This window comes from Arsukibacterium perlucidum DSM 18276 (genome assembly GCF_000382165.1).
GTDB classification, from domain to species: domain Bacteria; phylum Pseudomonadota; class Gammaproteobacteria; order Enterobacterales; family Alteromonadaceae; genus Alishewanella; species Alishewanella perlucidum.
Genome location: NZ_KB907728.1, coordinates 1 through 54016, shown reverse-complemented (window position 1 = coordinate 54016; position 54016 = coordinate 1). Strand labels below are relative to the sequence as shown.

The 54016-nt window shown below is 49.5% G+C and carries 43 protein-coding genes and 1 pseudogene; 14 read left to right on the top strand and 30 right to left on the bottom strand.

Translation table 11 applies throughout. The features are described 5' to 3' along the window. Positions 1-8: 8 nt before the first annotated feature. The 3 genes from H141_RS0116440 to H141_RS0116425 all read right to left on the bottom strand — a co-directional run bounded on the left by H141_RS0116440 (position 9) and on the right by H141_RS0116425 (position 2322). Positions 9-1186 (bottom strand): IS3 family transposase gene (locus H141_RS0116440; RefSeq protein ID WP_157610843.1). Its coding sequence is split into 2 segments (ribosomal slippage): positions 9-919 and positions 919-1186, totalling 1179 coding nucleotides; the frame shifts between segments, so codons are not numbered across the junction. 43 nt (positions 1187-1229) lie between these two features. Beyond that, the gene (locus H141_RS0116430; protein WP_019677381.1) at positions 1230-1436 is read right to left on the bottom strand and encodes a YfbU family protein; all 207 of its coding nucleotides are present in this window, start codon (positions 1434-1436) and stop codon (positions 1230-1232) included. Between the two features lie 25 nt (positions 1437-1461). Further along, entirely contained in the window at positions 1462-2322 is an 861-nt protein-coding gene (locus H141_RS0116425) for an HNH endonuclease (protein ID WP_019677380.1), read from the bottom strand. A gap of 381 nt (positions 2323-2703) precedes the next feature. On the opposite strand from H141_RS0116425, the gene H141_RS0116415 reads away from it, so the two are divergent. Further along, the gene (locus H141_RS0116415; protein WP_026349514.1) at positions 2704-4146 is read left to right on the top strand and encodes an IS1182 family transposase; all 1443 of its coding nucleotides are present in this window, start codon (positions 2704-2706) and stop codon (positions 4144-4146) included. A gap of 200 nt (positions 4147-4346) precedes the next feature. Here H141_RS0116415 and H141_RS0116410 read toward each other — a convergent pair whose 3' ends face one another. The 11 genes from H141_RS0116410 to H141_RS0116360 all read right to left on the bottom strand — a co-directional run bounded on the left by H141_RS0116410 (position 4347) and on the right by H141_RS0116360 (position 14915). Further along, the gene (locus H141_RS0116410; protein ID WP_019677377.1) at positions 4347-4802 is read right to left on the bottom strand and encodes a hypothetical protein; all 456 of its coding nucleotides are present in this window, start codon (positions 4800-4802) and stop codon (positions 4347-4349) included. A gap of 214 nt (positions 4803-5016) precedes the next feature. After that, complete coding sequence (locus tag H141_RS0116405) at positions 5017-5319, bottom strand: YciI-like protein (protein ID WP_019677376.1); 303 nt, start codon at positions 5317-5319, stop codon at positions 5017-5019. Between the two features lie 2 nt (positions 5320-5321). After that, on the bottom strand, positions 5322-5765 hold the full coding sequence (locus H141_RS0116400; RefSeq protein WP_019677375.1) for a nuclear transport factor 2 family protein: 444 nt from the start codon (positions 5763-5765) through the stop codon (positions 5322-5324). 158 nt (positions 5766-5923) lie between these two features. Next, on the bottom strand, positions 5924-6433 hold the full coding sequence (locus H141_RS22035; protein WP_019677374.1) for a prepilin-type N-terminal cleavage/methylation domain-containing protein: 510 nt from the start codon (positions 6431-6433) through the stop codon (positions 5924-5926). Positions 6434-6597: 164 nt separating this feature from the next. Then, positions 6598-7356, bottom strand: coding sequence for an SDR family oxidoreductase (locus H141_RS0116390; protein WP_019677373.1), 759 nt, complete (start codon positions 7354-7356; stop codon positions 6598-6600). A 260-nt stretch (positions 7357-7616) separates the two neighbouring features. Beyond that, positions 7617-8513: a 3-hydroxyisobutyrate dehydrogenase gene (mmsB, locus tag H141_RS0116385; RefSeq protein ID WP_420834577.1), complete on the bottom strand. Its 897-nt coding sequence runs from the start codon at positions 8511-8513 to the stop codon at positions 7617-7619. Positions 8514-8536: 23 nt separating this feature from the next. Next, a complete protein-coding gene (locus H141_RS0116380; RefSeq protein WP_240473138.1) occupies positions 8537-9673 on the bottom strand; it encodes an enoyl-CoA hydratase/isomerase family protein in 1137 nt (378 codons plus the stop codon). Positions 9674-9678: 5 nt separating this feature from the next. Then, positions 9679-10452 carry an enoyl-CoA hydratase gene (locus tag H141_RS0116375; protein ID WP_019677370.1) on the bottom strand — a complete coding sequence of 258 codons (774 nt, stop codon included), beginning with the start codon at positions 10450-10452 and terminating at the stop codon, positions 9679-9681. A gap of 180 nt (positions 10453-10632) precedes the next feature. Then, complete coding sequence (locus tag H141_RS0116370; RefSeq protein ID WP_019677369.1) at positions 10633-11790, bottom strand: acyl-CoA dehydrogenase family protein; 1158 nt, start codon at positions 11788-11790, stop codon at positions 10633-10635. A gap of 176 nt (positions 11791-11966) precedes the next feature. Beyond that, positions 11967-13463 (bottom strand): CoA-acylating methylmalonate-semialdehyde dehydrogenase, encoded by a 1497-nt coding sequence (locus H141_RS0116365; protein ID WP_019677368.1) that lies wholly within the window; start codon positions 13461-13463, stop codon positions 11967-11969. A 246-nt stretch (positions 13464-13709) separates the two neighbouring features. Then, positions 13710-14915 (bottom strand): thiolase family protein, encoded by a 1206-nt coding sequence (locus H141_RS0116360; protein ID WP_019677367.1) that lies wholly within the window; start codon positions 14913-14915, stop codon positions 13710-13712. A gap of 277 nt (positions 14916-15192) precedes the next feature. Between H141_RS0116360 and H141_RS0116350 the strand changes: the two genes are divergently transcribed. The 9 genes from H141_RS0116350 to H141_RS0116310 all read left to right on the top strand — a co-directional run bounded on the left by H141_RS0116350 (position 15193) and on the right by H141_RS0116310 (position 25882). Then, positions 15193-15597 carry a MerR family transcriptional regulator gene (locus H141_RS0116350; RefSeq protein WP_019677365.1) on the top strand — a complete coding sequence of 135 codons (405 nt, stop codon included), beginning with the start codon at positions 15193-15195 and terminating at the stop codon, positions 15595-15597. A 34-nt stretch (positions 15598-15631) separates the two neighbouring features. Then, entirely contained in the window at positions 15632-16801 is a 1170-nt protein-coding gene (locus tag H141_RS0116345; protein WP_019677364.1) for an isovaleryl-CoA dehydrogenase, read from the top strand. 1 nt (position 16802) lies between these two features. Further along, positions 16803-18410 (top strand): carboxyl transferase domain-containing protein, encoded by a 1608-nt coding sequence (locus H141_RS0116340; RefSeq protein ID WP_019677363.1) that lies wholly within the window; start codon positions 16803-16805, stop codon positions 18408-18410. A 350-nt stretch (positions 18411-18760) separates the two neighbouring features. Then, positions 18761-19585: an enoyl-CoA hydratase/isomerase family protein gene (locus H141_RS0116335; protein WP_019677362.1), complete on the top strand. Its 825-nt coding sequence runs from the start codon at positions 18761-18763 to the stop codon at positions 19583-19585. Between the two features lie 2 nt (positions 19586-19587). After that, positions 19588-21573: an acetyl/propionyl/methylcrotonyl-CoA carboxylase subunit alpha gene (locus H141_RS0116330; protein ID WP_019677361.1), complete on the top strand. Its 1986-nt coding sequence runs from the start codon at positions 19588-19590 to the stop codon at positions 21571-21573. Next, positions 21570-22487 carry a hydroxymethylglutaryl-CoA lyase gene (locus H141_RS0116325; protein ID WP_019677360.1) on the top strand — a complete coding sequence of 306 codons (918 nt, stop codon included), beginning with the start codon at positions 21570-21572 and terminating at the stop codon, positions 22485-22487. The genes H141_RS0116330 and H141_RS0116325 overlap by 4 nt, the downstream gene beginning before the upstream one ends. 308 nt (positions 22488-22795) lie before the next feature. Continuing rightward, the gene (locus H141_RS0116320; protein ID WP_019677359.1) at positions 22796-23497 is read left to right on the top strand and encodes a CoA transferase subunit A; all 702 of its coding nucleotides are present in this window, start codon (positions 22796-22798) and stop codon (positions 23495-23497) included. Between the two features lie 10 nt (positions 23498-23507). Continuing rightward, on the top strand, positions 23508-24167 hold the full coding sequence (locus tag H141_RS0116315) for a CoA transferase subunit B (protein ID WP_019677358.1): 660 nt from the start codon (positions 23508-23510) through the stop codon (positions 24165-24167). A 209-nt stretch (positions 24168-24376) separates the two neighbouring features. Further along, positions 24377-25882: a leucyl aminopeptidase gene (locus H141_RS0116310; RefSeq protein ID WP_019677357.1), complete on the top strand. Its 1506-nt coding sequence runs from the start codon at positions 24377-24379 to the stop codon at positions 25880-25882. An 81-nt stretch (positions 25883-25963) separates the two neighbouring features. On the opposite strand, the gene H141_RS0116305 is transcribed toward H141_RS0116310, so the two are convergent. Next, a complete protein-coding gene (locus H141_RS0116305) occupies positions 25964-26845 on the bottom strand; it encodes an NAD(P)-dependent oxidoreductase (protein ID WP_019677356.1) in 882 nt (293 codons plus the stop codon). 134 nt (positions 26846-26979) lie between these two features. Between H141_RS0116305 and H141_RS0116300 the strand changes: the two genes are divergently transcribed. Both H141_RS0116300 and H141_RS0116295 read left to right on the top strand, forming a co-directional pair. Then, positions 26980-27459: a glutathione peroxidase gene (locus tag H141_RS0116300; protein ID WP_019677355.1), complete on the top strand. Its 480-nt coding sequence runs from the start codon at positions 26980-26982 to the stop codon at positions 27457-27459. A gap of 85 nt (positions 27460-27544) precedes the next feature. Next, positions 27545-28525, top strand: coding sequence for a 2-hydroxyacid dehydrogenase (locus H141_RS0116295; RefSeq protein ID WP_019677354.1), 981 nt, complete (start codon positions 27545-27547; stop codon positions 28523-28525). A 24-nt stretch (positions 28526-28549) separates the two neighbouring features. Here the strand turns inward: H141_RS0116295 and H141_RS0116290 are convergent, their stop codons facing one another. The 15 genes from H141_RS0116290 to H141_RS0116220 form a co-directional block, all read right to left on the bottom strand. Beyond that, a complete protein-coding gene (locus H141_RS0116290) occupies positions 28550-28942 on the bottom strand; it encodes a DUF2750 domain-containing protein (protein ID WP_019677353.1) in 393 nt (130 codons plus the stop codon). Between the two features lie 72 nt (positions 28943-29014). Further along, positions 29015-29443, bottom strand: a complete 429-nt coding sequence (locus H141_RS0116285) for a YqaA family protein (protein WP_019677352.1) — start codon at positions 29441-29443, stop codon at positions 29015-29017. A gap of 100 nt (positions 29444-29543) precedes the next feature. Then, on the bottom strand, positions 29544-32654 hold the full coding sequence (locus H141_RS0116280) for an error-prone DNA polymerase (protein WP_019677351.1): 3111 nt from the start codon (positions 32652-32654) through the stop codon (positions 29544-29546). 19 nt (positions 32655-32673) lie between these two features. After that, positions 32674-34092 carry a Y-family DNA polymerase gene (locus H141_RS0116275; RefSeq protein ID WP_019677350.1) on the bottom strand — a complete coding sequence of 473 codons (1419 nt, stop codon included), beginning with the start codon at positions 34090-34092 and terminating at the stop codon, positions 32674-32676. Position 34093: 1 nt separating this feature from the next. Next, positions 34094-34807, bottom strand: a complete 714-nt coding sequence (gene imuA, locus H141_RS0116270) for a translesion DNA synthesis-associated protein ImuA (protein WP_019677349.1) — start codon at positions 34805-34807, stop codon at positions 34094-34096. Between the two features lie 67 nt (positions 34808-34874). Beyond that, the gene (gene rlmC, locus H141_RS0116265; RefSeq protein ID WP_019677348.1) at positions 34875-36017 is read right to left on the bottom strand and encodes a 23S rRNA (uracil(747)-C(5))-methyltransferase RlmC; all 1143 of its coding nucleotides are present in this window, start codon (positions 36015-36017) and stop codon (positions 34875-34877) included. Between the two features lie 78 nt (positions 36018-36095). Continuing rightward, entirely contained in the window at positions 36096-36353 is a 258-nt protein-coding gene (locus H141_RS21800; protein WP_019677347.1) for a hypothetical protein, read from the bottom strand. A 92-nt stretch (positions 36354-36445) separates the two neighbouring features. Beyond that, positions 36446-38881, bottom strand: coding sequence for a penicillin-binding protein 1C (pbpC, locus tag H141_RS0116255; protein ID WP_019677346.1), 2436 nt, complete (start codon positions 38879-38881; stop codon positions 36446-36448). 12 nt (positions 38882-38893) lie between these two features. Continuing rightward, positions 38894-44785: an alpha-2-macroglobulin gene (locus H141_RS0116250; RefSeq protein WP_019677345.1), complete on the bottom strand. Its 5892-nt coding sequence runs from the start codon at positions 44783-44785 to the stop codon at positions 38894-38896. Between the two features lie 230 nt (positions 44786-45015). Next, entirely contained in the window at positions 45016-46473 is a 1458-nt protein-coding gene (locus H141_RS0116245; RefSeq protein WP_019677344.1) for a M16 family metallopeptidase, read from the bottom strand. Further along, a complete protein-coding gene (locus H141_RS0116240) occupies positions 46470-47837 on the bottom strand; it encodes a M16 family metallopeptidase (RefSeq protein WP_019677343.1) in 1368 nt (455 codons plus the stop codon). Before H141_RS0116240 ends, H141_RS0116245 begins: the two co-directional genes overlap by 4 nt. Before the next feature lie 180 nt (positions 47838-48017). Continuing rightward, positions 48018-50243 carry a YgiQ family radical SAM protein gene (locus H141_RS0116235; protein WP_051090419.1) on the bottom strand — a complete coding sequence of 742 codons (2226 nt, stop codon included), beginning with the start codon at positions 50241-50243 and terminating at the stop codon, positions 48018-48020. Between the two features lie 215 nt (positions 50244-50458). After that, complete coding sequence (locus tag H141_RS21515) at positions 50459-50623, bottom strand: hypothetical protein (RefSeq protein ID WP_019677341.1); 165 nt, start codon at positions 50621-50623, stop codon at positions 50459-50461. A 94-nt stretch (positions 50624-50717) separates the two neighbouring features. Continuing rightward, a complete protein-coding gene (locus tag H141_RS0116225) occupies positions 50718-51269 on the bottom strand; it encodes an N-acetylmuramoyl-L-alanine amidase (protein ID WP_033425606.1) in 552 nt (183 codons plus the stop codon). Between the two features lie 160 nt (positions 51270-51429). After that, positions 51430-53112: a hypothetical protein gene (locus tag H141_RS0116220; RefSeq protein ID WP_019677339.1), complete on the bottom strand. Its 1683-nt coding sequence runs from the start codon at positions 53110-53112 to the stop codon at positions 51430-51432. 217 nt (positions 53113-53329) lie between these two features. Between H141_RS0116220 and H141_RS21510 the strand changes: the two genes are divergently transcribed. Further along, complete coding sequence (locus H141_RS21510) at positions 53330-53473, top strand: hypothetical protein (protein ID WP_019677338.1); 144 nt, start codon at positions 53330-53332, stop codon at positions 53471-53473. Positions 53474-53865: 392 nt separating this feature from the next. Next, positions 53866-54016, top strand: a pseudogene (locus H141_RS0116210) (IS4 family transposase); the annotation flags it as partial.

Below are 54016 nucleotides of genomic sequence, written 5' to 3'. Positions count from 1 at the left end.
TGTAGTGGTCAAGTAAAATTGGCCACGGTTTTATAGTAAAGCCAGTATCTTTTCTCTGACTCATTTGGTGTTAAACCGCCGTTATACTGATGCGGCCTCAGTTGGCTGTAATAGCCAGTGATATAGCTCACCACAGACGCGGTTGCCTCAATTAGCGAGCCATAACCTGTTACCGGTACCCATTCCGTTTTAAGGCTCCGGAAGAAGCGTTCCATCGGGCTATTGTCCCAACAGTTACCACGCCGACTCATACTTTGTTTAATTTGAAATCGCCACAGCAACTGTCTGTATTTCCGGCTTGTGTAATGACTGCCCTGATCACTATGGAACATGACATCCTTAGGTTTGCCTCGTACCTCCCAGGCCATACTAAGGGCTTTGCCGGTCAGTTCACTGTCGGGTGAGTATGACATCGCCCAGCCAATCGGTTTACGCGCAAATAAATCAATCACAACAGCCAGATAGGCCCATCGGTTACCACTCCAGATATACGTTACATCGCCACACCAAACCTGATTTGGTGCAGTAACAGCGAATTGCCGCGCCAGATGATTTGGGATGTCCACATGCTCTTTTACGGCCTTTTTATAAGCATGACTTGGCAGTTGGCAGCTGACTAAATCCAGCTGCTGCATCAGCTTTCCAGCACGATAACGTGATAGCTTAACGCCTTGAGCCGTTGCCATATCAGCAAGGCTGCGAGCGCCTGCTGAACTGTTACTGGCGTTAAACAGCTCGCGTACTTTGCTTTGTTCAATCACGCGCTGTGGATTAATCTGGCCACGACGCGACGACCACGCTTTATAACTGCTGCGATGAACGTTAAAGACCTCACAGAGTAAGGTCACGGCATAGCTCCGCTTGAGGCTCTCGATTATCGAGAAGTGTTCAGCGAGTCCGACATCAAGAGAGCGGTAGCCTTTTTTAAGATTTCTTTCTCCAGCTCTATCCGTTTGATTTTCTTCTCTAACTCACGGATTTTAATCTGGTCTGGCGTCATCGGTGAGGCTTTAGGGCTGTTACCTGCGCGCTCATCCCGTAACTGTCGCACCCATTTATCCATGGTCGATTTACCGACATTCATTACATCGGCTGCCTTGGAAACGGTATAACCCTGGTCAACTACTAACTGGGCCGCTTCAAGACGAAATTCAGCGCTAAAAGTAGGTCTGGTTTTCTTATTCATAGTGTCACCTAATCATCTATGAGGTGTATGATAACACCTCTAATCAGGTGGCCAAATTTAGTGTGCCACTACACTTGCATTCCTCTTCGGAGAGACCATCACTGATATTCTCGGTCAGCCAAGAGTAGTGAAGCTCATACCCGTTTTCGAGTGCCTTTCTATTCTTTGCGTAATAATCTGCTTCTTCAGGATAAAGCTTCTCCAGAATAAGAAGTTGATTGATTAACTCGTATCGCTTCAATTTATCCATGAAATATCCTTGATATTGTAACGTCTCAATCAGCCGACGCGTTATTGGTCGGCTGTATTGACTTGTTCAGCTTTTCCACTCGCTCAGCTAGCTCTTTTCGGAATTGAACTGCACTCTCTCCAAAGTGTGCCTCTCGATGGTGGTTTGGGCATAAGGCTACTACGTTATCAACTGTATCACTGCCATTATCTGATAGCGGTTGAATATGGTGAGTTTCCAAATATACGGAGCCTGATAAGGTTTTAAATCCTTCTTGACCACACCACTCACAGAATCCGCCCGATCTCTTCAAAATATAACTTCTAACCTGCGGGCTGCGTTCATAAACTGACGTCATTGATTCTCTTTTCTTCGCTTCGCCAGCAGGTACACCTTCTATACTGAATTGATCAATGAACAATTCGGTTGGTTCACCGCGAACAAGAACACAATCACCGGAATCTGTATAGCTCTTTACATACCATTTCTCGCCATCAAGAAGTCGTCTATCTGCACTCGACTTAGTAGCATTTGAATCTCTTCTTCCACCATCACAAATTATTACTCTTACAAGCCAATTAAGCCGAGCTGCTTTTTGTAGAGAAAAATCCATCTTTGTTGCGCGGCGAGACTGAGGTGAACTCGCAGCGTTTTTTGCTATATCTCTTAAGTTAAGTTTTTGAACAATCTCGCCATCTTGTACTGACAGGTTTTCATACCAAAGATTAAGAACAATGACTTGCTTACTGTGATCCTCGTATGACCATTCATAGCAATACTTTGGATTCGATGCGGCTTTCTCCACTCCACCCTTAAAGTTTGCCCAGTCGCTAACATCTATTCCAGTAGATTCAACTAGATCCATAACCCTAAGACGATCCGATGGTTTCAAGAACTCTATATCCATTTAATCCTCGATCTGAGTTGAATGCTTATTCGGCGGAAAGCTCCGTATTTAAACACGGATTTTTCCGCCTTCGTAAATATAATGTGTAGAACACTACATCGCTTTTTCATAACAGACAATAGGTTATAGGTACAATTGGTATTTGCATTTTCTTCAAATACGGATTAAGCCGTCTAATAAAAGGTGGCGATGCTCTGATGCGGACATGATATTTTTATAGTGCCCAAACGTCTGCTATTGGCACAGGCTGTGTGAAAACTGCTGATCACCTTTTGGTCTAAGCAACAGATTTATATGATCAATCATTCTTGATAAATCAGCGCAGTTAGCTGCCACTTTACTAAAATTAATAGCATACGAATTAGAACAAAGTGTGCTGATATGACCCACCATATTAAAGGCCAAGGCAGACATCAAGTAACCTTGCTCCCTGAAGCGCTGGATGACTTCGTTACTGAGGATAACCCTGTCCGAGTAGTCGATATCTTTGTTGATGGACTACAACTTGACACTCTTGGCTTCGAGAGAGTTAGCGCAAAACAGACAGGACGTCCCGGATATCATCCGGCTACCATGCTGAAACTGTACATTTATGGATACCTCAACCGCATCCAATCCTCCCGCAGGTTAGAGAAAGAAACGCATCGCAACGTTGAGCTGATGTGGTTACTTGAGCGGTTAACACCTGACTTTAAAACCATCGCAGACTTCAGGAAAAATAACGGTAACGGTATCAAGAATGCTTGCCGGGCTTTTATCGACCTGTGTCGGCAGATGCAAATGTTCACGGATGTGCTTGTTGCCATCGACGGCAGCAAGTTCAAAGCGGTAAACAGTAAATCTAATAACTATACCCCCAGCAAAGTTAAAGGCCACATCGAAAGAGTTGAGAAAAGTATCAGCTTATATTTGAATAAGCTCGATGATGCCGACAAGAGCGCAGAGCTTGAAGCAAAAGCAGATTTAACAGCGACTAAACTGGCATGGCTCCAAAGGCGTTTAGAAGAGCTAAAGCAAGTCCAGCAGGAAGTGGAACAACACCCTGATAAGCAGTTATCACTAACAGACCCAGATTCGCGGTTGATGAAGATAAACAATGTTAACCGTCAGGTTAGCTATAACGTTCAGACCGCCGTGGATGCTAAGCATCATCTGATTGTTGCCCATGAAGTGACAAATACACCTGACCGTGGACAACTAACGGCGGTAACGAAATTGGCGCAAGATGCTGTTGGCAAGGCCGATATTACCGTACTGGCTGACAAAGGCTATTACAGCCGGAGTGATATTAAAGCAGCTCAAGACTTAGGAGCCACAGCCCTGGTGCCAAAAGGTGATACCTCCGGCGCTGACCGTAAAGGCCTTTTTAACCGTTCCTTGTTCAAGTATGACCGAGAAAAGGATGTCTATATTTGTCCGGCTGGCAGCGAGCTTCAGAATAGATTTACGGTAGTTGAGGATGGTTTAGAGCTACAAATGTACTTTAACTGTATCGCATGTCGTGATTGCAGCCAACGATCAAAATGTACCACATCAAAACGTGATCCCAGACGTATCCGGCGCTGGGTTCATGAAGCTGAAATGGAAGACATGCAGTCCAGGCTTGATGCATCACCACAAACAGCAGTTATCCGAAAGCAAACGGTAGAGCATCCGTTTGGAACAATTAAAATGTGGATGGGTGCGACTCACTTCCTGATGCGACGATTTAAAAACGTCAGCACCGAAATCAGTCTACATGTACTGGCCTATAACCTGAAACGGATGATATCAATCTGGGGTACTGAAGGACTAGCCAGTAAGCTGCAAGAGCACTGGGGCTAGCGGCTATAGGCACTTTAGCCCACTGAAAACCATGCGATAGCACCGAATGCCCCCGCTTTTAAAGCCCCCAAACCGACAGAAAACAAATCAGAGTGTATGCGGTCAACACCAGAGAAATTCTTACATCACAGGCCTGGGATAATACTGAGATGCTACAAAAAACGAGTTTTTACACAGCCTGGGCACTAACCGGCAATACATTATTTCCTTAAGAAAGTAGTAGATAACTCAAAAAGCCTATTAAATTGCTGTTCATTAATTCCGAATTTTTTTAGCGGGATAGTCTCTGCTATATCCATGCTATCCGCAGCGAATTTGAGTACTTTCGTGTCAGGCGATAAGTTAAAACAAGCTATGTCGGCCCATGAATAGGACTGAATGCCTGATGCCGGGTCACCAAATTTAATACCAGCGGCGCCAGCAGCAAAAAGGCGTTGTTGCCTGACTCCGATTTGTATAGTGCTTACCAACGCTATTGCTGGCCCCATAGCTATAATGGCAATCAATTTACCGGAGCTTTGTAAATCTAAGTTAAGAATGTCTGGCAAGTATTTGTAACCAAGATATGTAGTGGCCCATATGACAACATTCGCCAATAGGATTTTTATTACTTTCTTACCCGTAGTCTGACCCAATTCTCGAAGTTCAAATTCCATTTTATAATTTTTTAGGTGATTGGTCGTTTAAAAGCAGATTACCTAGCGAGAGGAGCAACGTCAATTATTGGCACTGAGCAGCCTTTTCTGAACCTTATTTTATTGCTGGCGATAAACTAGCCGAAGCACAGCTGCATTCCTTTAACAGAGTGAACAGCACATTGCTTCAACCGCGCTACGTAATGCTATTTTGCCACTGGCACTGGCTCGCTGCCTATGTTGTTACCGGGTTGGCCGCGCCCTCACCTACTACCGTATGCCAGGGTTTAACCTGCCAGCTTTTTACCAGGCCGTTTACTACGTAAGGGTCAGCTTTAGCAAACGCGGCCGGAATATCGGCATTGTCGCAACGAAACAGCAGTAGTGCGCTGTCTGCTGGGTCACCCACGGCGCCACCAAGTAATAGCTCGCCGCGTTCAGCGGCTTGCCATGCCAGTGCCAGATGGGCGGAGCGAAATTCTGCTCGGCGTTGCAGATAATCGGCAGCGGTGTGGTATATCAATAAATAGTGGTTCATTACTATTCCGCTTTCCTGGTCGCCTGCCAATTCACTGCCTGCCAGTTACCATTTTTGCGGATAAAAGTACCGCTGTTTAAAAAGCGCAGCGTTTCGGTGTCTGAGGTGGCTACCAGGGTAAAAGCGACTACGGCAGTGTCGCCGTATTGCAGAATTTGCACATCTTCGCTGCTGTAGCGCATGCCTATTTCATCTGCTTTTAGCTCGCCACGGCTGTTTACGGATTGCATCAGCTCAGCTTTACCAAAGCGGGTGCCGGCGGAGCTGGTGTATATCAGCTCGTCAGCCCAGTATTTATTATGAATAGCCGGATCATTACGGGTGGCGCCGTCTAAAAACTCGCTAAGCAGTGCAGTAAGTTCGGCTTTGTCATCAGCGATAGCAAAAGTTGGGGTAAGTAACGCTGATGTTAATACTAGCGTAGCAAGCAGTAAGCTGGTTTTCATGGTAGGTCCCTGTTGAATACCCCTCATCTTTCAATGATTTTGGGTATGGCTCTTATTGTAAAAGTTAAGCTACCACACAATTTGAATAAGCCAATAAAAAAGCGCCTTAACTTTACTAAATAGCAAAAGTACAAACGCTTTTAATATGTATTTTTTAATTAGCAGCCACTGGTTGTATAAGTTATTGTTGGCTCTAATCCTGCGCTGCCTGGTGGCCGATAGGTCAGAAAACACGCGGTTCGGGTTATCGGGATATTATTATTAGTTACGCCGCTGAAGCCCGCCAACGAGGCGCGGGTAACATGTAATGCGACACCGGGAAAAATATCAGAATAAGCCCAGTCATCACCAAGCTCGAGTGCATTAGAAACACCGGTCGTTCTGTTACCACTGGGATAGCCAAATACGGTGGCAATATCGTCAGCGCCGTCACCGTCTAAATCAACATTTGCCGTTGCATCAGCCTGTACATTCTGAATAATGGCTTTAGCGTAAACCAGATTAGCAGCATCCAGCATCGCACCACCCAACCCTTCCAGTACAGCCTCATTGCTATCTGAGCTAAGGTTAATAAAACGCGGAGCAGACACTACCGCTAACACGCCCAGAATAACAATCACTATGATCAGTTCTATTAAGGTAAAGCCGTTATTCAATTTCTTTGTCATCACGATACTGCTCAATGATTTTCCTAAATAAAATACAACGCTATGCTGCCAGCCATCAAGGTACATTAGCAATAGTTTTCTTTAAAAAAGTCAATTAATCTTAATAACCTATACAAAAACAAAAAGACGCCGCAGCGTCTTTTTTAGCATCCAAAGCGTGCAGCTTACATGCTGATGCCGCCGTCTATTTCTACTACCCGGCCGGTGAAAAAGTCGTTTTCGAAAATGTACTTGGCGGTGTGAGCGATTTCGCTGGCTTCGCCTAAGCGGCCTACCGGTTTCATTTTCTCTAAGCGGTCGCGCGCTTCTGGCTTCATCGCGTCGGTCATGGCGGTACGGATAACGCCAGGGGCGATAGCACCTACCCGAATACCAAAGCGGCCAAGCTCACGGGCCCAGGTTACTGTCATCGCTACCACACCGGCTTTAGAGGCGGCATAGTTAGTCTGGCCCATATTGCCGCCACGGGCGACGCTCGACATATTAATAATAACGCCTTTGGTACCGCGCTTAACCATAATAGCCGCCGCTTCACGGCCACACAGGAAAACCCCGGTTAAGTTAACGTCGATAACAGACTGAAACTGCGCCAGCGACATTTTGCTAACCAGCTCACCGTCTTTGTATTTCAGCAGCAGGCCGTCACGCAAAATGCCGGCGTTATTAATCAGGCCGTCGATGCCGTCAAAATCGCTGTCGATTTGGCTAAAAGTGTCTTCAACCTGGGTTTCATCAGCCACGTTGGCACTATAAGTATGCACTGTCGTTGTGTCCGAAAGCTCAGCCTTGGCCGCAGCTAACTGCTCGGCATTCATATCAATTAATGCCAGTTTGGCGCCCTCAGCAGCGCACATTCGCGCCATTTCCAGGCCCAGGCCCTGAGCCCCGCCGGTAATTACAATGGTTTTGTTTTGCAGCTTCATTCATTTCTCCGTAGCCGCGATTACTGCGTACATTTTTTCTGTGACACGCCATAAACCATCCATGGGGCTCGGTTCCGGCCATCCATGGCCTTCAACGGTCACTGAAAAAAGTACATCCGTACTCGCTTGATACTTCTCAGTGAGCAAGTGCGCAGAATTTTTCTGCCGGGACCGTGTTTTTCATGGATGAAAAACAGGAGCCTACAGGGACGTATTTACGGCGTGTCCCGGAGAAAACATTCGGGGTACTTGCGTGTTATTTAATCGGCTTTAGCAAACATCTTAAAAATACTGGAGAAATCCAGTTTGCCGTTGCCGGCCTGCTGATGTTTCACGTATAAACTATGCGCCAACTCACCTAATGGGGTGTTGCTGCCGCTATGATTGGCCGCTTCCAGCGCCAGGCCTAAGTCTTTGGCCATCAGGTCGACCATAAAGCCGCCCTGATAATCGTTTGACGATGGCACATTGTCCATCACCCCCGGACAAGGGTTGTATAACTCCAATGTCCAGTTACGACCCGAGCTTTTCAGCATAATATCTGACAACACTTTTGGATCGAGGCCATTATTAATGCCCATTTGCAGCGCTTCAGAAGTGCCCGCCATTAAAATGCTCAGCAGCATATTATTACAAATTTTCGCTACCTGGCCTGCGCCAATAGCTCCGGCATGGAACAGGTTTTTACCCATATTGCTAAGGACAGTGTGGGCATTTTGAAAGTCCTGGCTGGCGCCACCGACGATAAAAGTCAGGGTGCCGGCTTTAGCGCCGCCTACTCCGCCGGAAACCGGTGCATCGATAAAGGCGATGCCCTGCTCAGCTAAGCCTATGCCTACCGTGCGGGCACTTTCGGCATCGATGGTAGAACAATCAATAACCAGTGCCTGCTTGCTGATAGCACTGGCAATGCCCTGTTCACCCAGATACAAGCCGATGACATGCTTACCCGCTGGTAGCATCGAAATAACATAGTCGGTGCCCGCAACCGCCTCTCTGGCGGAATCGGCAACTTTAGCGCCTTCCGCTTTTATCTGCGCCAGCGCCGCTTGGGATAAATCAAACGCGGTAACATCGTGGCCGGCTTTTAATAAGTTAGTGGCCATTGGGCCACCCATGTTTCCTAAACCAATAAATGCAACTTTAGCCATTTTCAATTCCTTGCAGTTGTCTTGCTAATTTAACTATCCAACAAGCCTAAATCTTTTAACGGGTGCTCATTGTCCGGCCAGGGTGAGCTAAACAACAGCTCGATAACCTCGGCAGGCACCTCTGCCACGCTTGGGTACTGCCACTTCGGGGTTAAGTCTTTATCAATTAACAAAGCCCGCACCCCTTCCTGAAACTCGCCCAGCTGACCACATTGCACACTAATGCCCAGCTCCAGCCGGAAACTGTCGGCGAGGATTTTGCTCTGGCCCAGTTGCAACAGCTTAAACACTATATGAGCAGTGATCGGGCTGCCATAGGCCAGCGACTGTTTAGCTTTAACCAGCCATTTATCGTCGCCCTCAATGGCATTAATAGCGCTGATCACTGCAGGTAAACTGTTAATCTCATGCAATCCGGTAATGGCGCTTTGATGCGGCCGGATCTGGCTTAACGGCATTTTATTGCGACACTGCTCTTCCGCACCGCGCAGCATATCTGACAGCTTCTGATGATTCAGCGCGACAGTCTCGCCCCATTTTACCGTTAATAGTTTATCTACCAGGCTGGCCTTTTCTTCGTGTAGCAAAAAGTAATCTGCCAGATGGATAAATTTGGCATCGGCAGCATTAATCGACGCGCCGGTTAAACCCAAAAAAATGCCACAGCCCGGTGGCATCCGGTTTAAAAACCAGCTGGCACCAACATCAGGGTATAAGCCAATCGCCATTTCCGGCATGGCGATGCGGCTGGTTGCCGTCACAACCCGGTGCGACGCCCCGGCCATCAGGCCTAAACCACCGCCCATCACAATACCATTGCCCCACACCAGCACTGGTTTATCAAAGGTATGGATCAGATAATCGAGGGTATATTCTTTGGTGAAAAACTCTTCCACGTAGGGGTGATAATAATCCGGGCTTTCTTTCATCGCCTGATATAAATCACGGATATCACCACCGGCGCAAAACGCTTTATCACCGGCACCTTGCAGCAATACCATCGCTATGTTTGGGTCTTCTTTCCACGCCTGCATTTGCGGCAGTAACGACTCGACCATCGGCAAACTTAACGCATTTAACGACTTTTCCGAGTTAAGGGTAGCAACCGCAATTTTCTTGCCATTGTCAGCCGTAAGTTCCTGATATAACACTACGTCTGTACTCATGCTCATCACCCGTTTACCCAGTTGGCCTGGCGTTTTTCTAAAAAGGCCTGCACGCCTTCAACCTGATCTTTAGTGTCGAATAAGCCGACAAACAACTCACGCTCTAACGGCAAGGCTGCATTAATATTGCCCGCACGGCCCTGCTGGATAAGCTTTTTACAGGCGGTTACCGCCACCGGGCTTTGGCCAGCCACTTTATCGGCCAGCGCCAGGGCTGCGTCTAACACCGTGCCTGTGGGTACCACTTCTTCTACCAAACCAATTTGCAGCGCTTTTTCAGCATTAAGCCGCTCGCCGCATAAAATCATCCGCTTGGCCCAGCCCTCACCGACCAACCAGGCCAGGTTCTGGGTGCCGCCAGCGCAAGGCAGTAAACCTACTTTCGCTTCAGGTAACGCCATTTGTGCTTGCTGTTCAGCAATCCGGATATCACATGCTAATGCTACTTCTAAACCGCCGCCCATCGCGTAGCCATTAATCGCCGCAATCGACACACCACGAAAGGCACTCAAGGTTTCAAAAGCTTCGCCAAAAATACGCGCCATATCGCTCGCCACGGCTTTATCGCCATCGGCAAACAGTTTTAAATCAGCGCCGGCTGAGAAGAATTTGTCACCTTCGCCGGTAATTACTAACGCATAAATGTTTTTATCGTTGTTCAGGCTGATAACCGTGTCGCGCAACTCGGTTAAGCTGGCGTGGGTCCAGGTGTTGGCTGGCGGGTTTGCCATGGTGATAAGCGCCGTATTACCGCGCTTTTCCAGTTTTAATTGAGCCATTCCAGTCTCCTTTGATAGCGTCACTTAGCAAGTGAGCTCGGAGAAACAGCCTTGTCCACAGCGACACGCTATAAACCATCCATGGGGCTCGGTTCCGGCCATCCATGGCCTGCAACGGTCGCTTTAGAACAAGGCTATTCCTCCTCCAGTGTTAATTCACTACATTAAATCAGATACTTGTTACAGAATGTCGCCTGCAGCTTCATCCAGTAACCGCCGGCCGATAATCAACCGCATAATTTCATTGGTGCCTTCCAAAATCTGATGCACCCGCACATCACGGAAATGCCGCTCCAGTGGGTATTCCTTAATGTAACCATAACCACCGTGCAGCTGCAGCGCCTGATCGCAGACCTGAAAGCCAACATCAGTGGCAAAGCGCTTGGCCATAGCGCAATAAGCAGTGGCTTCACCGTCTTTTTCATCCAGCTTAAACGCCGCTAAGCGCACTAACTGGCGGGCAGCCACTAACTCGGTGGCCATATCGGCCAGTTTAAACTGCAGCGCCTGAAACGCCGCCAGGGGCTTACCAAACTGCTGACGTTCCAGCATATAGTTACGGGCAGTGTTCAACGCCTGCTGTGCGGTACCAATGGAACAAGTGGCAATATTAATCCGGCCACCGTCCAGGCCTTTCATGGCAAACCCAAAGCCTTCGCCTTCATTGCCCAGCAGGTAATGCGCCGGAATACGCACATCTTCAAAAGTAATTAAGCGGGTTGGCTGAGCGTTCCAGCCCATTTTCTCTTCCGCTTTGCCGTAAATGACCCCTTTGGCATCAGCCGGCACAATAAAGGCCGAAATGCCTTTCGGACCGGCTTCACCGGTACGGGCCATTACTACTAATACTTCGGTCTCACCGGCACCAGAGATAAACATCTTCGAGCCGTTTAGCACATAATCACTGCCATCTTTTTTGGCAGAAGTACGCAAGCCAGCGGCATCTGAGCCTGAACCCGGCTCAGTTAAGCAGTAAGACGCCAGTTTCTGGCCGGAAACCAAGTGCTCTACCCACTGCGCTTTAGCATCACTGGTACCCCAGGTTGCTATCATCCAGGTGGCCATATTGTGAATAGTCAGCATGGCGGTAGTGGCAGTACAGCCCATCGCCAGTTGTTCGAAAATAATAGATGAGTCTAAGCGGGATAAACCCATGCCACCGTCATCTTCGGCGGTATACAGCGAGCAAAAGCCCAGCTCACCGGCTTTTTGAATCACGTCTTTTGGGAAGTGATGATCACGATCCCACTGCGCTGCATGTGGCGCCAGCTCTTGTTCGGCAAACTGTTTGGCCACATCAACAAAGGCTTGTTGGTCTTCTGTTAAATTGAAATTCATTTATATACCTTTTCAGGTTGTGGTGTCACTGCACCTTATAATTTTGTTCAAACCATCTGGGGCTTGGCAGCATACTTTACACGCCGACACGCTATAAACCTTCCCTGGGGCTCGTTTCCGGCCATCCCTGGCCTCCAACGGTCGGCTTAGTAAAGTCTGCCACCCGCCTGGATACGTTAACGCAGGTTAATCGACATATTAGGGCCTGATACCGGAATATCGTCATCAAACCAGCGGGCAGTAATGGTTTTGGTCTCGGTATAGAAACGCACCGCCTGCTTACCATAAGCATGCTGATCACCATAAAACGAGCCTTTCCAGCCAGTAAACGAGAAGAACGGCAGTGGCACTGGAATTGGAATGTTAATCCCGACCTGACCTACTTCCACTTCATGCTGATACTTACGGGCTGCAGCACCGCTGGCAGTAAAGATTGAAGTACCGTTACCGTAGGGGCTGTCGTTAACTACTTTTAATGCTTCAGCCAGTGAATCCACCTGCATAGTGGTTAATACCGGGCCAAAGATTTCCTGCTTATAAATTTCCATCTCGGTGGTGACATTACTGAACACAGTCGGGCCAACCCAGTTACCGTTCGGATAGCCGTCCACTTTGCAGTCTGAACCATCCAGCACGCAAGTGGCGCCTTCTTTTTTACCCTGTTCAATTAATGACAACACCCGCGCACGCGCTTGCGGGCTGATTTGCGGGCCGTAAGCCGCGTTCGGGTCGGTGTACACGCCCGGGCGTACTTTGCCAATGGCAGCCGCCACGTCCGGGATCCACTCAGCTGCCGCACCAACAAACACCGCAACTGAAATCGCCATACAGCGCTGACCGGCTGCACCAACGGAAGCACCAACTAAAGCATTAACCACCTGCTGCTTATTGGCATCGGGCATAATCACCATATGGTTTTTCGCACCAGCAAAAGCCTGTACCCGTTTTAAATTGTCGGTACCGGTTTTGTAAATGTACTGGCCCACGTTAACTGATCCGACAAACGAAATGGCTTTAATATCCGGGTGGTGCAAAATAGCATCTACCTGCTCTTTGGCGCCATGCACAACCTGCAATACGCCTTTCGGCGCACCAGCCTGCACAAACAGTTCGGCAATTTTGTTAACCGTCATCGGGTCTTGCTCAGACGGTTTTAAGATAAAGGTATTGCCACAGGCAATGGCCATCGGGAACATCCACAATGGGATCATTGCCGGGAAGTTAAACGGGGTAATACCGGCACAGACGCCTAACGGCTGAATGTAGCTGTAAGTGTCAATGCTGCGCGCGACGTTTTCAACGGTTTCGCCCATCATTAATGAGGGAATATTGGCGGCCTGCTCAACCACTTCGATACCACGCCAGACATCGCCTTTGGCGTCTTCAACGGTTTTACCCAGTTCCTGACAGATAATGTCGGCAATTTCGCCCTGATGCTCTTTTAATAAATGGGCAAAGCGCATCATTAAGCGCGCGCGCTCTGATACCGGCACTTCTTTCCAGGTTAAAAAAGCGGCTTTGGCCGACTCTACTGCCCGGGTCATTTCTTCAGGCGTGGCGCAAGGTACCTGGGCTATCACTTCCTGGGTTGCCGGGTTGGTGACAGGGATCAGTTTGTCACTGTTTGAGGTGACGAACTCGCCGTCGATAAAATGCTTAACCTGTTGTGTCATATTGCTTCTCCCGGTTGTTAGGGGGTGTTGCCAGCGTGGTAATAGATCTAATTATTAAAATAAGCTGGCACACGGTAATTTAAAGCTGATTTATTAAGTGCAACGTTTATTCAATAAAACGTTACCGGTTGCAACTCCCGTTGTGCTCGCCACAGCAACTCAGATTTGTTGCACAAATCTTCAGACACTCTGTGGCTGCGCTATCAGGTTCCCAACCTCACTCCTTATTTCTTATACTGCTCTGATTTACAGAACTTCAACTGCTAAGGCAACGGCTTCACCGCCACCAATACACAGCGAGGCTACGCCTTTGCTCAGGCCGCGGTTACGCAGTGCATGAATAAGGGTAACCAGAATCCGGGCGCCTGAAGCACCTATCGGGTGGCCCAAAGCGCAGGCACCGCCGTTAACGTTTACTTTGGCGGCATCCAGGCCCAGCTCGTTAATCGCCAGCATAGTTACCATGGCAAAGGCTTCGTTAATTTCCCATAAATCGACTTGTTCTTTGTCCCAGCCGGCCTTTTGCAATACTTTTTGCATCGCACCAACCGGGGCAACGGTAAACAGCACCGGTTCCATTGAGTTAGTGCTGTGCGCCACAACGCGGGCCAGAATGGCAGCGCCCTGTGCTTTGGCATCCGCTTCGCGCATTAATACCAGTGCTGCCGCTCCATCTGAAATAGAGCTGGAGTTCGCCGCAGTAATGGTGCCGTCTTTGGCAAAGGCCGGGCGTAAACTGGGAATTTTATCCAGTTTGGCATTGCCTGGCTGCTCATCGACCTTAAAAGTCACTTCACCTTTACGGGTCTGAAAGCTTAACGGGGTAATTTCGGCGTCAAAGGCACCGCTGGCAATCGCTTGCTGGGCACGGGTAGTGGATTGCACCGCAAAGGCGTCCATCTGCTCGCGGGTTATGCCTTTTTCATCTGCGGTACCCTGGGCAAAACAACCCATGGCTTTGCCGTCGTAGGCATTTTCCAGGCCGTCCAGCATCATATGATCTTTAATTTCGCCATGGCCCATCCGGTAACCGCTGCGGGCTTTGGGCAGTAAATAAGGCGCATTGCTCATCGACTCCATACCACCGGCTACCACCACATCGGCACTGCCGGCTTTCAGTAAATCGCTGGCCAGCATCACGGCTTTGAGGCCTGAGCCACACACTTTATTGATAGTGGTAGCACCGGCGCTTAATGGTAAGCCCGCTTTTAAGGTGGCCTGGCGCGCTGGGGCCTGACCTAAACCGGCTGGCAGCACGTTACCCATAATCACTTCGCTGACTTTATCGCCGCTGATACCAGCCTGCTCTAACGCTGCTTTAATGGCAGTTGCACCCAGTACGGTGGCGTCAACGTCGGTTAGCCCGCCCATAAAACCGCCCATGGCGGTGCGCTTAGCGGCAACAATTACGATATTGTTTTGCTGGTTGTGTTCTTTATTGTCAGAAGCCATTTCGCTCTCCTGTATAAGGTTGGCCTGAAAAGATGCCCAAGAGCCTACACCAAATTTACGTTTACGCCAACGTCAACCATCTAGCACTATGGTAGTGTCGGCCGCTTATAGTTCGGGAAATGGTTCAATAAACTGTACAGTCGGACCAGCAAAATCTGGCATTTTTGCTTTACAAAGCCAGCCAAATCGCCTGTTTGTCCATTTTCAGCGCCAGGCATCAGCTTTACCTTTACGTAAACTTCACTTATAGTTGATGGCGTTTTTCGGGAAGGCAGTCATGACAGAAAAAGAAGAAAAAACCTACAGTATCAGCGAGCTGGCTAAAGAGTTCGACATTACTACCCGCAGCATTCGGTTTTACGAAGATCAGCGGCTGCTTACGCCATTGCGCAATGGCCAGACCCGCATTTACAGCAAACGCGACCGGGTTCGGCTAAAGCTTATCCTGCGCGGTAAGCGGCTTGGTTTCAGCCTGGCCGAAACCGGCCAGTTATTTGAACTATACGACGCCGATAAAAGCAGCGTTACCCAATTAAACACCATGCTGAAGTTAATCGAGCAGAAGAAAACCGAACTGCATCAGCAACTGGACGACATTAAAGTGGTGCTAATGGAGCTGGTTACCGTTGAAAAACGTTGCCGCGACACCTTAGCCGACGCCAAACAATCCAAAACTGTTTAAGCAGTTTTCAGCACACAGCAAACGGGGATTTACCATGATTAGCAGTTATAAAGGCCTGAACTTCGATTTAGGCGAAACCGTCGATATGATCCGCGAGCAGGTCAATGCCTTTGCCCGCGAAGAAATAGCACCACGTGCTGAACACATTGACCAGGTTAACGAATTCCCGAATGAGTTATGGCGTAAATTTGGTGACTTAGGCCTGCTGGGCATTACCGTTGATGAAAAATACGGTGGCTCTGGCCTGGGTTATTTAGAGCATGTTGTAGCATTAGAAGAAATCAGCCGGGCCTCGGCTTCAGTTGGCTTGTCTTACGGCGCCCACTCTAACTTGTGTGTTAACCAGATTTTCCGCAACGGTACTGAAGAACAAAAACTGAAGTACCTGCCTAAGCTGTGCTCCGGTGAGCATATCGGTGCCCTGGCGATGAGTGAACCCAATGCCGGCTCAGATGTGGTTAGCATGAAGCTGCGCGCTGAGAAAAAAGGCGATATGTACATTTTAAATGGCAATAAAATGTGGATCACCAACGGCCCCGACGCCGACACCTATGTCATTTACGCTAAAACCGACATTAACGCCGGCAGCAAAGGCATTACTGCTTTTATTGTCGAGCGCGGCACTAAAGGGTTCAGCACCGCGCAGAAGCTGGATAAATTAGGGATGCGTGGCTCTAATACCTGTGAGCTGGTATTTGAAGACTGCGAAGTACCGGCCGAAAACGTACTGGGCCAGATTGGCGGCGGCGTGAAAGTATTAATGAGTGGCCTCGACTATGAGCGCGTGGTACTGGCAGCCGGCCCACTGGGTATTATGCAGGCTTGTATGGATGTGGTAGTACCTTATATTCATGACCGTAAACAGTTTGGCCAGGCCATTGGTGAATTCCAGCTGGTCCAGGGCAAGTTAGCCGATATGTACACCCAGATGAATGCGGCTAAATCTTATGTTTATACCGTAGCCAAAGCCTGCGATCGTGGTGAAACCACCCGCAAAGATGCCGCTGCTGTTATTCTGTATTCGGCCGAGCTGGCGACCAAAATGGCGCTGGATGCCATCCAGTTGTTAGGCGGCAATGGCTATATAAACGAATACCCTACCGGCCGTTTACTTCGCGATGCCAAGTTGTATGAAATTGGTGCCGGAACGTCAGAAATTCGCCGCATGCTGATTGGCCGCGAGTTATTTACCGAGTCGAACTGATATGACGAAAATCAGCAGCAAAATTAATCCGCGTACTGAAGAATTTCAGAAAAACGCTGAGGCGATGCAAGCCGTAGTGGACGATCTGAACAGTAAAGTACAGCAAATTAAACTCGGTGGTGGTGAAGCATTAATTGCCCGCCACACTGCCAGGGGCAAATTGTTTGTCCGTGAGCGCATTCAGAAACTGCTGGACCCGGGTTCACCCTTTTTAGAAGTGGGCCAGTTTGCCGGCTGGGAATGTTATGACGACTACGTGCCAAGCGCGGGGGTAGTAGCGGGTATTGGCCGGGTTAGTGGTGTTGAGTGCATGATTGTCGCCAACGACGCCACCGTGAAAGGCGGTACTTACTATCCGCTTACCGTAAAAAAACACTTACGGGCGCAGGAAATCGCCGAACGCTGTCACCTGCCTTGTATTTATCTGGTGGACTCAGGCGGCGCGAACCTGCCACGCCAGGATGATGTGTTCCCCGATAAATTGCACTTTGGCCGGATCTTCTTTAATCAGGCCAATATGTCAGCCAAAGGCATACCGCAAATTGCGGTGGTAATGGGCCTGTGTACCGCCGGTGGTGCTTATGTGCCGGCAATGGCCGATGAAAGCATTATCGTTAAAGAGCAAGGCACTATCTTCTTAGCCGGCCCACCGCTGGTTAAAGCCGCTACCGGTGAGGAAGTCTCAGCCGAGGAGCTTGGCGGTGCCGACGTGCACTGTAAAATCTCCGGCGTGGCCGATCACTATGCGTTAAATGACGAGCACGCGCTGCAACTGGCCCGCAACGCGGTATCACGTTTAAACCGCCCTGCGCCAGCGCCAATGGATGTAAAAGCGCCACAAGAGCCGCTTTATGACGCCAAAGAGCTGTACGGCATTGTTGGTACTGATCTTCGCAAGCCATTTGATGTCAAAGAAGTGATTGCCCGGATTGTTGATGGCTCAGATTTTGACGAGTTTAAGCAGTATTACGGCGCGACCTTAGTCTGCGGTTTTGCGCGCATCTTCGGCTATCCGGTGGGCATTGTCGCCAATAATGGGATTTTATTTTCTGAGTCGGCGCAAAAAGGTGCTCACTTTATTGAGCTGTGTGCCCAGCGCAAAATTCCGCTGCTGTTTTTACAGAACATTACCGGCTTTATGGTCGGCAAAAAGTACGAAGCCGAAGGTATCGCCAAACACGGTGCCAAAATGGTAATGGCAGTAAGCTGTGCCAAAGTGCCGAAATTTACGGTGTTAATTGGCGGCAGCTACGGCGCAGGTAACTATGGTATGTGTGGCCGCGCCTATGACCCAACCATGATGTGGATGTGGCCGAATGCCCGCATTTCGGTGATGGGTGGCGAGCAGGCTGCCGGGGTAATGGCGCAGGTCACTAAAGATGGTTTGGCCCGTAAAGGCGAAACGCTGTCGGCCGAAGCGGAAAAAGCGCTGAAGCAGCCGATTATTGAACAGTACGAGAAGCAGGGACACCCCTACTACGCCAGCGGTCGCTTGTGGGATGACGGTATTATTGACCCGGCCCAAACCCGGATGACAGTGGGTCTGGCGTTGGCGGCAGCACTTAATGCGCCAATTGAAGAGACTAAGTTTGGTGTGTTTAGGATGTAGTTAATTGCAAGGTGCTTTAGCGGTTATCGAAGCCGCTGTCGCTCCGTGCATTTTTTCTGCGACACGCCATAAACCGTCCATGGGGCTCGGTTCCGGCCATCCATGGCCTGCAACGGTCTCAGAAAAAAGCACATACGCTTGCTGGTACGCCGATAGAGGCAAGCGCACAGTACACTTTGACCAGAACCGTGTTTTTCATGGATGAAAAACAAGAGCCCCCATGGAGGGGTTTACGGCGTGTTCTGGCAAAGTTGTGCGGCGCGATTGCCGGTTTATATGAGCCAAGCTCGCAGCAACCGCGATATCGGAGAGAGATAGTCTCAGGTTGCATTAACACTTTCGGAGAAAAGATGAACCAGGTTTACACCCAAGTCAGTATCGACCAGCGCGGCGTGGCCAGCTTAACGTTAAACCGGCCCGAAGTGCACAACGCCTTCGATGATCTGATGATTGCCGAGCTTATTCAGGTACTCGACCGGCTGGCTGCTAATCCGGACGTACGGCTGTTGTTGTTAAACGCCAATGGCAAAAACTTCTCTGCCGGTGCCGATTTAAACTGGATGCGCTCGATGGCCGAAAAAAACTATCAGCAAAATCTGGACGACGCTAACGAGCTGGCCATGTTAATGCACAAGCTGGATAAATTCCCGAAACCGACAGTTGCTGTAGTGCAAGGTGCAGCTTTTGGTGGCGCAGTGGGACTGGTGGCGTGTTGTGATATCGCCATTGCCAGCGACAACGCCAGTTTTTGTTTAAGCGAAGTGAAAATTGGCCTTATCCCGGCGGTGATCAGCCCCTATGTCATGCGCGCCCTGGGCGAGCGGCAAAGCCGGCGCTACTTTTTAACCGCCGAGCGCTTTAGTGCCGATACGGCTAAACAGCTGGGTTTACTGCATGAAGTGACCAGTGCCAGTGAACTGACCGAAAAAGCCGACGCGCTTATCGACGGCTTGCTGCAAAACAGCCCGGCGGCAATCAGCGCCGCGAAAACCCTGATCCATAATATTTATAACCGCAAAATCAGCGACAATATGGTGGCTCACACAACCCAGGCCATTGCTGAAATTCGGGTCTCAGCAGAAGGTCAGGAAGGCCTGGGTGCTTTTCTGGAAAAGCGCCGCCCCAACTGGTTGCAGAATAATGCTCAGGCAAACGCCAAGCTAAAGGACAAATAAGTATGTTCCGGAAAATATTAATCGCTAATCGTGGCGAAATTGCGTGTCGGGTTATCGACACCGCCCATAAACTTGGCATTCGCTGCGTTGCCGTTTATTCAGAAGCCGACGCCAATGCCCGCCATGTGCGAATGGCCGACGAAGCCTATTTACTGGGCCCTGCCCCGAGTAAAGATTCTTACCTGCGCAGCGATAAAATTATTGATATTGCCAAACAAAGTGGTGCTGAAGCCATTCACCCGGGTTATGGCTTTTTATCTGAAAATGAAGAGTTCGCCAAAGCCTGTGCTGATGCCGGTGTCGTGTTTATCGGCCCTCCGGTTGGCGCTATTACGGCGATGGGCTCAAAAAGCGCTGCCAAGAAAATTATGGCCGATGCCGGCGTGCCGCTGGTACCGGGCTATCACGGTGATGATCAGTCCGATGCACTGCTGGCCGCGGAATCTGCCAAAATTGGTTATCCGCAGCTGTTAAAAGCCGCCTACGGTGGCGGTGGTAAAGGCATGCGGGTGGTCTGGAACAAAGCAGAGTTTAGCGATGCGCTGGCCGGCGCCCGGCGTGAAGCCAAAGCCGGTTTTGGCAATGACAAAATGTTGATCGAGCGCTACTTAACCAAGCCGCGGCATATCGAAATTCAGGTATTTTGCGATAACCACGGCAATGCGGTGTATTTAGCCGAGCGGGACTGCTCCATTCAGCGCCGCCACCAGAAAGTGATTGAAGAAGCGCCAGCACCGAATTTCAGCAGCGAGCAGCGTAAAGCTATGGGCGAAGCGGCGGTAAAAGCCGCCAAAGCCATTGACTATAGGGGCGCCGGCACCGTCGAGTTTTTGTTTGACGAAGACGGCTCCTTCTATTTTATGGAAATGAACACCCGGCTGCAGGTTGAGCATCCGGTAACCGAAATGATCACCGGTCAGGACTTAGTCAAATGGCAGCTGTTAGTGGCAGCAGATGAAGCCCTGCCGCTAAGTCAGGATGAAGTGCAAATTGATGGCCATGCCATTGAAGTGCGGGTGTATGCCGAAGACCCTGACAACGACTTCCTGCCGCAAACCGGCAAGCTGACGTATTTACGCCAGCCAGAAGCCAGCCGTTATGTACGGGTAGATACCGGCGTAGTGGAAAATGACGAAGTATCGCCCTATTACGACCCGATGATTGCCAAACTTATTGTCTGGGATGAAAGCCGCGACCGCGCCATTGCCCGCATGCTACGCGCGCTGGACGATTACCGGATTGCCGGTGTTACCACTAACTTAAGCTTTTTAACCAGCTTAACCGAGCACCCGGCTTTTAAAGCAGCCGAGCTTGATACTAACTTTATTAATCATCATCAGGACACGCTGTTCGCACCAGCCAACAAAGAAAACAACCAAGCGCTGGTGCTGGCAGCTTTATTTATTTTAGAGCAGCAAAAAACGCCGTTGCCAAGCCACAGCAGCCCAAGCCCCTGGCAATACAGCCATGGCTGGCGCTTAAACGAAACACCAACGGTAGTGCTGAATCTAATCCACGACGAGCAAGCGCAGCAGCTCACTATTCGCGAGCAGCAACAGCATTATGTTGTTGAGTTGCAAGGCCAGCAAATATGCTGCCTGGCTGAACTTAGCGGTGATGAACTAAGTGCCACCCTGGGGGATCATAAAACCAAGGTGCGGGTCAGCCGGTATCAGGACACAATTAGCGTATTTATTAAACACCATCGCTACGACTTTATTTACCGCACTGAAGTGACTACCGAGCTCGATGGCAGCGAGCACGCTGGCAGCTTAACGGCACCGATGAACGGCACTATTGTCGCGGTAATGACCAAAGCCGGTGCTACAGTTAAAGCCGGCGATACCCTGGTGATCATGGAAGCGATGAAAATGGAATACAGCATTAAAGCGCCGAAAAATGGTGTGGTAAATGAGGTGTTCTACGGCGCGGGTGATTTGGTAAAAGACGGCGCCGAACTGGTCGATTTCAGCCCGGAGGAAGCATGAGCTTACCGCAACGCGTTCGGATAGTGGAAGTGGGCCCGCGTGATGGCCTGCAAAATGAGCAAAATGTCAGCACTGCCGATAAAATTGCCTTAATTGACATGCTAAGCGCTGCCGGCCACAGTTACATTGAAAGTGGCGCCTTTGTCTCCCCCAAGTGGGTGCCACAAATGGCTGATTCATCTGAGGTGTTTGCCGGTATTCAGCGTAAAGCCGGCGTTACCTATGCGGCGCTTACCCCGAATTTAAAAGGCTACGAAGCCGCTAAAGCTGCGGGTGCGACTGAAGTGGCGATTTTTGGCGCAGCGTCTGAGGCGTTCAGCCAGAAAAACATTAACTGCAGTATCAGTGAAAGCCTGGAGCGTTTTGCGCCGGTGGTTGAAGCTGCGCGGGCTGACGGCCTTAAAGTGCGCGGTTATGTGTCCTGTGTGGTCGGCTGCCCTTATCAGGACGAGGTTGCACCTACTGAAGTGGCGCTGGTGGCTAAAGCGCTGCTGGAGATGGGCTGCTATGAAATTTCGCTGGGCGATACCATAGGTGTCGGCACCCCGAAAAAAGTAAACGCTATGCTGGATGCTGTGCTTTCTATGGTGCCTGCAGAAAAATTAGCAGTGCATTTTCATGATACCTATGGCCAGGCGTTAACCAATATTTATGTGGCGCTTAACCGGGGCATCAGCATTATTGACAGCGCAGTGGCTGGTTTAGGAGGCTGCCCTTACGCCGCCGGCGCTTCAGGTAATGTGGCTACTGAAGATGTAGTGTATTTACTGGATGGTCTGGGTATTGCGCACGGGGTAGATTTAACCGCACTGGCAGAGGCTGGCTGGTTTATTACCGGTAAACTCGGCAAGCAGCCTAGTTCTAAAGTAGGATTGGCGTTAAAGGCGAAGTGCACGCAAACTAACGCTAAGTAATTCGCAGCATCCCGGCAATTGCTACGTGTATTTTTTCTGCGACACGCCGTGAACCCATCCATGGGGGCTCGTTTCCGCCCGTCCGGGGCTTCAACGGTCTCAGAAAAAAACACATCCGCACTCGCCTGTTTCATCTGAGTAGGTAAGCGCGCAGTGTACTTTAGCCAGAACCGTGTTTTTCATGGATGAAAAACAGGAGCCTACATGGAAGTATTTACGGCGTGTTCTGGCAAAGTTACACGGAGTGATTACCGGTGATTTAACACATGAGTTTTCGTTAAAGTTCAGCAAAGAACAGAGGACAACAAATGGCAGGGTTTAATAAAGTCGTACATAGCTACGAAGACGCCATGGCCGGCCTGCAAGACGGGATGACCGTGATTGCCGGTGGCTTTGGTTTATGTGGTATTCCGGAAGGCTTAATTGCCCAGATTAAAAAGATGGGCACCACCGATTTAACCGTGGTCTCCAACAACTGCGGCGTTGACGGCTTTGGCTTAGGCATTTTGCTGGAAGATCGGCAAATCAAAAAAATGGTTGCCTCTTACGTGGGTGAAAACGCCCTGTTTGAAAAACAACTTTTAAGCGGCGAGCTGGAAGTGGAACTAACCCCACAAGGCACTCTGGCTGAGAAAATGCGCGCTGGCGGCGCTGGCATACCGGCATTTTTCACCGCTACCGGCTACGGCACCCCGGTAGCCGAAGGCAAAGAAACCCGCGAAATTAATGGCCGCAACTATGTGCTGGAGCCAGCCATTACCGGTGATTTTGCCATCGTACGCGCCTGGAAAGCCGACCGTTATGGCAACCTGGTGTTTCGCCACACCTCCATGAACTTTAACCCGATGGCCGCGACTGCCGGTAAAATTACTGTGGCTGAAGTTGAAGAAATTGTCGAGCCGGGCGAGCTGGAACCATCGCAAATTCACACCCCGGGTATTTACGTACAGCGCGTGATCAAAGGCAGCTTTGAAAAACGCATCGAACGTCGTATGGTGCGGCAAGGTTAAGGAGGCAACCATGGCTTTATCTCGTGAACAAGTTGCAATGCGCGTGGCGCAGGAATTAGAAGATGGTTACTACGTTAACCTGGGTATCGGTATTCCTACCCTGGTGGCCAACTATGTACCCGCTGGCATTGAAGTAATGCTGCAATCTGAAAACGGCCTGCTGGGTATGGGCCCCTACCCAACCGAAGCAGAGCTGGACGCCGACATGATTAACGCCGGCAAAGAAACCGTGACCGCTATTAAAGGCGCCGCTATTTTCAGCTCAGCTGAAAGCTTTGCCATGATCCGCGGCGGCCATGTTGATTTAACCGTGCTGGGTGCCTTTGAAGTTGACCAGAACGGCAACATCGCCAGCTGGATGATCCCTGGCAAACTGGTGAAAGGCATGGGCGGCGCTATGGATTTAGTGGCCGGTGCCCAAAATATAGTGGTAACCATGACCCACGCCGACAAATACGGTAACAGCAAACTGCTGCAAAGCTGCACCCTGCCACTGACAGGCGTGGGCTGCGTTAAAAAAATCGTTACCGATTTAGCGGTACTGGAAGTACGTGACGGCGCTTTTCACCTGCTAGAGCGCGCCCCGGGAATTAGTGTTAAAGAAATTCAGCAAAAAACCGCTGGTACACTTATCGTTAACGGCGACATACCAGAGATGCAATTTAACTAAAAAGTGACCAATGGCAGCAAAAGCATCAGCAGACTGCGATTACCCTGACATCAGTATACCGCAACAAGAACTCTGATTTAAAAGGCGCAAATATTTGCGCCTTTTGTTATATCAGCAGAAATATGCGACAAAACTCAGCCAATTTCATTGTATCAGCAAGCACTTTTCGGGAAGATACCAGCAGTTTATTATAATTGGAGATTGTTTATATGTTTCGTGTTACTGCTGTTGCAACGTTATTATTGGCTAGCTTTAGTTCTCAGGCCGGGCAATTTACCATTAAAACAACCAATACAATTTCAGACACTGCCGATACTTTGCTGCTTTTAGTCAGTCCTGAGCAGTTAACATCTAATCCGCAAATAGCAGCTATTAGTAAGCAAGAAAACTTTACCGCAACTCATGGAAACACATTGACCTGGCTTGCGCCGGGCACCCCGTATTCTCAGTATCAACGCGTTTTACTAATGGGTACAGGAGAAGCTGAAAAACTTACTGCATATCAAGCCAGTTTGTTAGGTGCAGCATCCGTTCGCAGCTTAGAAGGTTCTGCTGCCAGTAACATTCAGCTTGACGCCTCGTTGATTAGCCCTGCAATTGGCCAGGCTGAGTTTCTGGCGCAATTCAGCCACGGCGTAAATCTTTCAAGCTATACCTTTGACCGCTACCTGAGTGAAAAAAAGGCTGCACCCCAGCGCAATCTATATCTGCTAAGCAGCGATCAGAGCGCTGCAGATACGCGGCTGGCTCAACTGAATGCGCTGAGTGAAGGCGTGGCATTGGCGCGCGATCTTATTAATGAACCTGCCAGTGGCATCTACCCGGAAACGTTTGTTAAACAGGCTCTGGCCCTGCGTAAGTTAGGGGCGAAAGTAACAGTACTGGATGAAAAAGCGTTAGAAAAAGCCGGCATGGGTGCCATTCTGGCGGTTGGCCGCGGCAGTGCCCGTCCTCCGAGAATGCTGCTGGTACATTGGGAAGGCAGCAAACAACAACCGGTCGCTCTGGTTGGTAAAGGTATTACCTTTGATACCGGCGGCTATAACCTTAAGACACAAGCAGATTCAATTTTACGAATGACGTCAGATATGGCCGGGGCTGCCGCTGTGTTAGGTACCATGCATACTCTTGCCAGACAGAAAGCGCCGGTTAATGTGATAGGTGTAATGGCCTTAGCTGAAAATATGATCTCTGACCGTGCATACCTGCCTGGCGATGTAATTAAAGCTGGCAACGGTAAAACTATTGAAATCATTAATACTGATGCAGAAGGCAGGCTGGTGCTAGCCGACGCACTGTGGCATGTTGAAACTAACTACAAGCCCCGGGCAATCGTAGATATCGCGACCCTGACCGGTTCAAAAGTTACCGCCGTCGGAAATTACTATGCCGGGTTATTTAGTAATGATGAACAGTTGGTAGCACAACTGACAAAAGCGGGTGAAGCTGTGCATGAACGGGTGTGGCGTTTACCATTATCTGATGACATGTTACCTGAGCTGAAAAGCATGAAGGCCGATTTACGCAATACCGGCCGTTCAACCGGCGCTTCCACTGCTGCGTTATTTTTAAACCAGTTTGTTAGCGAGACACCTTTTGCCCATCTGGATATAGCGGGAAATGCTTTAAGTGATAGTAGCAAAGGTTTGCATACTGAGGGTGGCACCGGCTTTGGTGTGCGGTTATTAACAGAGTGGGTATTGACCGCAGAGTAAGACGTCAGAAGTTTATAACAAATCCAGAGGTCTGATTACTGGTAGCAATCAGACCTCTACATTAAAGCCAGTATAAAACGGCTAACGGGTAAAACGTTTTAACAAACTGGAGGTATCCCAGCGGCCACCTCCCATTTGCTGTACTTCACTGTAAAACTGGTCGACTAATGCAGTAAGCGGTAAATGGCTGCCGTTTTTACGGGCTTCGTTTAAGGCGATGCCTAAATCTTTACGCATCCAGTCAACGGCAAAGCCAAAGTCGTACTTGTCATCCAACATGGTTTTATAGCGGTTTTGCATTTGCCATGATTGCGCTGCGCCCTGCGAAATCACGTCTACTACCGCCGCACCATCAAGGCCTGCGTTCCTGGCAAAATTCAATGCCTCTGCCAGGCCCTGCACTACGCCGGCTATACAAATCTGGTTAACCATTTTTGCCAACTGGCCAGAGCCAGCCGGACCCAGTAACTTAGCGCAGCGAGCATAACTCATGATGGCCGCTTCAGCTTTGTCAAAAGCCGCAGGCTCGCCACCCAGCATTACCGTTAATACGCCATTTTCAGCGCCGGCCTGGCCACCTGATACCGGCGCATCTAAAAAACCAACTTGCTTAGTGTTACAGGCTTTACTGAGCTCGCGGGCTAATTCCGCAGACGCTGTGGTATGGTCTGTAAGCACGCTGCCTGGTTGCATGGTAGCCAGCACGCCATCGTCACCGTAAGTTACTGAGCGCACATCATCATCGTTACCAACGCATAAGAACACCAGGCTGGCATCCGTTGCTGCTTGTGCCGGGGTGGCCGCATGGCTACCACCATATTGTTTCACCCAGGCTTCTGCCTTACTGGCAGTGCGGTTATAAACACAAACCTGATAGCCCTTTTGCTGTAAATAGCCTGCCATCGGGTAGCCCATAACGCCTAAACCAATAAATGCGACTTTACCTTTACTCTCAATTGACATAAAAATGACTTATTGCTGTGAAATGATAGGCTGTTAGCTTACAAACTTCGCCAGATAAAAGAAAGCAGCTTAAAGAAAGCGAAACGTATCAAACAGCTGAAATCTCTGAACCGAAAATTTAATCAGGAAGCAGAATGACCAATATTCATCAGTTTAAAGTTAAAAATGGCCAGGGCCAGGAAGTCGATTTGGCCTCTTACCGTGGCAAAGTCGTGCTTATCGTTAATACTGCCAGCCAATGCGGCTTTACCCCGCAGTACCAACAGCTTGAGGAGCTGTATCAGCAGTTTAAAGATCGTGGTTTTGAAATTCTGGCCTTTCCATGCAATCAGTTTGGTGGGCAGGAGCCGGGTGATAACAGCGACATCCAGCAGTTTTGTCAGCTAAACTATGGTTTAAGCTTTGGGGTAATGGCCAAAATTAATGTCAATGGTTTAAAAGCTTCGCCACTGTTTGAGCATTTAAAAGACAGCGCCCGCGGCTTATTAAAAACCCGGGCCATAAAGTGGAACTTTACCAAGTTCCTGATCAACAAGCAGGGCGAAGTCGTAAAACGTTACGCCCCCCGCACTAAACCTGGCAGCATAGCTCAGGCTATTGAAGAACTGCTGTAAGTTTGATCTGGCGCTAATTATGAGCAATTCAACTGATCTACACTTATCCGAAAATAACAGGTTGCAATCGAGTGTGGGGTTACCAATGAAAGTTGCTGTGTTCAGTGCCAAAAAATATGATCAGGATGGTTTTAGTCAGTGGGCCCACCCCAGCTTGCATTTCAGTTATTTTGACAGTCGTTTAAATGCGCTTAACGTTAAGCTGGCGCAAGGTTGCCATGCCATTTGTGCCTTCGTAAACGATGATTTATCGGCGCCGGTACTGCAGCAGATGTCAGCCATGGGGATTGAAATGGTGGCACTGCGCTGCGCTGGTTTTAACAATGTTGACCTGGATACCGCCAAAGCTTTAGGCATTCGGATTGCCAGGGTACCCGCCTATTCACCGGAAGCGGTGGCAGAGCACACCGTGGCAATGATGCTGACTCTCAATCGTAAACTGCATAAAGCCTTTAACCGGGTGCGGGATGATAACTTTGCTATCGACGGTTTACTCGGTTTTAATATGCACGGCAAAACCGTTGGCTTAATTGGTACCGGCCGCATTGGCCTTGCTACCGCCCGGATACTAAAAGGCTTTGGCTGTATGCTACTGTGTTATGACGTTGAACCTGCAGAGGAACTGGCAGGGCACTATGTCAGCCTGAACGAGCTGTATGCCCAAAGCGATATTATCAGCCTGCACTGCCCGCTTAATCCGGCAACTAAACACCTGATCAATAGCGACTCCCTTGCCAAAATGCGCGATGGCGTAATGCTGATTAATACCAGCCGCGGTGGCCTGGTTAATACCAAAACAGTAATTGAAGGTTTAAAAAGCCGGAAAATTGGTTATTTGGGTTTAGATGTATACGAGCAGGAAGCGGATATCTTTTTTGAGAATTTATCTGAGCAAGTAATAGATGATGAAGTGTTTAAACGGCTACTAACGTTCCCCAACGTGCTGATCACCAGCCATCAGGCGTTTTTTACCAAAGAGGCGTTGGCGCAGATTAGCAGTATCACCAGTGAAAACTTAATGGCATTTGCCGGCGGGAATGCCACCGGCAATGAATTAGTGAAATGAGTTTTTAAATTAGTGACCAGGCGCTCAGGCGTCGTCGCTCATTTCATCAATTAAAGTTTCCGCCAGTTCTTCAGGTGTAACGACCACGCCCGGGCCGTCTGCATCAGGCAGTACCGCAATCGCCAGCTCGTCGCCGTTTAAACCTGAGGTCCATTTGTCCAGCCAGGTTGCAACATCAATGGCTTTAGCTGTGCAATGCTGCCACTCGCCTTCAATCCACTGCTGTGCCAGTTCAGCATGTGGCCAAACCGGAATGCAGCGGTCATCTTCGGCGCTAACCAGCACAAAGCCTTCTTCGTCGGTTAAAATCCAGATTTCTTCTAAATCAGCCACGGCCTGAATAAAGTAGTCGTAACGCTGCTCAGCATCCAGCGCCATAATCCGGTCCAACTCTTCAGTGCTTAATTGATATTCCATCTCGGTTTCCTGCAAATATAAAAGTGTGCTAATGATGACGGATTTGGCCATATAAAGCCAACAGAAAAAGAGTTACAACAGTTGACTGGCTAAATATAACAACACCGCATAGCGGGCGCCCTTGCCAAGTGTCACCAGCAGTAAAAATAAACCAAACCGCACCCGCAGGGTACCGGCTACCAAAGTTAACGGGTCGCCGACTATGGGTAGCCAGGCCAGCAACAGGCTCCAGCTACCATAGCGTTTAAAGTGCAGCTCAGCTTTGGCTAACTGCTCAGGGCTTACCGGGAACCAGCGTCTATGCTGAAAACGCAATAATTCTTTACCCAGATACCAGTTAACACAAGAGCCCAGAGTATTACCGCTGGTGGCAGCCAGCCAGAGCCCTAAGGCGGGGTAACCTTGCTGCGCTAAGGCCAGAAGCAGCACCTCAGATGAGGCCGGTAATAAGGTTGCGGCAATAAAGCCGGTCGCAAAAAGTGAAAAATAGCCGAAAAGCATGGTAAGGCTTTAACCCTCGTTGGAAAACGCAGGCACTGTAGCAGATTATCTGACTGAGTAAATAATGCGACTGTTGAAATATTCGTTAGGGAAATCCTTGTTAGTGAAAATCCCGCGACTTAGTGGCAAAGGCGGCTAATTCGCTGCTTAAATCGGTCAGCCGGCCGGCAATCACATGTGTTACCTCACCTTCCCGCTCTAAAATGCCGTCTACCTGTAATATTTGCGCCGTTAAAAAAGCCTGTTGCTGGGCCTGAGCTGTGGCCAGCCATACCACTACATTTGCCGTACCCGTTTCATCTTCCAGCGATAGAAAGGTCACCCCGGTGGCAGTACCGGGTCTTTGCCGCAAAGTTACCAGGCCACTAATCCGCACCGGGCTTTTATGGCGCACTGCACTAAGCGCATCAGCAGTAATACTGCGCGGTAATTTACCAGCCCGGCGCAGCAGCGCTATAGGATGCTGCTGTAAACTCAAGCCGGTGGCGGCATAATCTTCCAGCACCTCGTCAATCTCTGACGGGGCTGGCAGTAGCGTATGCTGGTAGCTAGCCGGGGTTTCCGCCACTGCAATGCCGGCTTTATCGCTCGCTTCTTCACAGAAAAGTGGCAAGCTTTGTTGCTTATCAAGCAGCTGCCAGCGGCTATTGTACCGGTCGCCGCTAATTGCCATTAACGCATTAGCACTGGCCAGGGCCTGCAAATCGCTGCTGTTCAGGCCAGCCTGGCGTAACTGACTCAGCGAACTGTAGCCTGTTGCCGGGCGGTGTTTTAGCAATAGCTCAGCACCGACAGCACTTAAGCCTTTTACCTGCCGCAAACCCAGGCGAATGGCATAATCTTGCTGGCTCGGTTGTAAGTCATAATCCCAGACCGAGCCATTAACACAAACCGGTAACACTGCTACCTGATGTTTTCTGGCATCCTGTAATAGTTGCGACGGGCTGTAAAAACCCATTGGTAAGCTGTTCAGTAACGCCGTATAAAAGGCTGCCGGATAATAATGTTTTAACCAGGCTGAAATATATGCCAGCACGGCAAAGCTGGCCGAATGCGACTCGGGAAAGCCGTACTCACCAAAGCCACAAATTTGCTGGTAAATGCGCTCAGCAAATTCCTGCTGATAGCCACGACTAAGCATGCCGTTAATCAGCTTGTCTTTAAATTGCAGCAGCTCGCCGGTTTTCTTCCAGCTGGCCATGGCCCGCCTTAACTGATCGGCCTCGCCGCCGCTAAAACCGGCCGCCACCATCGCCAGGGCAATCACCTGCTCCTGAAATATTGGCACACCCATAGTGCGGCTTAACACCTGCTCAACTTCAGCTGAGGGATAACTTACCGGCTCAATGCCGTTGCGCCGTTTTAAATACGGATGCACCATATCGCCCTGAATGGGCCCGGGCCGCACTATGGCAATTTGCACCACTAAATCGTAATAACAGGCTGGCTTCAGGCGCGGTAACATACTCATTTGCGCCCGCGATTCAATCTGAAATAAACCAACAGTATCGGCTTGTTGGATTAGCTGATATACCGCCGGATCATCGCCCAGCGCATTAATGCCGGCGATGCTTAGCGACCGCTGATAATACTGCTGCACTAAACTAAAACATTTGCGAATAGCCGTTAACATACCCAGCGCCAGCACATCTACTTTTAATAGCTTCAGCGTTTCTAAATCATCTTTATCCCACTGGATCACGGTTCTGTCCGCCATGGCGGCGTTCTCCAACGCTACCAGCTCGTACAATGGGCCTTCGGAGATCACAAAGCCGCCAACATGCTGTGATAAATGGCGCGGAAAACCCCGTAGCTCGTCGACTAACTGCACCAACTGGCGGGTAGTCTGGCTGTTAGCGTCCAGCCCCAACGCCCCCAGTTGCTGTTGCCAGCGGGTTGCCGGGTTACGCCTTTGAATATTTTTAATCAGAAAATCCAGCTGGCTAACAGGTAAACCCAGGGCTTTTCCGACATCACGTAACGCACTTTTAAAGCGGTAGCTAATAACCGTAGCAGCCAGCGCTGCCCGCTCGCGGCCGTATTTCTGATACAAATACTGAATTACTTCTTCGCGCCGCTCATGCTCAAAATCGACATCAATATCAGGCGGCTCTTGCCTTTCTTTTGACAAAAACCGCTCAAATAACACCTGAATTTGCCGCGGATCGACGGCTGTGATTTGCAGGCAATAACACACCACCGAATTAGCTGCGGAGCCGCGGCCCTGATATAAAATATTGCGGCTTTGAGCAAATTGCACCACATCGTAAATGGTCAGGAAAAAATATTCGTAGTTAAGCTCAGTTATCAGCGTTAACTCTTTTTCAATCAACGCCTGCACCTTAGCGGGAACGCCGTCGCTAAACCGGATTTTACTGCCCTGTTCTACTAACTGTCGCAAATAACTGCTGGCGGTTTGGCCCTCTGGTACCAGCTCGGCCGGATACTGATATTTAAGCTCACTGAGCTTAAAACTGCAGCGCGAAGCTATCGCACAGCTCTCGCTAAGCCAGCTTGCCGGAAACAACTTAGCCAGCTTAGGCAAGGGCCTTAATGCCCGTTCGGCATTACTTAATAATTCCCGCCCCAGCTCACGCACCTGCTTGCCGGCCCTGATCGCACTAACGCAATGTTGTAAGGCCAGCCGCTCTGGCAGGTGCATTAACACTGCGCCACAGCTTACCTGTGGCAGCTGAGATTGGCTGGCTAACTGCTGGCAATAGTCTGTAAAAGCCTGTTCGTTATGGGTTAATTGCCGACGCATTGCCAACCATAACCGGCCGCTATGATATTTTTGCAACCAGTCACTCCAATAGTGATCACTCTGGTTATCACCACTTGGCAGCCATAATACAAAACAGTGTTTAACCGACATTAAATCCCATTCGGTTAGCTGATATTCACCTTTGCTGCTGCGCCGCCGGGCATTAGTGATCACCCGGCACAGCTCACTGTAGGCTGCCTTGGTTGGGCATAATAGTACCATCTGCAGTTTATCCAGCTTAAACACACTGCCAACGATTAACTTCAGGCTCAGCTGCTGCTCGTTAATCGCCCGATACGCCCGCACTACACCGGCTACCGAACATTCATCGGTAATCGCCAGCGCCTGGTAACCAAGTAGCGCAGCCTGCGTCACCAGCTCCTGCGGACTGGATGCCCCCTGCAGAAAACTAAAATGGCTTTGGCAAAACAGTTCAGCGTATTGCATAGCCAGCCCTTACCTGGTTTTAACTAAACCAGCCATGGACAAACCATTGCTGACGGGCATTGCGAAATAACCATAACCACTGGCCCTGCTGATTTCGGCCAATGTAATAATCGCGTTGGCCATTAAGCTGCCAGCTATCGGGGCACAGGCGTTCCGGCCCCTGATTAATCGTCACCGGCTCAGTCAGTGGTTGTGGCTGAGGCAACAAAAATGCCGGTCGCAGCGCTAAAGCCGGCGGGCCTGCCTGCCCTTTTTCTACATAGTCCTTAGTCAGCGGCAAGCTGCGCTGAGTCGCCTGTTCGGGTAAATGCTGGTTTTGCAGGGTTAAGCCGCTAACTGCAGAGCGGCCTAAACGCGCCTGCAATAACGATAACAGCTGTAAAGCCGACATCCTGGCATGCTGCTGTTCAAATAACGCCTCGGTGGGCCGCTGCTGGCCAGCGAAATGGTTTACATCAAGCTGCAAACCATACACCGGCTCGGGTAAAGGCAGGTTCTGCAATTGCAGCTGACATAATTGCAGCCAGGCAGCAGCTTTATATTCGCCCTGGGCCGAGCCAATACTTAACTGCAGTTGCGGGTTATCCCGGAAAAATAACGTCAGCAGTAACTGAAAGCACTGACAATTAGCCCGACTGAGTTGCTGCTCCAGCTGTTGCAATAATTTAGCTAAGGGCTTTGTCAACACTGTGCTATCGCTGATGTCGTATAGCAGCTCCAGATAGCGGCTAAAGCCGGGCTCTGGCTGCAGATACTCCAGCGGATGATAATAATCACCGCGAAGCCGGCCAAGATAACTAAGCAACTGACTGTCAAAGCGCCGCGCCAGCTCAGATGGCGGCAGCGCCAGTAACTGGCCCAGAGTATGAATGCCGAGCCGGGCCATTTGTTGTTGCAGTGGCTCGGTTAGCTCGGTTGCCTCCAGGGGGCTGGCATGAAGCGCTGCTAATAAGCTGGCATTGTCGGCAGTAATTAAATTGGCTTGCTGATAAGCCAGGCATTTAGCGGCGTAAGGGGTAGCGCCACAACTGAACTGATAACGATAAGTGAGGGCGTTAAGCTGCTTACTAAGCATCTGCCAGTAAGATTGCAGGCCGTCATAAAGCCGGAGCATACCATCCAGCCGTAAAATCAGTCCTGACGGTAGGTCGAGCGCAATATCGCCGCTTAGCTGATACAATTGCTGCGCTACCGATTTAAGCACTTTTGCCTGCTGTTCAGGCTGATACGGCAGTAGCTGTAACTCTGGACACAGAGCCGCCGCACTGGCCAGGCCCATCTGTAATTTCAAGCCAGCTGTTAACGCTGCGTTATTTAACTGCAGCAGCTGATGCTGTTGGTCAACCAGAGCAATAGCTAAGTGCTGGCTATTTTCAGCTGACTGCTGCAGGTGATCCAGCTGCAATGCCGGAAAATGTAAATACAGAAACAGCGCCATCTTAACCAGCCCGGCGCATCGGTTCGCCAGTAGGGTCGGTTAAACACAGTGCCGGCCAACGGCGTTGCATATCTACCAGAAACGGCGCTGCCGGCCAGCTGCCTTTGCGCTTAAGTACGGTTAACTGCAACCCCTGCTGATCGGGCTGTAAGCTGAAACTTAAATTAACCGGTAAACTTAAGCTCTGGCATGGCCGTCGGAACAACACCATACTGGCTGCACCCTGCTCTGCCGCCAGTTGCAAACGCCGGGCCTGGGCTAAGCTCATCGCCGCAGGCCATATTAATACGGTAGCACAACAGCCACTTTGCAGGCACTGCTCAGCAGCCCATAACGCCTTTTGCTGCTGGTTGTTTTGCTTTTGGTTGTTTTTTGGGGCTGTTGCCGGCTGCTGCGTTGGCGTGATAATCAGCAACTGGCTCAAATCAAGGCCGGCGCCTGCCAGCATATCAGCGCTAAGCTCAGCCGGTGGCGCAATAAACACCAGTAAGCGCTGCGAGTGATGCTGTTGCTGCTGTAAATACGGTAAAAGCAGACGCAGCTCACCTATGCCGGCATCGGTTTGAATATCAATTAACCCGGTTGCCGGCAAACCGCCAGCTAACTGCTGGTCCAGCTCAGGGTACCCTGACGCAACAGCCTGATAAGCCAGTTGCTGACTATCGCCATGCCATAACAACTGACGCCGAGTTAGCTGATCTAATAACGCTGACATAAATCACCAAAAAATACTGTATATATAAACAGTATATATGGCTTTTGGCAGGATGCAATAAGGGTGATTAAGCCTGGCGTTGCAACAGGGTTAACACTTCATAGTGGCTGCTGTGGGCGAACATATCGAATAGCTGTACTTTCAGTAATTTGTAGTGCTTAAGCCCGGCTAAATCCTCCTTTAAAGTTGCGGCATTACAACTTGAATAAATTAACCAGGCTGGTGCCAGTCGTTCGATATCCTGACACAAGGTTGCGCCCAGGCCGCGACGGGGTGGATTAACCACCAGTAGATCGGGTGCTTTTGCTGCTGCATTGGCAAAAGCACTGGCATCCAGTGCAACAAAGCTAACATCAGCCAGGCCCAGCTCAGCTGCCGAACGCTGAGCGCTGGCTATGGCTGCTGGCGCAATTTCAATTCCCACTAATGTTTGACCGGGTTTTACCAGATGCAAACCAAAGCCACCGACGCCGCAAAACAGATCCCAGATTTGACTGAACTGCTTGTGCTGCTGGAGCTCATCAGCCCACTGGGCAGCATTAAGGTACAAGCTAGCCGCGACCACTGGCTGGGTTTGAAAAAAACTTTGTGGCTGTAAATATAACGGCACCTGATTCAGCTGCTCGGCCAGCACAGTTTGCTCCGTTAGCACAATTTCTTCAGGGCCTTCCAGAATTGCTGCCGCTGCCGGCTGTAAATTGACCGAGCAAAGCTCAAGTTCTGGCAATTGCTGCTCTAGCCAGGACAAATGTTTGGTAATAGAGGCCAGACAGTTTTTAGAGCGCAGCACAAAACGCAGCATAAAGCGGCCGCTGTGCAGGCTTTGGCTAAGTAAAATATATTTCAGTTCACCACGGCGGCTGGCAATGTCGTAAGGTGTAAGGCTGGCGCGGCGGATAAAAGTTTTACACAAGGCAAACACTGGCGCAAAGCTCGCTGGATATAACGGACAATCGGCTAAATCGACCTGTTCACCCTGAGCATTAACAATGCCCAGGATTGGCTCATCCACGGTGCCCAGCACCACCATTTTGGCTTTATAGCGAAAGCCCTGCTCAGCACTTGCCACCGGGGCCAGAATTTGCTCAGGCTGGAAATCCGCTAATAATGTTACCAACTGCAGCTGTTTGTCAGCCAGTTGCTGTCGGTAGGGTTTTGCCAGCCACTGGCAGGATTGACAACGCTTAGCCTGAAAATGGTGACAATACATATCCCACCTCAAATTTAATTGAGTTAGTTTAACCACTCACTGCGTTGTCACCAAGTATTAAAAGGCGTAGCAGCATAACTACAATGCACTTTCCACTACTTTGCCATTTTGTTTGTAAATCACCCCTCCCTTCATTACCAGAGTAACATCAGACAATTTATTGATATAACGCAGCACATCCTCCGGAAAACCAGGCGCAGGTGTCAAACCGGTATGTTCAAAATTATCCACTCCAATTAGCAGTCCGCGACGAATCTCATCCGGCCGGTGTGCATGTGCCACAACTTTAAGGCCATGTTTATGGGCCTGCTCCACAACAGCCTGCGCTTCTTGCAAGCGAAAGTATTCATACCGATAACGCCTATAAATACAACCGGATCAGTTTTGCAGGCTGGCAGGTCGAGCTAACCTGGCTGGCCAGGCAGGATTTATTCGCCACTTACCTGCTGCGTAACCGAGGTTAACTTTGGCGCTTCACTTACCCGGATAGTGACACTGGCTGCACCGCCTAAATCGTCGGCCACGGTTAACTTAATCTGGCCGGGTTGAGCCTGCCAGAACAGCGTTTCACCGGGCGCTACCGCCCCCAGGTAGCGGTTATTAGCAAACCAGTGGGCCTGGGTTACCGCACCATCAAAACTGGCCTGCAGGGCAATTTTTTGCTGATCCAGATCTTGCTCTACATCAACATTAACTTGTTGCCCAAGCAGATAGGTCAACTGCGGCTGCGGTGAGCGAATTTGCGGTGGCTGGCGACTCATTAGCAGCTTATCAGGGCAATCCTGCTGATAAGGCGGCGGGCTGGCCAGCACAATGCCAGCTTGTTGCAGCGCTTTGCTCACTTCAGATGGCCAGAATTCAAATACCTTAAGCTCGGTTACTCCCGGCTGATGCATACAAGCCCGCAGACCACTGGCAAGATCAATCGGCACGGCACGGTGCACCTCTGAGACCTTAATTGGAGATACCCCGGGAATAAACCAGCCGGGTTCGGTTTGCGGGCAGTACTTGTTGGGCAAATCGCCGCTACGGCTACACAGTGGTACTTTTTTCAGATTCAAACTGGCCGCAGGGTTGAATAACTTCTTATTATTCATGGCGTTATCCGGCAGCAGAGCCAGTAATTCAAATAATAACGGCCCGGCAGCCGTGCGCCCGACTAAGTTGGGATTACTGCTGCCATCAAAATGACCCAGCCAGACTGCCAGCACATAGTCGCCGCTTAAGCCAATGGCCCAGGCATCGCGAAACGCATAAGAGGTGCCAGTTTTCCAGGCAACCGGGTGTTGTACTGTCAGCTCACTTAGTAAACCACTTTGCACCCGCGGATGCTGGCGCAACATATCCAGGGTTAAAAACGCAGCTTCCGGACTTAACAACGGTTGGCTTAGTTCCACTTTTTCTGGCTGCTGCTGCCAGGCCAGTGGCTGCCAGTGGCCGTTGTTACCCAGCATGGCATAGAGTTGTACCAGTTGGGTCATGCTCAGCTCCATGCCGCCCAGAACCAACGCTAAACCATAATAGCTGGCAGGCTGATTAAGCGGCACCCCGGCAGTCGCCAGCCACTGGTAAAAGTCAGGCTGCTGTAATTGAGCCTGCAGCTGTACCGCCGGTAAATTGCGACTGTTAATCAGCGCAGTGGTCGCCGAAACCGGCCCGGTAAACTGACGATCAAAATTTTCCGGATTAAAGCTGCCATAACGGCGCGGTAAGTCGGTTAGCAAACTTTGCGGATGAATAAGCCCCTGCTGCAGTGCCAGCGCGTAAACGAACGGTTTTAAGGCTGAGCCGGGTGAGCGCTGTGCTGTCACGCCATCGACCTGGCCGGCAATCGCCTCACTATTAAAGTCTGCCGAGCCCAGCCAGGCCTGCACCTGCAGTGTGCTGCGCTTAATCAGTAAGGCACTGGCATTATTAATGCCTTTTGTCTGCTGGCGTTTTAAGTAGCGGCTTAGCTGCTGCTCCAACTGTTGCTGCAGCGCTAACTGCAGGCTGGTGTAAAAGCGCCCTTGCTGCAGGCCTTGCTGGCGCAACTGATTAACAAAATGCGGTGCCAACTGTGGTAGGTCGGCCCGGGTAAAATAGTTTAAAGGTAAATCTAATGGCAGTTGCGACGCTGCTCTCAGGTTTACCGGCCCTGCATGCTGTTGCCAGATTACTGTCAGCCGCTGCCGGGCCAGCTCCAGTTGCTGCTGGCCTTTGCTGCTAAGCGGGCTGCGCAGATTAGGGTTTTGCGGAATAACGCTCAGTGCCAGTGCTTCTGGTAAGGTGAGATCAGCCGCTTCTTTGCCAAAGTAAATCAGGCTGGCAGCGGCGACGCCTTCGATATTGCCGCCATAGGGAGCATAGTTAAAATAAGCTTCCAGCAGCTGATCTTTACTGAAATGGCGCTCCAGATAGAGCGCATAAGCGACCTGGCGTAACTTGCCGGCAAGGTTACTGGTGTTAAGTTTATAGCGAAGCCGGGCCAGCTGCATACTGATGGTCGAGGCCCCCTGGCGCCGGCCCTGGCGCACCACACTTTGCCAAAATGCCCGGGCTATTGCGCTGATATCCAGGCCAAAATGCTGATAAAAATCACGATCTTCATACAACAGCGTGGCTTGTTGCAACGCTGGCGCAATATCCTGCAGCGGCAGTTGTAAGCGATAACGCTGATCGGCTGCCAGCTGCAAACTTAACAGCTCACCGTTTGCCGCAAAATACGCGCTGCCCTGCTGGTAACCGGCATATAAATCGGGTTTAGGTGACAACCCCAGTGCCAGCAGCAGTATCAGTATCAGCACTACTACCGGCATCACTAGCCAGCGCAACAGCAATAACAACCCGCAGCGCCAGCCAGCTTGAATAGTCAGCCTCGTCATCTGCAGCTACCCTTAACGCGCCGGCTCAACCACAAAACGGCCGGCGGCAGTATTGGCCCGGACACTGCGGTCATACATCGACTGGGCGGCTACCGCCGGCACAGTAAAATCACCGGCCGCGGTAACTTTAACCTGATAGCGAAGTTCGGTCATTTGTGGGCCGAAGCCAGCGTAATACACTACCCTGTCTTCGCGAATATCAACATAATCAGCCCGCCAGGGCCCTTGTTGCCGGGCTACTGAGCTGCGTACCACACTAAAGCCGGCTGGCAGTAAATCTACTACTGCCACATTATTGTGCCAGCTATTATTGGTGCTTCGCAGCCTTAACCTTACCGTCAGCTCGTCGCCCTGCCACGCCTGGCTAACCACCTCACCTTTGCTATTTAAATAATCACGCACCACTTCTAACTGCTCAGCCTCTGACTCTGCAGGTGCTGTTTTAGCAAAGCCGCTTTCACTCAGTGCATAAAACAGCGGCGCCTTCTTATCATTCTCAGCTGTGATCAGCAGCTTTTCAGCATGACTGCCAAAAGCAAACCGCGGCAGGCTGCTGCGGTTATCAGCAGCACTTAGTTCAGTGCGCTCGCCAGCCGCCGTCAGTTGATAAAACTGCGGTACAGCTGCATTGGCAACAGTATCCAGCTGGCTATAGGCTGACAGCGCCAGCACCGCATAGGCCGAACCAATAGTATTGTACTGGCCGTCAAATACTGGTTGCAGCAGCTTCACAATCTGTTCGCCATCCAAGGCTTTGGCCTGGCCACTAAAATGTTTTGCCAACAAGTAAACATACTGTGCATCGAGACTCAGCTGTGGCTGAAATGCCGGGTTAGCAAAAGGCGGCAGCGGGTTGGCGATGCGTTGCGAATTCAGCCGCTGCAAATAGGCCTGCTGCATGGCCGAGCTCTCTCCCAGCCGGTAATCACCAATTAAGCCCCGTGCCACTTCCGGTTGTTGCATCAGCTGATAACTGGCTGCCATATACATTGCGGTAATATCTGTCTGCCAGGCTTGCTGATGTTGCTGTTGCAGCCGCTCATGCAGCTCGACCAGATAGTTAGTGGTTACCTCACCGCTGCGGGTTAACAGATAGATGGCGTTGGCACGCAGCCTTGCCTGATACAAATTGCCACCGCTTTGCCGCGCTACTTCGCGCAAATAGCCCAGCCCCTGGCGGTACAGATAGTCTGGCACTGCCAGCCCCTGCTCGCGGGCAGCCATTAAAAAGTGCATTACATAAATACTGGGGAAATCAGCAGTGTGATAACCTCCCGGCCAGAAGCTGAAACCGCCATCGCTTTGCTGGCGCTCAGCCAGTTTCTGAATTAACTGGGTAAACTGCTGTTGCACCAGTGGCAGGCGTGCCTGATAACCCGGTTGTTGCACCAGCCCCAGCCACGGGAATACCTGCGACACCACCTGCTCGGTGCAACCATGCGGGTAGTTTGCCAGATAATCGGTAAAGCTTTCAGCCAGCACCAAGGGGTTAGCTGAGGCCGCCACATTAAGCTGAGCGAATTCACTTTGCAGCGGGTAGCGGGTACTTAAGGTCAGCGGCATTTTGTCGGAATAGCCGGCATTCAGGGTGGTCTGATAATGGCTGGCTGGCCGGATACTTAAACTGACCTCCCGGCTTGACTGTTCCAGCAGTTCTGCTTGCTGATAGCGGGCGCTGAAGCTTATCTCAAAGGCACCCGGCGTCGTGCCGGCTTTTAAACGGAAACGGGCGCTCTGCTCACTGCCTTCGCTGATTTGAAGCTTTTGCTGTAGTGGGCCTTTAGCGGTTAAGCCGTCAGGCAAGGTCAGGCTGACGCTGATATCAGCATTATCGCCTGAGCCTTTTACGCCATTAGCTACCGAAACACTGACTTCAAATTCATCGCCCGGGGCGGCACTTTGTAATACTTCCGGTGTTAACACAAAGGGTCCGCGCACCTGAATATCAGCACTGTTTGCGCCCAGCGCGGTATCACTTACCGCCACTGCCATCAGCTTTAAATTACCGCTGAAACTGGCAGGTACCTGTACCTGCTGTTGCTGTATATCGGGCCCGGCTTTTACCAGGCCTAACCAGAATACCCCGGGCTGCTCAGCCCGGCGGGCAAACGGATTGAGGTTTTTGGCCAGCATCATCTCTGCTGCCATTGCCATCCGCGCCCGGTCGTCGCCGCCTACACCGGCTAACTGGCGTTGCAGCAGGCTGAATTCCGGCAAAATAAGATCGAGCATTTGTAAACTGCGTACCTGCAGCGCCCGTTTCTGTAAAAAGTGGCTTAATGGATCCGGCAACTGATAATCTGCCACCTGCAATATGCCTTGATCCACGCCATAAATCAGCATATCGGCTGGCTGATTAGCCTGGTAACTGACGTTAAAAGGTTTGCCAGGCCGCACTTCGGCTGGCGCTCTCAGGCCGATAGTTAACTGGCGACTGCTGCGGTCGATGTTAAACGGCACTACCGCATAGCTTAACGGGCTGACAAACAGCGCATCTGAGTCAGCGGCCCGGACAAAGCTGACGTTAATATAGGCGTTACCTTCCAGTCCCTCTGGCAGCCGAATACGCTGCATACTGCTGGTTGTGTCGGCACTAAACCAACTGAAGGCATGTACTTTATCGCTTTCAATACTAATTAAGCCACTGCCGGTATAAGGCGCGGTAATATTCAGCTCTATCCATTCACCGGCTTTGTAGTCGCTTTTATCCAGCTTGACGGTTAACGCGGCATTTTTTTCCAGCATGGCACTGATATTACCGGCACCAACTACGCTAAAAGCCAAACTGCCCAGCATATTGCCATTGCTGTCAGCAAGTTGCAGTTCAAAATCACCCGGGCTCTCGGTTGGCAATGAGTAATCGGTGCCGTCCTGCTCAATAGCAAAAGCTGTTGTACCAACTGCTATATCCTGGACAATGCTCTGGTACTGATAGGTACCATCGTTCTGTTTTACCAGGCTGGTTACCGGCCTTTTTTCAATCAGCTGCAGCCTCAGATCGCTCAGAGCGATTTGGCTCAGGCTGTTATCAATCGCAATAAAATTAACGCTGCGTTGTTGCTGCTTTTTAAGATAACTCAGTTCACCATCCGCTTTAACTGCCACTAACTGCTTAAGCGGCGATAACAAGCTGCTTAACCGATGCTGGACACTGCGGCCACCGCCCGCTTCAAAACCTTCAGTGGTGACAATAAGCTGATAAGTACCGCCACTGTATTGCTCCAGCCCCAGCGAAAATGCAGCTTTACCGTCGGCATCGGTTTGTTGTTCCTCCAGGCTTTGCTGCACCCGCTCTGCCTTAATCATGTCTTGCTGCGGGCTGAGGACCTGATAATCCGGGAATTCACTGAAACTGAAGCTACGTGGGATCAACTCCAGCCTGGCCGCTACCCGTCGCTGCTGCGCCGGCGTGCCAAATAAATTATCCAGTTGCAGCTGCACACTCAAATCAGCCGGATGTAACCAACCCTTAGCGTTAACCGCAACATCACTTTGCACAAAGCCGCTGCTGATCTTCATGGTATCGGGCTGAAATTCTTCCACATTGAAACTAACCGAGCCCAGATGGCGCTGGGTATTACCTTTAGTGTCCAGCAAACTGACATTGGCATGATAGTTACCGGTATCGCTATGTGTCTGGGTATCCAGTTCAAAACTGTGCAATCCGCGGCCACTCAAGCTGAAGTTTTGCTGCCAGAATGTATTACCACGCGGCCCCTGTACCTGCACTTTCAACGGCAGGCCACCGTCAGCGGCACTTATATCGCCATGGCGGATAATGGCAGCCAGCTTTACCTGCTCGCCTGGCCGGTAAATCCCGCGGTCGCTGAACATATACGCACTTAAGCTTTTGGCATCATCCGGGCTTTGGTACTGGCCACTGGTATTGAATTTAGAGTAATCAAGCTGGCGGCTGTAGCGGTCAAACGGAATAAAGCTGGTATCAACTACGCCATCACGGCTGCGGTTTACCCGATACACCGTCGGTTGGCGCTCACGGTTAAATTCGTTAGTTTTGGCAAAGCTGACCGTGCCATGTGCATCGGTTTTTGCTTCAAATAACGGAACGCCATTGCGACCAAGCAGCGCTACATCTGCCCCGGCGACCGGCTTACCATCGGCCAGCGATAATACAAACAGCTGCTGGCTGCTGTCACTGTTATGTTTTACCAGCAGGCCTAAATCGGTCACCAGCACCAGCCGTTTATCTAACGTCTGACCTTCGTCATCGGGCCGGGCTGGATCAAACTCGCTAAGCTCAATAAAAAACAGGCCCATACCGGCTTGCTGCAGGTAGGGCGCTAAGGCCAGCGCCTGATAACTGGCTTGCCTGGGCGCAACATTGTTTACCGGGTAGGTGTACTGCTGCAAACTGGTAATATTGCTTTGATTAAAGTTGTAATTGTGGAAGTACGGCTGGCTGATATCGCCACCGGTTTGGGTAATTAGATGGTTCAGTTGCTCCGGTAGCAGTTTATGTAATTTTACCCGTACGCCTTTAACGCCGCGGCTTAATAGTTGCAGCTTTTGCTCACCACTGAGGGTTAACAGCGCGCCTTCGCCGACTATCCGCGCTTCTTTCGGATACGCCGGTGCCTGCACCACAGCCCGGTATTCATTGGCCAGGCTAAAGTTGCTAACCGACTGCAAGCCGGCGGGTACGCTGACAAACAGATGTTGACCGGGCGGTAAATCAAGCTTAATGCTAAAGGCACTGTCGTGTTCAAGCGCCGTGGGCATTAATTCAAAGTTCAGTAGGCTGGCTTGCTGCAATACCGTGCTATTAACCTCACCCGGTGCCCAATAGTTTGAATTACGCCGTGGGTTCTTAGGCAGGACATACAGCTTTAATTTATTTTGCAGCTCGTTGCGGTTAAGCCGGTCGGTAAAACTTAACAGCAACATTTGTGCAGGCTGCTGCTCAAGCTGTTGTTCAGAGCTGCGAACAATATCACCTCGCAGCTCACTGACTTTTAAAAAGCTGCCGCTGTCCGGCACCAACAGCTGTGCCTCAGCAGCCTCACTGGTGCTGGCGTCGCCCTGCACGGCCTTAACCCCGGCCTTCAGCTGCAATGTAAGGTACTGCTCCTGGGCGGGCAGAGTAATGGCTTCTGAGGTTACGTAAATCTCACGACCGCTTTTATCGGAAGTCAAACTAAAAGGCAGGGCCTGGGGTTTTTGGCTACTATCAGCTCCATCAGGGCGCATTAACATTGTTAACTGCTGCTCAACGCCTGCCAATTCAACCGGATGGCTGAAATTAAGGGTAGCGACTATTTGCCGGCTGGTCGGCTCGGAGGGTTCCTGATAAAAACGCAGCCGTTCAATTTCAACCGTCAGCGGCACCGTAGTAAAGCGGTATTGCTGCTGTGCCAGCTTAATTTCCGGATTAAAAAGTCGCTTTTCCAGTTTAACACTGTACTTTTGACCCGCCGGCCAGGCCTGTCCGGGGGTAAAACTGAGGGTATTATCGTCCTGCCATAACCATTTGCCGGCAATGGCCGGGCTGATGGTTACGCCCTCGCTTAGCACTTCACCTATTAAGTCGAGCCGGGCGGCGGATAGCATCGGCGCCGGCATTGAGGTACCGGCTACGTCCTCAAAATCATAACTAAATTGCAGCAATAGCGGTGTGGGTTGCTCGACGTCATCCTGATAATGGCCAAGCTCCGGGGTAATCACATCGGCTTTTACCTGCAGCGGTTTGGGTAATTGCTGATAATAGCAATAGCCGGCAACCAGCGCCGCCAGCAATGCCAGTAACAGAAGCAGTGAACCCCAGAACCGGCCGGGCCGGGTTTTCGCTGTAGACTTTAACCGGGTTAGCCAGTCAGGTGCAGCCCAGTTAACCGAACCAAAAATAGTGCGAAATACTTTATTAACAGATGAACCGGAGGCAGGCATAACCAATCCTTGTTAAAGCACGGTATTTATAACCACGGAAAAAACCAGAGATACGCCGAGTATAACCGGCGAAAATTAATCACTGATGAACTATAGCAGCTTGGACTAAAACACTTAACCGTTTGCTGGTAAAGACTTGTTACATCAACTAAAAAGCCGCCTGGCTTAACCTGGATTAACTCAGGCTAAGCAAGCGGCTTTACTGTTGTTGTCAGCAGGCTGCAGTTTATTTATTGCGGGCTGAAACCATTAGCCTTAATCGCCACGGTTGTTACCTCACCAAGGCTCTGAGCCAGATTGGTAAGCTCGCTGGCTTTGCCAATTAACACAAACTGTAATTGTTGCTGTGGAAAGTACTGCTTAATCAGGCGCTCAGTATCTGCCAGGGTCAGGCTATCGACCTTTTGCTCAAAGTCGTTAATAAAGCCTTTATCAAGTTGGTATAAGTGCATGCTACCCAGTAAGTCAGCAAGTTGATTGTTGGTTTCGTAGTTCGGCGGAAACTGGCCTTTAACATAGGCTTTAGCAGAATCGAGGGTGGCCTGATCTATACCCTGCTGCCACAGCCTGCTATAGGTAGCTAATGCCAGTTCAAGGGTTTGCTGAGTGGTTTCAGTTTTAGTAAAAGTACTGATCTGAAAACCGCCAGCCGCGCTCAGCGAACTGAAGCCCGAGCCTGCGCCATAGGTTAGCCCGCTGTTTACTCTTAGCTCATCATTCAGCCAGGAGGTAAAGCGGCCGCCCAGGATGGTATTAACCACCTCTAAGCCAACATAGTCCGGATTATTCTGGCTAACCCCAACCCCACCAAACATCAGCGTGGTTTCTGTTGCATCTGCTTTATCTACCAGTAGCACCCGGGCTGTTGCCGGCTTAGCAACCACAGGCAGTGCAGGCTTTGCAGCACTTTTACCCTGCCAGTTAGCGAAGCGGCTGCTTAACTGCTGGCTTAATTCTGCAATCTTAAAGTCACCAGCCACTGCTATCGCAATATTATCGGGTTGATAATAGCGCTGATAAAAGCCGGTTACGCTGGCCAGATCCAGTGCCGCCAGCGACTGCTCGGTACCGGTATTAGCTTTGGCATAAGGGTGTTCGCCATAGAGTAAACTGTCGAAATAACGGCTTATTACATTACGCGGACTTTCTTTAGCCTGCTGTTGCTGCGCCACCAAACGGCTATGCAGTTTGGCAAATTCTTCTGGGTTAAACTCAGGTTGCATCAATACGGCTGCCAGAATATCCAGCATGGCAACCGTGTCTTTTTGCATAAAGTTCATGCTCAGATAGCTGCCCTCTTTGCCATTACTGGTACTGAGACTGGCGCCAATAAAATCGGTTTCCTGCTCCAGCTGTTGTTTGCTTTTGCCACCGGCGCCCAGCAGCAGGCTTTGCGAGGTTAAAAAGGCCTCGCCGCCTTGCTGGTCAAGCACGGCGCCGGCATTAACAATCACTTCCACACTTAACAGCGGCACTTCATGTTGCGGCATTAAATACAGAGTTAAACCGTTATCCAGCACGATTGTCTGATACGCAGGCAACTGAAAGCTGGCCACTTTAGCGCCGGCTGCAGTGAAGTTATCAGCAACGCCAGCAGCGTTCTGCGGGGTACTGCTACAACCTGCCAGGGTAAAACAGCATGCTGCCAGCGCGCTTAATACCGCCCTTTTAGTTAAACAATGGCTCATTCGTCCGCCTCCTCGGTTGCATCCAGCACACCGACAGTGCGGTTGGCTCTGGTCAGGTAACGTGCTGCCACCCGTTGAATATCTGCTGTGGTTACCTTATTAAACAACTCTGCGGTCTGGTAAAGTTTACGGTAATCACCAAAGTACAGCTGATAAGTGCCGATATTATTGGCTTTACCGTTGATGGTTTGCATATTGCGGTAAAAATCCATCAGCTGGATATTCTTGGCTTTTTCCAGTTCTTGAACCGTTACCCCATTCTTTGCTACTGCGCTAAGCGCTTGTAACATCGCCTGCTCTAAGGTACTGGCCGCCACACCTGGCCGGGCGATGGCATACACATAAAACAGGTTGGGGTCGAACGACAATGGCAGGTTAGTAAACACATTGGTTGCCAGCTGTTGCTCTACTAATGCCTGATATAAGCGAGAGCTTTTACCGTTGCTTAAAATAGTACTCATTAACTCCAGCGCATAGTAATCCGGATCAGAGGTCGCAGGTACATGATAGCCCAGCATAATATTCGGTGAGGTCGCTGATGTTTTCTGCACAAACACCCGACGCTGGCCTTTTTGCTCGGGCTCGACGGTTCTGACTTGCCGCGGCGCTGGCTGGGCCGGAATGGGCCCGAAATATTGCTCAGCCAACTGCTGCACCTGCGCCAGGGTAACAGCACCGGCAATGACTACTACCGCATTATTGGGTGCATAGTAAGTTTTGTGATACTGCACTAAATCATCGAGGGTCCAGGCATGGATATCAGACTCATGGCCAATGATCGACCAGCTGTAAGGATGAGCCTGAAAGGCCACACTCTTCAATGCTTCATTTAAGGTACGGTAATTCGAGTTTTCCAGGCCGGTGCTGCGTTCAGATATCACCACGCCCCGCTCGCTTTCTACCATAGCCGGGTCGATAGCCAGATCGGCAATCCGGTCGGCTTCCAGGTCAAAGATAGTTTCCAGCGCAGATTGCGGAAACCAGTTGGTGTAAACGGTCAGGTTTTCGGTGGTATAGGCATTGTTGGCACCACCGGAAGCTTCCATTACCTGATCAAACATTTTCGGGCCGTATTTTTTAGCGCCATTAAACATCATATGTTCAAAAAAGTGAGAAATACCGGTAATACCCGGTGCTTCATTGCGCGAGCCGACTTTCCAGAACAAATACATATTGGCATTGGGTATGGAATGGTCTTCCAGCACCAGAATTTGCATGCCGTTAGCTAAGGTAAATTGCTGCACTTTTGTTGCGGAAGGTGCTGCCGGATCTGTTACTGGTTCTGCTGCAACCGTTGCAGCATGGCCGGCAACAGCCAGGGCCAGCCAAAATGTAAGCCAGCCGGAACTGATAAGTCGTTTCATTAGCGCTCCTCGCTTTTCATCCTGAGTTGTGTGTCAGGTTAATCAGGCTAAATTATAGAAGCGTTGCAGCGGTGTAAAGCAGAGGTTTAGTTAAAGTGTAACCAAATATTGAGAACAGCCGGCTTTGTTCGATAAACGAAAAATATCGCGCTGCCAGCTAGTTAGCGGCAGCGCGGTTTTTTAACGGTTTTTTGCCGGTTTGCTGCGGTTAGCGTTCGCACTGGTATTGCCCGCTTTAGTGGCAAACGGCTTTTTGCCACTTTTAGCAATAGCTTTTGCCGCCGGGTTTAAACCGGTGTGGCGGCTAAGGGCCGGCTTACCGCCTTTTAATGGCTTTTTAAACTGCTCGTCTTTGCTCTCTTCCGGCACTAAACAGCCTTTGCTACGGCCGATTAAATGTTTCAGGCCCATGTTAATTAAGGCTTCGCGAATTTGCGGCCAGCCTTTCGGGTCGTGATAGCGCAGTATGGCTTTGTGCAGGCGGCGCTGCCGCTCACCTTTGGGCACCGGTACCACTTCGTCATTGGCTTTGTTAATGTTTTTCAGCGAGTTCATTTCAGTATGATAAATGGTGGTCGCATTAGCCATTGGACTGGGGTAAAAATTCTGTACCTGATCCAGTTTAAAATCGCGCTCTTTTAACCACAGCGCTAAATTCACCATATCCATATCGGTGGTACCGGGGTGGGCAGCGATAAAATACGGAATTAAATACTGCTCTTTGCCGGCTTCTTTACTGAAACGGTCAAACATTTCTTTAAATTTGTCGTAAGCACCCATGCCCGGTTTCATCATCTTCGATAATGGGCCTTCTTCGGTATGCTCCGGTGCTATTTTTAAATAGCCACCAACATGATGCTGCACCAGCTCACGCACATAGTTCGGGTCTTCGACTGCCAGGTCGTAACGCACGCCTGAGGCAATCAGCACTTTTTTAATACCGGGTAAATTACGGGCTTCGCGATACAGCTCAACCGTCGGGCTTTGATCAGTGTCCATATGCTCGCATATGGTCGGGTACACACAACTAGGACGGCGGCAGGTTTGCTCTGCTTTTGGGTTTTTACAATTTAAGCGGTACATATTAGCGGTTGGGCCGCCAAGATCGGATATCACGCCGGTAAAACCCGGTACTTTGTCGCGAATATCCTTTATCTCCTGCATTATCGACTCTTTCGAGCGGCTTTGAATAACACGGCCTTCGTGTTCGGTAATCGAGCAGAACGAGCAGCCACCAAAGCAGCCGCGCATGATATTGACCGAGGTTTTAATCATCTCGTAGGCAGGGATTTTTTCCTTGCCATATACCGGGTGTGGCACCCGCTGATACGGCAGGCCAAATACCAGATCCATCTCTTCAGTACTTAGCGGAAAGGCCGGCGGGTTTACCCAGATATGGCGGTCACCATGGCGCTGCATAATCGCGCGGGCACAGCCCGGGTTGGTTTCCTGGTGTAATATCCGTGAGGCATGGGCATATAAAGGCTTATTAACGCTTACCTGTTCAAATGCCGGCAGCTTAACATAGGTTTTTTCCCACGGCTTTTGCCGCGGCGGCTGCACCAGTATCGGCTTAGCTTCAACCTCCGCAGGCTTGCTTAAATCAATTCCGGCTTTGGCAAACTCAGAATAGCTGCTGCAGCCAACATCATCAGCACCATAGGGGTTGCCAATCGGGTCAATCTTGCCAATTTTATCAATCGCAGTAGAATCTACGCCACGCCAGCCTGGCAATGGCTCTTTGCGAATAACCGCGGTGCCGCGGACATCCTGAATGTCGCTGACCGGTATGCCTGAAGCAATCCTGTGCGCCACTTCCACTAAAGGCCGTTCGGCATTGCCATAAATTAAAATATCGGCCTTGGCGTCAAAAATAACCGAGCGGCGAATTTTCTCTGACCAGTAATCGTAGTGGGCAATTCGGCGTAAGCTGGCTTCAATACCACCGATAATCACCGGCACATCTTTATAAGCTTCTTTACAGCGCTGGGTGTAAACCGTAACAGCCCGGTCTGGCCGCTTGCCGCCAATATCGCCAGGGGTATAGGCATCATCGTGGCGCAGTTTTTTGTCGGCGGTGTAGCGGTTAATCATCGAGTCCATATTGCCGGCCGACACCCCAAAAAACAGGTTAGGCTTACCCAGGCGCATAAAGTCATCTTTGCTGTGCCAGTCCGGCTGGCAAATCAGCCCCACCCGGTAACCCTGAGCTTCTAACATCCGTCCTACTACCGCCATCCCAAAGCTGGGGTGGTCTACATAGGCATCGCCTACCACCAGTATCACATCGCAGCTGCCCCAGCCAAGCTGGTCCATCTCGACGCGCGACATCGGTAAAAACGGCGCCGTGCCATAGCACTCGGCCCAGTATTTGGGGTAGCTGAATAAATCACGCTCAGGTGCCATCCGCGCGACAGGAGCAGATTTGCGGGATAAGGCTGTAGCAGCAGTGGACATAAATTAAGCACCTGAGTGGAACAAGGGCGCGTATTATACAAGGAGTAAAGGGGAAAGGCGAATGGTGTCATCTTCCGTACTAGCGTATTAATTTCAATTGTCTATTACTTGGCTGAATTACTCAATTTTGAAACAAGTTAGTTAAACTTTAACGTGCTGGCACATTATTTCCTTTGGCTTTGCGCAGTGGCACTGAGGGCAGAAACTCTGGCTTTATGCATACATTTAGGGATGAGAAACGAGAGAAAATCAGCGAGCATGGCTTGAGCATTCATGGTGCGTTCCGTAGTTTGAAAGTTTTGGCGAATGATCAGATCAGGAACTAACATGAATGTTTCCTTCGCTCCTAACTTTACGTTTTATCTATGCCATTCGTGGGGATTCGTCAGATAATTTGACTTCCATTTATCATGTTAAACCGAACTAAACTGTCATCATTCGCATTATAGCCGAAACATGAAACTGAGCTATTTTTTTTCTACCAGCCTCAGATAGTAAAATTCTGCTGTCATTAAAAGTATCCATAAAAAAACTTTCGGTTAGAATTGCTGGCATTTTAGTATTCCTCAGAACATAGTAATTATGTTCTTTTGTACCACGATTCCTCTGTTCAGGAAATTCTTTATCAAACTCCTCAGATATTATTTCAGCATATAGATTAGATTTACTTCTACCAACGGATGTGAACACTTCAAATCCTGTGCCACCACCAGCATTAGCATGGACACTAATATAGATAGCATCGCTGCCATACTCATTGGCTCTTCTTACTCGTTCAGCTAAAGGTATATCACTGTCTTCTGGGACAATATTAATACACTCAACATTAAACACACGCAAATCTGATTGTATACGCCTGACAATATCTCTATTAAATTCCCACTCAAATATTTGGCTGCCATCATCATATATTTGAGATCTCTTTCCTTCGGTGTTATTCCCATGCCCCGGGTCTAGTAAAATAATTTTTTTCATATCCATACCTAATTAGCTAGTAAGCAATTGTCATTTATTAAAGCAATTTTTTTATTTTTGAATTTCTTGGCCTATGTGTTTTCATTACACGTTAACTATGCCTTGATTCAAGGTAAAAAATTCTTGGGTTTCAATTCAAATGTATACTACTTAAAGCACTTTATACTAGTCGAAGTTTAGCTTTGTCAGGATCCAGAGACTCTAAGTAGTTCCATCTTGAACACGACGCGAGTGCACGTGCTATTTCATCCGTGCCTTCTTCTAATTGGTTTTTTATTTCTTTGTTGATCCTGCGGTCAACAAATTCAAGAGTAAACGAAACGGATAATATCTTATCAAGATGATATTCAAAAATTTCTTTTTTGACCACATATTCATCTGTTTTTATGTCTTGACTCGCACTAAATTTAATCGCTTCAGATAAGCGATAGTAGTCATTAAATTCAAGTTCAATATTTCTAGCTCCACTTAATATAAGCAGTTTCATTCCTAGTTGCTCTACAAATACAGGGAGCTTTTGGGTTTCTGCAATTACCAAAATATCTTTCGATAAAAAACGTTTTAATAAGTGCAGGTCTTTGTTAAAAAATGAGTCGCAAGACTTTGAAATATAATTATAGGCAGGAATTGCGAATAAAGAACTTATGGCTGCTGCTAAGAAGGCCGTAAATGTTTTACTGCTTAAACCAATGGTTTGATTTAATAGAGCCTGCATACCTTGATCAAGTCCAGCCCAGAAAGAAAATGCTACAACCGATAACAGACTTAAAGTAGCCGATTTTGATATTAAGGAATCGACTTGCCATAGCCCGTATCGCATAAGTGCAAAGAATACACCAAAGCCAACACTGAGCATAATCAGATAACGAGCAAAAAGTGTTCCATAATTAGGAATATTCATTAAGGGCAGATACATTACCAAACCTAAGCTGACGCAGAACAACATGGTAAATACCTGTTTACGTTCTTTTATATTCAGCACCAAACGGTATTTCAATATAAACTGCACCACAATTACAAACAAAGTAAATGTAACGCTATACAGAAAATACATCCAACCATTGGAATAGAAATTGTTTAAATAGTGAAAGCTAAAAAACAGCAAGGCGATACAAATAATAATGGCTATCATCTGCACCCGCCGCCAAATTTTATTATTAAGTGTTTGTGGAAAATAATACAGACCTAAAGGTCCTGCGATGAACGCTATACTTAAACGGATTGATTCAATGACATCTGAACCAACCATAGTTGAACCAATAAAGAAGAATTTACTTTCGCATACACTTGTTAGTAACGCTAAGCTGATTAAGTAGCCCGACACAAAACATCGGCCTTTTGCAAACAATAGCAACGATAAGCCTAGACATAACGACAGTAAAATAGTGTCAATGAGAAAATATGAAACATCTTGACTAAGGGGTTTTACTTCGACAATTTTTGTAGCCTCGAAGCTACTAGTCTTTCCCCATCTATCGATAACAAATTCAAGCTTATTAGCCTCGCCTACCTTGGCACAAGATAAGAGTGCTGACAGGGAATCAAAATCATTGGCAATACACTTATTTATTGCGTAAAGCTTGGTATAAGTGATTGCTGATTTCCCCATTGCCTTGCTTAAAACAGAGTCAGCGTTTCCTGCTAAAACATATTTGTTAACCAGGGGAAACTTATGGATCGCCACACCATACTCGCTTAAGACTGCACCATCTTTTTCATTAAAATTTGCGCTTGCCCACATGCCTAAAAGCAAAAAAGTAACTAGCAAGACTAAGCAAATGCTATAAAAAATATTGGCTATTATGCGCAGCCCTTTTTGGGCTTGTATGGCTTGTATGGTCACGGTTGTCGCATCACCTAAATTACTATTTTTTGTGCGGGTTTGATTGCATAAATTTTATACTACATGTAAGTTGCTATGAACAGGGATAAATTTTCTTTGTTATATTCACTTATAGCATTTTTTGCTTATATTGTGCGTTTGGACACGCCGTGCTAATAGAGGCTGTTTGTAAGCTCTAAATGTTGATAATCACTTACTTATACGTTAGGAGAGCAACATGTCAAAAGAAAGAAATATGAGCGAAACACAACCGGATGAGACAGCGAATATCAATGAGGTAACCACAGATGAAACCCCCGAAGTTACTAACATCCCTGAACCTACGGAAGCCTCTACAGAACTCACTGACCCCAACACCTAAGATTTTGGTTAATTTTGCCGAATTGTCAATTATATGAAATCACTGGCTAATAAGAACGTGCAAAGGAAGCGAAACGCCAAGCACACCTTGCAGTAGAATAGGGGTTAGAAAAAATTTATTTTTTTCTAACCCTATAGCTGGTTAATCCGCTTCTTCTTCATCCCAGGCTTCTAAAATCTAATAGCGGGAAAACGTGCCGACCTGATTACTGTGCCCGGCAATCCACTTGATGATATTACTCAAATGGAAGCAGTTTCCTTTGTGATGAAGCAAGGCACCTGACGAATCCCCACGAATGGCGTAGATAAAACAAATAGTTAAAGGCGAAGGGAACATTCATGGCAGTTCCCGATCTGATCTTTCGCCAAAAACACCTAACCATGAATGCTGCCATGAATGTAAAAACAATGCTCGCCGATTTTCTCTCATTTGTCACCCCTAAAAGTATGCATAAAGCCAGACTTTCTGCGCTAAGTGCTGCTGCACAAAGCCTTATGAAAAAAGGCTGCTGCACGGTTACCGCTATTGGCCGTGAATATGAGA

Bases quoted from the DNA above. Each gene is read 5' to 3' on its own strand.
- imuA (WP_019677349.1), bottom strand. From the start codon at position 34,807: ATGTCAGCGTTATTAGATCAGCTAACTCGGCGTCAGTTGTTATGGCAT.
- H141_RS0116410 (WP_019677377.1), bottom strand. From the start codon at position 4,802: ATGGAATTTGAACTTCGAGAATTGGGTCAGACTACGGGTAAGAAAGTA.
- H141_RS0116240 (WP_019677343.1), bottom strand. From the start codon at position 47,837: ATGAAACGACTTATCAGTTCCGGCTGGCTTACATTTTGGCTGGCCCTG.
- H141_RS0116285 (WP_019677352.1), bottom strand. From the start codon at position 29,443: ATGCTTTTCGGCTATTTTTCACTTTTTGCGACCGGCTTTATTGCCGCA.
- H141_RS0116370 (WP_019677369.1), bottom strand. From the start codon at position 11,790: ATGAATTTCAATTTAACAGAAGACCAACAAGCCTTTGTTGATGTGGCC.
- H141_RS0116415 (WP_026349514.1), top strand. From the start codon at position 2,704: ATGACCCACCATATTAAAGGCCAAGGCAGACATCAAGTAACCTTGCTC.
- H141_RS0116315 (WP_019677358.1), top strand. From the start codon at position 23,508: ATGGCTTTATCTCGTGAACAAGTTGCAATGCGCGTGGCGCAGGAATTA.
- H141_RS0116405 (WP_019677376.1), bottom strand. From the start codon at position 5,319: ATGAACCACTATTTATTGATATACCACACCGCTGCCGATTATCTGCAA.
- H141_RS0116325 (WP_019677360.1), top strand. From the start codon at position 21,570: ATGAGCTTACCGCAACGCGTTCGGATAGTGGAAGTGGGCCCGCGTGAT.
- H141_RS0116290 (WP_019677353.1), bottom strand. From the start codon at position 28,942: ATGGAATATCAATTAAGCACTGAAGAGTTGGACCGGATTATGGCGCTG.
- H141_RS0116330 (WP_019677361.1), top strand. From the start codon at position 19,588: ATGTTCCGGAAAATATTAATCGCTAATCGTGGCGAAATTGCGTGTCGG.
- H141_RS0116245 (WP_019677344.1), bottom strand. From the start codon at position 46,473: ATGAGCCATTGTTTAACTAAAAGGGCGGTATTAAGCGCGCTGGCAGCA.
- H141_RS0116235 (WP_051090419.1), bottom strand. From the start codon at position 50,243: ATGGCACCTGAGCGTGATTTATTCAGCTACCCCAAATACTGGGCCGAG.
- H141_RS0116375 (WP_019677370.1), bottom strand. From the start codon at position 10,452: ATGGCTCAATTAAAACTGGAAAAGCGCGGTAATACGGCGCTTATCACC.
- H141_RS0116350 (WP_019677365.1), top strand. From the start codon at position 15,193: ATGACAGAAAAAGAAGAAAAAACCTACAGTATCAGCGAGCTGGCTAAA.
- H141_RS0116360 (WP_019677367.1), bottom strand. From the start codon at position 14,915: ATGGCTTCTGACAATAAAGAACACAACCAGCAAAACAATATCGTAATT.
- H141_RS0116390 (WP_019677373.1), bottom strand. From the start codon at position 7,356: ATGAAGCTGCAAAACAAAACCATTGTAATTACCGGCGGGGCTCAGGGC.
- H141_RS0116250 (WP_019677345.1), bottom strand. From the start codon at position 44,785: ATGCCTGCCTCCGGTTCATCTGTTAATAAAGTATTTCGCACTATTTTT.
- H141_RS0116380 (WP_240473138.1), bottom strand. From the start codon at position 9,673: ATGAGTACAGACGTAGTGTTATATCAGGAACTTACGGCTGACAATGGC.
- H141_RS0116225 (WP_033425606.1), bottom strand. From the start codon at position 51,269: ATGAAAAAAATTATTTTACTAGACCCGGGGCATGGGAATAACACCGAA.
- H141_RS21515 (WP_019677341.1), bottom strand. From the start codon at position 50,623: ATGTTAGTTCCTGATCTGATCATTCGCCAAAACTTTCAAACTACGGAA.
- H141_RS0116295 (WP_019677354.1), top strand. From the start codon at position 27,545: ATGAAAGTTGCTGTGTTCAGTGCCAAAAAATATGATCAGGATGGTTTT.
- H141_RS0116365 (WP_019677368.1), bottom strand. From the start codon at position 13,463: ATGACACAACAGGTTAAGCATTTTATCGACGGCGAGTTCGTCACCTCA.
- H141_RS22035 (WP_019677374.1), bottom strand. From the start codon at position 6,433: ATGACAAAGAAATTGAATAACGGCTTTACCTTAATAGAACTGATCATA.
- H141_RS0116400 (WP_019677375.1), bottom strand. From the start codon at position 5,765: ATGAAAACCAGCTTACTGCTTGCTACGCTAGTATTAACATCAGCGTTA.
- rlmC (WP_019677348.1), bottom strand. From the start codon at position 36,017: ATGTATTGTCACCATTTTCAGGCTAAGCGTTGTCAATCCTGCCAGTGG.
- H141_RS0116345 (WP_019677364.1), top strand. From the start codon at position 15,632: ATGATTAGCAGTTATAAAGGCCTGAACTTCGATTTAGGCGAAACCGTC.
- pbpC (WP_019677346.1), bottom strand. From the start codon at position 38,881: ATGACGAGGCTGACTATTCAAGCTGGCTGGCGCTGCGGGTTGTTATTG.
- H141_RS0116320 (WP_019677359.1), top strand. From the start codon at position 22,796: ATGGCAGGGTTTAATAAAGTCGTACATAGCTACGAAGACGCCATGGCC.
- H141_RS0116430 (WP_019677381.1), bottom strand. From the start codon at position 1,436: ATGGATAAATTGAAGCGATACGAGTTAATCAATCAACTTCTTATTCTG.
- H141_RS0116335 (WP_019677362.1), top strand. From the start codon at position 18,761: ATGAACCAGGTTTACACCCAAGTCAGTATCGACCAGCGCGGCGTGGCC.
- H141_RS0116310 (WP_019677357.1), top strand. From the start codon at position 24,377: ATGTTTCGTGTTACTGCTGTTGCAACGTTATTATTGGCTAGCTTTAGT.
- H141_RS0116280 (WP_019677351.1), bottom strand. From the start codon at position 32,654: ATGCAATACGCTGAACTGTTTTGCCAAAGCCATTTTAGTTTTCTGCAG.
- H141_RS0116305 (WP_019677356.1), bottom strand. From the start codon at position 26,845: ATGTCAATTGAGAGTAAAGGTAAAGTCGCATTTATTGGTTTAGGCGTT.
- H141_RS0116300 (WP_019677355.1), top strand. From the start codon at position 26,980: ATGACCAATATTCATCAGTTTAAAGTTAAAAATGGCCAGGGCCAGGAA.
- H141_RS0116340 (WP_019677363.1), top strand. From the start codon at position 16,803: ATGACGAAAATCAGCAGCAAAATTAATCCGCGTACTGAAGAATTTCAG.
- H141_RS21510 (WP_019677338.1), top strand. From the start codon at position 53,330: ATGTCAAAAGAAAGAAATATGAGCGAAACACAACCGGATGAGACAGCG.
- H141_RS0116275 (WP_019677350.1), bottom strand. From the start codon at position 34,092: ATGGCGCTGTTTCTGTATTTACATTTTCCGGCATTGCAGCTGGATCAC.
- H141_RS0116425 (WP_019677380.1), bottom strand. From the start codon at position 2,322: ATGGATATAGAGTTCTTGAAACCATCGGATCGTCTTAGGGTTATGGAT.